The following is a 54103-nucleotide window of genomic DNA, read 5'->3' as shown; positions in this document are numbered from 1 at the left end:
ACGCCAAGCTCCCCGGTCCAACTCTGCGGCGGGTATGCGGACCCCACTGTCTTCTTTTTCAACGCGACCATCCAGCAGGCGTACTGGAAAAACGCCAAAGTACCGGCAAAACTGACCACGGTGCTCGATGTCGATGCCTCCATCACCGGGGCTAATGATCCTTATGCCGCCGTCAAGCAAGGCTTTGCCGATGCAAAGGCAGCGCTGGCCGCGCAGGCGGTTGCCGGAGGTGCCACGGATGGCGGTGCCTCTGCGGTTATCGAGGCTTACCATAGTGGACTGGTGGCGCCGTTCTGCATGGCTGCAGCGCGCACGTTCTTCGGGAACTTTTGAGCATTTCAGGCTTGCCACGCGGCCTCCCTCCTGAGTTCATCGTCGGTTCGGTTTCGTACATACCGCGAGAGCTCAGTGACGCCACCCTCCATAACTGGCGGCTTGGCCGCCGTCAGGCCGACGGGGGGCCGAGCCATGATTCACGTTCGCCGAATCGCCTTATATGCCGTCGCGGCTGCATTCATGCTTGCCGGATATCCAGATCTGGCAGTGGCAGAAGATGCTGCAAGCTCGGGCGTGTTCCGTGTCACGCTGCTTGGGACAGGCGCGCCAGATCCCTCGGCGGATCGATTTGGCGCCAGCACGCTGATCGAGGCAGGGAACCAGAAGATACTCATCGATGCCGGGCGCGGCGCCACGATACGCCTCGCACAGCTACACATCCCGCTTGGAAAGATCGACGTCCTCTTCTTGACCCATTACCACTCTGATCACACCGTTGGCGTCCCTGACCTTTGGCTGACTGGGTGGCTCCCGCCGCCCTTCGGACAGCGCAATACCCCGTTTCATGTGATCGGACCGAGCGGTGCGGCCGATTTGATGGTGAACCTGGAGCGCGCGTATGCTGCTGACATCAGGATGCGGATGGCCGACCAAAAGCTTTCCCGTGAGGGACTCGATGTCAAGGTCGAGGAATTCACAAGGGACGGCATCGTGTATGAAAAAAATGGGCTTCGCGTGACTGCCTTTGAGGTCAATCACGGCGAGGCAGTCAGGCCCGCGTTCGGCTATCGCATCGACTATGCGGGCCACGCCGTCCTTATCTCGGGCGATACGCGGCTCAACGAGAATGTTGTGAAGTATGGTGCTGGGACCGATCTGCTGGTGCATGAGGTCTTTGCCGTGAAACCAGACATGATGAAGAGCCCGGCAATGCAAGCAATCGCCGCGCATCATGTCACGCCGCAGGAAGCAGGTAGGGTATTCACACGTGCGCGTCCCAGGCTTGCTGTGTACACGCATCTTTCGCTTATCGGCACGCCGACCACCCCGAGTTTGATGCCCGATGAAATCGTGTCGCAAACGCGTGAAAGCTACAACGGTCCGTTGGCAGTCGGGGAAGACCTCATGGCCTTCGAGATTGGCGCCGAAGGCGTGGCCATTTATCGACGTGGGCCTCGCTAGCTGTGAAGCGGTATTGCCACTGGGTCAAGCCTGTCCGCGCAGCAGGTATTCGCCGCCCGGCAGCATGGTGAATGATTTTAGGGGAGGATTGGCGGTCATTATGGTGCAGCGGCGCAGAATTCCGGCCTGACGCGAACCGTGGTCAACCGGACCGATGTATCAGTGCCAGGTCGCGAAGCAGTAGCCGCGCGCGTGGAGGTTGCGCCCCAAACGTTTCGGCAAGCACGCGTAGCGACATCGACAGCTTGTCGTAGCCGCCAATCCAACCCAGTACCCAAAGCAAAGCCGGGGAGCGCCTTTAAGCTGCCCTTGAAGCCGGCAGCGGAAATCATCAGCCGGGGCCCACGCACGCGCCAAGTTCGCTCAGCAGGTGAGCAAGCCTGGCCTGGGTGCCCGTCTCGGTCTTGTTGAAGATCGCCTTGAGCTGGCTGCGGGCAGTCTCATGGCGGATGCCGAGCCGCGCGCTGGCTTCGGGCAGCCCGATGCCAGCGGTGAGCAGTGTCGCCAGCCGAATTTCGGCTGCGCTCAGGCCATACAGTTCGCGCAGCACGCCCGCCAGCAGGGCCGGAGCAGCGCCGGCTTCGCGGACCGCGACCAGAGCGGCCGGGCGCTGCCATTGCCTGGCCAGGCGATGGGCCGGCGGCAGCGGCAGCACGACGACGCTTGCGCTGTGCCCGCTGCCGTCGTGGGCTTGCGCGGCTTGGGCCGGCATGGCGCCTTCAGGGCTGCAGGCTGCAGCCAGCATCTCCCGGAACGGTCGGCTCAGGCGCCAGTCGTCATGGCACGTCCGGCCTCCGGGGGCGACCTGCTTGCCCGGCAACAGCCGCCTCACCCAGCGTTCGCCACGGGCATTGCTGAGCAGCACCTTGCTGTCAGGCGCGACGACGATCAGGCCGAAGGGGAGTCGCTCCAGCACTTGCGCAGACAGCTCGCCGAGCATGGCGACGTCCAGCGTGCGCTCGCGCAGGCTCAGTGCCTGTCGCAGGTGCGGCATCGCCCAGCCTAGCCGGCGCGCGTCCTCAGCGTGATAGGGTTGTTGTCCCAAGGGCTTTTGCAGCGAAAAATAGATTTCGCGGTGCGGCTTGCGCTCGACCAGGCAGCCCATCACGGAACTCAGCTTGAACCCGTGCATGAACTCGCGGTAAAAGGGCAGCCGGCTCATATTCGCCTGACCGAGGTCGCGCGAATCGACATACCAGTCTCCCACTGCCATTTGGCGCGTGTAGGTCCGCGACGGGTCTTCGGCCTGGTAGTGGCCGTTGTAGGCGTCGACCAGTTCCTGGTTCAGGTCATGGATCTCGCTGACCCGAAACTGCTGGCTGGGCGCGTCAAACTCGACCAGCGACGCGTGCATGCTTTCGCCGGCATCGCGCAGCAGGGCCAGGCTGGACTGCCAGGCGGTTTCGTCAAGGATGCCCTCGTACAGGCCGCGTATGGTCTGATGCATCACTTCTTCTTTCATTGCGCTCCCCCTGGGCGCCTGCGCCGCGCGTACCTGCCGGGGGCTTGCCCCGCGCGGCTTGGTTGCCCGTCTTGCTCTGTATGGCTTATCCCCCGTTCAGGGGAATGCAAAGACAATACGAGATCCGCGACGTCCGCACTTGCGGTTTCTTGCGAATAATTCTGGGGAGCCGGCTTGTGCGTCGGCTGTCAGGTCAGGCTTGCCTGGCCTGCGCATGAGTGTTGCGGCGGAAATCGCTTGGCGATGCCCCGCTGAACTTGCGGAAGGCAGCGAAGAATTGTGTGTAGGAATCGAACCCGCTTGCGGCCGCCACGTCGGACAGGGACATATCGGGGTGGCGCCGAATCAGTTTCCGCGCATACTCGACGCGGCACATCAGCACGTATTGCCAAAGGCTGACCTGGCGCGTCTTGCGAAACATCCGGCACAGGTGGAAGGGGCTGATATGGACTGCGGCGGCGATCGCGTCGATGGTGAGCGGCTGGGACAGGTGGGCGAGGATGAAATCGTCCAGCCGCGCCAGAATGTGCCTGGACAAGAGGCCCGGCTGCTGGGCTGCCAGGGCGGTTGCGTCCTGCTTCCCGCCGCCATAGAGGAGGGCCACGCGCAGGCTGATGGCCAGCAGCAAGGATTGGTCGAGCAGACTGCCGCCCACGCTGCCACCCCGGACATGGGCGTCCAGCGCCAGCACCAGTTGCACTAGGCCGTTGTCGGCGCCGCCGGCGAAGTCCGAGCGCAGATCGGGCGTGCTGCGTTCGTGCGTCCGTTCATGGGCCAGGACAACGGCATCGGGTCGCACGGAAAAATAGATGGCATCCAGCGGGGCTGACCAGGCGCTGGAAAGCGCATCACCGGCAGCGCGAAAATAGACCTGATTTGGCGCCATCGCCCCGTCCAGGCGCCGCCCGTTGACGTGCCAGCGGATCGCGACGGGGCCCCGGCCGATCGGGATGGCCAGGCAGTGCACGGGCATGACCGTGGTGTCCAGGGCGCCGGCGGGCAACAGGTGGCGCTCCAGTACAAAGCCGTCCCAGTGAGAGGTCGCGCTGCCATAGCGCGGCGTCGTAGGGATAGCTGGCACGGTGCCGCCGGCTGTCGTTGCCAGCAACTGGGTGCGTGAAGGAGCCTGGCCCATGGCTGGCGCGAGTCAACCCGCGCCCAACATCGCGGGCAAGGCGAGATATACGGTATTTGTCATCTCTTTGTGCCGTCACCTTTCGCGACCGCCTCCGCGGCAGGTCGTCCGCTATGTGTGTGGCGAGTATATACAGCTTGCGGTCGCTTTGGCCCTTCCGGCCGAGCGCCTGACCGACAACGACGCTGTTGTGGCATCCTTCCATTGGCAAAAGAAAGGAAGGGTAGGGGTCAACATGTATAAGAGCTTGCTGATAGTCGCGGCCGCCGCGGCCGCCTTTATCTATTACAAAACTCACGCGCCTTTGGTAAATCCCGTTGCCCAGGCCGAGCCACAGCAGATCGAGGTCTCGGCTGTGGCAGCGAGAGCGGAACCGGCATTCCGCTGCGAGGGAAAACAGCACTGCAGCCAGATGGCTTCCTGCGCGGAAGCGCGCTTCTATCTAAAGAATTGCCCGGGGGTAAAGATGGATGGGGACGGCGACGGTATTCCATGTGAGACGCCGCCTCTCCAGTGTATGTTTTGACGACAGGCCACGCACTGCCATTCACTTCTGCGCGGGGAGACGGCTGAACCGTTGCTCGATGACCTTGGTTCCCCATTGCGCCCCCTCTGATTCGTCCGCCAACTGAAAGCCAAAGGACTCATATAGATGGCGTGCCGCATCCAGCCCTTTGAACGTCCAGAGGTACGTCTCGCTATATCGCTCGTCGACGAATTTCATCGCGTGTGACATCAGTTGCCGTCCGACGCCAGAGCCACGCAATGAGTCATCCACAATGAACCAGCGCAAATGGGCGATGCCCTTTGCATCATCCCCGTCGATTGCGAGAGAGGCGAGCGACCGGCCATTTTCGACGTAGAGCCACAGCGCCTTGCCATCGGCTGGCAGCTTGCCGACAAACTCGGCAAGCTCTGTCGCCACCTTCTTTTCGAAGAACGCGCCGAAGCCCCAATGTTCCGAGTAAAACCGGGCGTGCAAGCTTGCGACGTCACCAATGCAGCCGGGTTGGTAGCCCTCAAGAATCCGCGCGGCCACGGCATCTCCGGGGGCTGTCTTGATTGCGTTGTCTTGCGTGAGTGCATTGGCGTAGAGCGCGAGAGAGCGGACCAGGGCCTGCTGGTCAGCAGGAACCATCCGTCGAAGCGCGTTGGACACCTGATCTGTTGCGAAGCGATCGATTTTCTTTCGAAGTTTCTGCCCTGCCTCGGTCAGGTACAGCTCGGACGAACGGCCGTCTTCGCTTGCGATCTTGCGCTCCAGGAGTCCACCAGCCTCCAGCCTCGCGATCTGCCTGCTCGTGTTCGATTTGTCCAGGCGCAAGATGTTGCCCAAATCCTTTGCGCTTATCCCTGGCTTCGCCCCGATTTCGATGATCGCGTGAACGGCCGATGGGGCAAGGTCACTATCGGCCAGGGTGGCTCGCATGAAGCCAAGTTCGCGAACAAGTCTCCGAGAGAAGTCGCGAAGTTCGAGAATCGTCGCTTCTCGAGATTTGGCTGGAATATCGACAAGGTCCACGGGCGGCCTTATATAAGTTGCGTTTCGCAACCAATATAGTTGTGAGGCGCAATCTTAATCAACTCCGGCTTTGCTTCGGGTTGCCCGATCGCCACCATCGATCACCTGCCGTAGCGCCTGCACAAATTGCCTGACTGCAGGCGTTGCTACCTCCTCGTCGAACGCGAATTCCACGTCGAAGCGGTCAGCGATCTCAGTCAGTGGCACCAGCCGCACGGTCGGCGGACAGACGGTTGACAGGCTTTCGGGGACAAACGCGCAACCCATCCCGGCTGAAACGAGACCGAGCACGGTCGGGATGTCGCTACCAACCTGGGTCACGCGAGGCGTGAAACCGGCGCGCTCACACTGCGTCATCAGGAAGCGATGCTGGGACGAGGAGCGCGCCGGATCGAACCAGACGAAGGGCAGGTCCGCCACGTCCGCCAGTCGTTTCGGCTGCTTGTGCCGGACAGTCTGTGACGAAGGCATGGCCAATACGAAGCGGTCACTAAGCAACACGATGCCGGACAGGTGCGCAGCCTCATGCCGGCGCCAGGCCATGATGCCGCCATCCACCTGCCTGTGCCGGATCGCGGCAATCTGCTCCGTCGACAGCATCGGGTCCACCAGGACCTTGACTTCCGGGCACGCCATCCGGAAGGCCCTGAGCACGTTCGTCACGACGGCTGAACTCAGATAGTTTGGCAACACACCAAGGCGCAGTTCGCCGAGCTGCCCGGCGGCGCAACGCAAGGCGCGATCGCGACTGGCTTGCAGGTTTGCCAGAAGTTGCGTGGCATCCCGCAGGAAGCTCTCGCCCGCCACAGTGAGTTGCACGCCCCTGGCTTTGCGCGCCAGCAGTGGCGTGCCGATGGCCGCCTCAAGTTCGATGATTTGCCGCGACAGGGCGGGCTGGACGATACCGACCGCCCGCGCGCCTGCCACCACGCTGCCGGCCTGCGCTACCGCGATGAAGTAGCGAAGATGTCGCAATTCAATGTTCCGCATAGCTTCTCCGCAGGTTCAGTTCCATACTTGAAAAGCATGGATAAGCTACCTGAATAGCATTTGTTTGCATAGCTTCCTGGGTCTACGATGGTGTAGCTTCCTCATTGCAGGGAGCTCGCTTCCACAGTTCGCTACGAAACATGACGCTCCATATCAACACCCCTTTTGTACAGTCCCAGGCCAATTCGCAGCGGCTCGGCAAGCCGGTCTGGTTAAAGATGGAAGCCGCACAGCCGTCCGGTTCTTTCAAGCTCCGAGGTGTTGGCGCCTTGTGTGAAGCGCGGCACGCAGCGGGCGTACAGCGATTCATTTCATCGTCAGGCGGAAATGCCGGGATTGCGGCTGCCTATTGCGGACGCGAACTCGGCGTTCCGGTGGTGGTTGTGGTGCCTGAGAGCACGCCGCCTCGGGCGCGCGACCTGATCCGTCTTGAAGGCGCGGAGCTAATCGTGCATGGAGGCACATGGGCGGAAGCGCACGAGTTTGCCCTGTCCCTGATCGGGCCACGCGATGCCTTCGTGCACCCGTTCGACGATCCGCTTATCTGGCAGGGCCACGCCACGTTGGTGGACGAGATGGCGGCATCCGGGCCGAAGCCAGGCGCAATCGTCCTTGCCGTGGGCGGTGGTGGCCTGCTGTGCGGCGTGCTGGAAGGGCTTCACAGCAATGGCTGGTCCGACGTGCCAGTCATCGCCGTAGAGACCGACGGTGCGGACTGCTACGCCCGCTCGCTCGCACAAGGCAGGCCGGTCGAACTCTCAAGAATCACCAGCGTGGCGACGTCGCTTGGCGCCAGGCGGCCGTGCGATGGCGCGCTCCGATGGGCGAAGCGTCACGAGATCCACAGCGTCGTGGTGTCAGACGAACAGGCGGTGCAGGCAGCGATACGGTTTCTTGACGAACACCGCGTCCTGGTCGAGCCGGCGTGCGGCGCCGCCCTGGCGGCATTGGATAGCGACAACCCCGTGCTGAAGGCGGCCTCCAACATCGCCGTGGTGGTATGTGGCGGGGCCACGGTGACTACCCGGAAACTGCATGACTTTTCTGCAATGTTGGACTGAGGGAGCTTAGAGAGTGTTATGCACTGCCTCGCCAGGATGCTCAGGGGGCATACCCTTGCGGTACCGGCGGCGGGAAGTAGGGCTTGTAGTTGGCAGGTGGCGTTGCGGGCGGCGCCGCAAGCATCTGGCTGTAGGCCGGGACCCGGTGTCCGCTGGCGTACATACACTGAACGTACGCAGCGTCGTATTGGCGCTGCGCATCGTATCCTGAGTCGCTTGAAGTGCTGGCACCGGCCGCCGAACTGCTCACCGCCGCCGTGTCGGAGGCTTGATGCGAGTTCACGCCGCCGACCTTGCCCAGCGCGAACTGGCGGCAGTTGTGCTCATCGCCGAGAAACTGGTCGAGCGTCTTGTTACTGCCCGGGAGCACCATCACGCTGGGGCCCGACGGCATTGCAGTGCAGGCGCCCACAACGAGCGCAGCTGACATCAGGAGGGGAATGGAACGCGGCTTCATCCATACCTCTGCATTACGGCGATGGCTGGGCCGGCACCGTTTGCCAGCCGCCCGGGCAGTCCTTGACGTACGGGTAATAGCCACTGGGCTGGTCGCAGCGGTACCACCACGCGTTCGCCGAGGCATCGTCCGACCCATCGCCTTGCTCGATGTATTGCGCCGCGGGCGCGTAGTAACCGGGGTAGTAATTGGGGTATGGCCAGCCGTAGTATGGATATCCCCACCAGCCCGGCCAGCCGCCGCCTACCACGAATGCCACGTGCCCGTGCCCATGGTGAAAGCCGTCATGGTGAAAACCGTCATGGTGGAAGCCATCGTGCCCGTGAAAGCCGCCGCCGTGCATGCCACCGCCGCCACCACGACCGCCGCTGCGACCGCCGGCCAGCGTCGGACCGCCGGCGGCCATCGCCGCGCCTGCTACTAATGCCAGGGCGATCTTGCAAAGCCTGCGCCCGTTCATGATGTGTCCCCCGTCTTGCTGCCTGTCGGCCGGATCACTCGGGACCCGCGCGGACCGTCCCCCTCCCGCGCACGTAATCTCCGCTTGAACACCAGATTGACGCATCCGGCTCCGGCCATGGAGCCCTGGAAAATTAGAGGCGTTACGGCCATTTTCCGGTAAGACCCCCGGCCGCACCTGGTCTGAGCGGACTCCGCACTGTCATCTTTGTAAACGACTGACAGGTCGGGTTTATTCCATCAACCTGTCCCCCGACTTCCTATCATGCCGATGCCGCGGCTCACACAGCAGCCCCCTGGGAACGGCGGCTATGCAGCCTGAATAACATATTCCACTTCATGAGGCGGTGGGTCAGGCGTCCGTGTGCCCTTGGCGCCGTAGGACGACATGCGTGGCCTTCTCCGACGCTACGAATTCAACGCATTCGTATCCCAGAGCCCGCAAGTCAACCCCTTCGAACAGCGATTCTCCCCGGCCGAGCAGGACCGGCGCGATAGCAATGTGCAGTTCATCAATGAGGCCCTCACGAAGATACTGCCGGATTGTGTCCGGCCCACCGCCGATCCGGACGTCCATTCCGGCAGCGGCCTCGCGTGCACGGTCGAGCGCCTCGCGAACGCCTCCTGTTATGAAGTGGAACGTCGTGTCGCCTTCCATCTCGACGGGGGGACGAGCATGGTGGGTCAAGATGAAGACTGGAACGTGATACGGTGGATTTTCTCCCCACCAGCCCTTCCAGTTTGTGTCCGGCCAGTCCCCACGAATGGGTCCGAACATGTTCCTCCCAAGAATCCAGGCCCCAACATTCTGAAAGCCACGGTCGGCAAAATCATCGTCAACCCCGGTCGTACCGCCGTCCTTGCCGAACAAGGCCCGCTGGAACGTGCGTGTCGGGACTAGCCACTGGTGCAGTTCCGTCCCGCCAACGCCGAGTGGATTGTTGATGTCTTGATTCGGACCTGCTCCGTATCCGTCAAGGGAGATGGTGAAGCCCTCAACGCGAACTCGTGCCATCGTTTGCCTCCGTTTAGACGCCTAACAGGTAACCAACGGACGCCGGCGTCCGGACATGCTTATTAGTAGGGACAGATTGTTTCGCGCGTAAGCTTTTGTTTTCACGGCGAATCCTTTCCGAGCTGTCTCGATACTACGGTTAATGTACCGGACACCAATGCGGGCAGTAAATCCGCACCGATGCCCGGTTTGGAGAATGGCCAGAAACAGCGCTTGCCGACCGCTGGTGGCCGGGAGCGGCCGGTCGCCGCAGTAAGCCCTTGTCCAGCCGCCTTCCTCCAGGCCCGAAATGGCGTCCTATGTTAAGGTTGGCGGGATGAGTGCATGGACTTCAACTGGTGATGCATGGGCCCCATCTATGTGCCGGGGGAGTGATGGAGCGTGAGTGATGTGAAGCAGGAAACGCGGCGCACGCTGCGGACAGAGAGAGTGTCAACCAGCAGGGCTTTGCGCCTGAGCGTGCCGCCAGAGGCCAGGCCAGCGCCGGTCAACGGGAAAGACTGGCTGCGGCAGAGGAAAGAGCAATTGCAGGCTGCCCGTGCCGCTGCCAGGCAAAGGCGCGAGCTGCTAAGAGCCGAAATCATGTCGGCCGTGCAAGATGTTGCCCGAGAGGAACGCGCTGCTGCGCGGCTGGAAGCTGAGCGCCTGAAGGCGGAAGCCAAGGCCGCGCGAGCCTACACGCGGGAGGACGCACGCGCCGCGGCCAAGTTCGAGCGCGGCCAGCCAACCCGCCCGGCGTCCAAACGAAAGACGCTTTCTAATGAGAAACGCAAGCTGGTCTCTTACGCCGATCTGTTGCGCATGCGAGAGTGATCTGGCGGAAGTTCGACACCCCCCTTGCCGTCATTCGGGTCGACATAAGGGAAATGGCCGCTCTCAATTATTTCTCTTCTCGCATCGATGGGGTAAAAGTGATCCCCACCAATAAGCCTTCCGGCCCGATGAAACGACTGACGATCTGGCCCCACGGCTCTTTCTTGTTCCTGACCAGCATTTGATACCCGCGTGATTCAAGCTCCGCCGTAGCCCTTTCGACGTTGTCAACGTCAAACTCAATCCAGGCTTGCGGGACAGGAACATCACCAGGCCACGAATCCCTGCCGTAGCACGACTGAGCTGCCTCAGAGAGCGGCCACAGGGCGAAGCTGTTTGCCCCTTTCAGAGCCTCCGTGTGAAGGTAACCGCCTTTCTCCTCATTGAAGGGGATACCGAAGGTCTGACTGTACAGCTTGCGGCTTGCCTGCGCCTCACGAACAATCGGGCCAAAGCCTGCAATGAACAAGACTTTGGCATTTGCGATCTCTTCCATGGCTTCTCCTTTGCCCCCGAATGAGCGGTTTGGCTCGAAAGCAGTGGCCACGAGTACGGAATGCGATCGGGTGGGTGACCGCAATGGCCGACTACCTGACGAGCATAACTGTCCACGCCGATCCAATTCTGTCCTGGCGTAGAGGTCGGTTTGTAGGTAGGAGATTGTCGTGGATAAGTGTAGGCTTGTTTCCGTTGGCTTGTAGCCCCGTCCCCCGCGCGGCGAACAATGCTGTGATCGAGTTTGTGAACGCTATCCACTGATTGCAAGAGGAGGGCCAAATGGTCGACTCCACAAAGCCGCGCGCTATCGGCTTTAACCACGTAGCGCTGGAAGTCGGCGATATCGAGGAAGCCCTGGCATTCTATGGCCGCATTTTCGACTTTCAATTGCGCGGCAAGAGCAAGACGATGGCCTTCATCGATCTTGGCGACCAATTCATCGCCTTGCAGGCGGGACGCAAACAGCCCCCCGATGACGGCCGGCATGTCGGCCTCGTTGTCGATGACAAGGAGGCGGCGCGCGCCGCCCTCAAGGCGGCGGGGGTCAAATCGATCGACGGTCCGTTTCTGGATTTCCGCGACCCCTGGGGCAATCGCATCGAGATCGTGGGCTATGACAATATCCAGTTCACCAAGGCTCCGAACGTTCTGCGCGGCATGGGCCTGACGCATTTGACCAAGAACGAAAGCGCGAAAAAGGAACTGGCGGAAAAAGGGATGGCGGCGAGCTAGAGCCCCTGGTGTGGGGTTGTGATCTCTCGGGTCAATCCCGCGAGTTCAGGGCTGCGCGGCCATCATGGGAGGTCTGACCTGTCAGCCAGGCGCGCGCTGAGCCACCCAGCGCCGGTATTGACGGACACGGCATGCATCGGACGGCTGCTGCAGGATCAGCGCGCGCAGCGGTGACACCCTGGGATCAGTGGCCTTGCCTCGGCTGAGCTTGCGCAGTTGGAACTTGACTGCCGCCATATTGGCCAACGAGGCCAGCGGCTTGTTCTTCGAGCTGACCGGCAGCAACGCAGGCGCACTGTGCTTGCCGGCACGCCAGTCGCGCGGCACCTCTCGCCGTTGAGCAACCAGAGAACAGATACGTGGGGTGGCCCACTGGAGAACCGCGCGCGCCTGCTTTTTGAGATCGTCAGGGCTGTACGCGCGGTGGCAACTTGTCGAACACGTTCATGGGGGCACCTCGTTTGGTCGTGGCTCGACTTTAAGGTTAAAGTAAGCTTTAATGTCAAGGGCTTTTGTGAGGTGACGTATGAGAATTGGAGAGCTGGCGAAGCTCAGCGGTCTGACGGCCTCCCGCATCCGCTTTTACGAGGCCGCCGGATTGATCCTGGCGGTCGAGCGCAAGGCGAATGGCTATCGCGACTACCCGCCGGAGGCGGTATGGATTCTCGAAATCATCGCCAGCGCGCAGAGTGCGGGGTTCTCGCTCGATCAGATCCGCCATCTGCTGCCGCCCGGTTCGGGGAACTGGCAGCATGATGCGTTGCTGGATGCCCTGAAGCGAAAGGTCGCCGAAATCGAGGACATGCAAAGGCGTCTCAAACAAAACAAGACCCATCTGCTCGCCGCCATCAGGAACATCGAGAACAAGCCTGAGGATATGAAGTGCTCTGACGGGACGAAGTGGGTGCTGGACCGCCTCCGCGAAGAGGGGGCCGTGCCAGCGCGGGGAAAGGGCCGTCGGTCCGCCGCGAGCTAATCCCGCAGCTTCTAAAGGGGACAGGTCCATTTGTGGACCGTGTACGTGGCTATCTCACCGACGGGGTCCATTTCCTTGCCACGGATGGCCGACACTCAATCCTGAGCCCCATACAGTCAGGGTTCGTGGGTTTTGCTACCGAGCAGATATTTTTCAATACGGGAATCAGGGGCGAACCATACGCCAGCCATTAAGGTCAGTATAAAAAACGAAGCTGCGCTGCTGAAAAAACTGGCCAGGATTGCTAATGCGTAGATTGGGAGGGAGAGCTTCCCTTTGAGGTCGTTTCCGATGGCCTGTCTGAGTGCGGAATGTTCGCCGTCGTAGTTCATGATGAGTCTTGTGAGCAGCGAGTAAGACACGGAGCACATGAACAGGACAAAGGCATAGATTGCCGTCGGCGTTTCCGCGAAGCCGGATTTGCCGGTCCAGGTGGTGGTGAATGGAATCATGCTTAGCCAAAAGAGCAAGTGGAGATTCGCCCACATGATTCTTCCATTAATGCCACGGGCAACCTGGAACAGGTGATGATGGTTGTTCCAGTATATTCCGACGTAAACAAAGCTTAATACATAGCCGAAAAAATTATAGGCATTGTTCAGAATATTCTTAAGCGCAAAGCCTTCGGGAACCTGCAATTGAAACAGCATGAGTGTCAAGCTTACAGAAATGACCCCATCGCTAAATGATTCAAGCCTGTTCTTGCCGATGATCATGCTGTCACTCACTCATCTGAATTGGTTGCGAAATGCCAGGCGCGCCATATATGCGATGGGAAGAATAAACGGGAGGACACTCCAGAATCCTATCGTCACGTAGAGGGATGCACCCAGGAAAGCGCCGATCACAAAGCCGACCACAACACTTGCGCTTTTGAGAAGATCCTGGAAGTTGGCGCGTGTCCTTGCGCGCAAGTAGTTTGACAGATCGATACCCAACTGTGTGGTGTTCCCGGTCATCATGGTGCTGGGGCTGATGTACTTGATCAGTGTCTTGCTGGCAGTATTTCGGACGGCAAGCGCGACCAGGCCAAGGCCTCCAGTCAAAGCAAGGCCCGCGCCATCCGGATTCCCGAACGGTTCGAGATACAGGCCGGCGACCATGAAACCCAGCAAGAAGACTGCTTCAGCTACAAACAGCCAACCTAAGGTCTGGTGGGTCTGGTGGGTCTGCTGGTTGCGGTCAATCAGCATCTTGCTGATGATGACCGTGGCAATAAAGAGTGGTATGGCGCCAAGCTTGATCCATAAGCCGGCCCCGCCTTTGACGAATGCCGCTCCCGCGAGCACCAGGTTTCCGGTGACGTGCGCAGTGAAGAAGCCCAGCAGCGCAATAAAGCCAATCGTGTCGATGGCGCCGCCCACAATAGTAAGAAGGATTGGCGCCTTGCATATTTCCCAGAGGCTGAGATTCTCGCTTGTTTCCGTATTGTTTGATGCGTTGACGTTTGCGCTCATGGTTGAGATCCATCCGGTAAATGGGACCAGCGGTGCCTTGCACTAGCCCAACTCCAGGCGCGCTCGGCCGATCCGGCAATGCTGAAAGGTGGCAAACGCTCGCCGGTAGTATTGTCGTCGCTTGCTTGTCTCGCAGGGGGCTGCCCGCGGGGGGGTTCCCCCGCGGGGAGGGCGGTCATGCGATTAGCGTCCTGGCGACGATTGCTGCCGCCGCTACGCTAGAGGCGCTGATCGCCAGCCAGCTTCCCAGCAGGAGGGCGCCGTTGGCAACGTTTCGACCTGGATTCATTTGGTGCGCTCCTAGGGATGACTGGCGGCGGACATGCATCAGCGCTCGATGACCGGCGCGTGCACGGGAGCCAGCGATTCGTGCGTGGTTGCCGTGCGTTGCGCCGCCTTGTGGACCATCGTATAGGCATAGTCGACCCCCATGCCATAGGCGCCCGAGTGTTCCTTGGCCACGGCCATCACCTCGTCGTACGTTTCGCGGTTCTTCCAGTCGCGTTGCCATTCCAGCATGACCTGTTGCCAGGTCACGGGCACCACGCCTGCCTGGACCATGCGCTGCATGGCGTAGTCATGCGCTTCCTTGGTCGTGCCGCCCGAGGCGTCGGCCACCATATAGATCTCGTAGTTGCCTTCGAGCATCGCGCACAGCGCGAAGGTGGTGTTGCAGACCTCGGTCCAGAGGCCGGCCACGACGACCTTCTTGCGGCCATTGGCGGCCAGTGCATCGCGCACCTTCTGATCGTCCCAGGAGTTCATCGAAGTGCGCTCAAGGGTTTGCTTGCCGGGGAAGACGTCGAGCAGTTCCGGATAGGTATAGCCGGAGAACGAATCGCTTTCGACGGTGGTGATCGTGGTCGGCACGTCGAAGACCTTCGCGGCCTTGGCCAGGCCCACGACGTTGTTCTTCATGGTCTGGCGGTCCATCGACTGCACGCCGAAGGCCATCTGCGGCTGGTGGTCGATGATGATGAGCTGGCTGTTGCGGGGGGTCAGGACTTCAAGCTTGGCGTTCGACATGGTGCTCTCCGGTGGAATCTGATTCAATGATTTTGAGGTTCTGCTGGCGGTGCCGTTCTTACTTTCCCGCTGTGTGGCGCCGTCCATGTGCAGAACTATAGCGAACGAAAGTGCGCGAACAGCCAATCTAGATTGTAAATATTGTTCAAAAAATTTGATGTTTCTCGGGCTGTACGAGGCCGCGGGGACGTAAGGTCATCGTTTCCCCCTTTTCTACGAATTGGGGCTCTTTGTGATCCCGTCCCTGGCTCCATAGTCGACAAGCGTCGAATCCCAAGCTGGCCGCTTCGGCAAATTGTGGGTATCCGGGGACGTGAAGGCCATGACGTGAAGGCCAGGGGATCGCCGGCCGATTCGAGGATCCCGAGATGTCGCCGGGCCGATCGACCATACCAAAGGTTGATTGGTTTATCAGACGCTTTGTGAAGATACTCAGGGAAAGCCAGTTCATCCGGCATCCCACATCGTCGTGCAGAGGAGCAGGAACCATGACACACGGCACCGCACATATTGGATCGACGCCCTATTGCACGAACATCGTCGTATCCGGCCACGCAATCACGTCCGATGAACCCCACGCTCTCGGCGGGCAAGGGGCGGGACCGGCCCCCTACGATCTATTGCTTGCAAGCCTTGGAGCGTGCACCGCCATCACGCTCAAAATGTATGCCGAACGCAAAGGTTGGGCCCTTGAGTCGCTCGATGTTTCCCTGCGGATTGTCGGGACGGACGAGCGGCGAATCGTGCGGACGCTTGTGATCAAGGGCCTGGAGGACAGCCAGAAAGCGCGTCTGGCGGAAATTGCCGAGCGCACGCCCGTTACGAAGACGTTGAAATCCGGGTTGCCGATCGAAACTCGCCTCGCGTGACGCCGATCTGGTTCACACAAACCACCTCCAGGCTTCCCGAAGCTGACGGCTCCTGGCAATGAATCCACCGGACACCGCTCTCGAGGGGAGAACGCTCATATGATCCAGCAGCACGCAGACGGCGCGGGAGAGCGCAGGCACCAGATATTCCCGGTCCTGACACCGATCCAGGTTGAGGCGGCACGCCGGTTCGCAAGCGGTCCGCCGCGGCATTTTGCGGCGGGTGAGAGCATTTCGAGGGCTCCGGGGTTTCCTACTGGGCGTCTCCAATCGAAGCCCGCTTGTGTGCTGGAAAGGAAATCGCTCTTGTCGGCGGCGGCAACTCGGCTGGCCAGGCGATCGTATTTCTCGCGCCACACGTGAAGAGACTGCACGTATTCGTCCGGCGAGACCTGTCGGAGACGATGTCTCGCTACCTCATCGACCGCATCTCGGTATTGTCCAACGTAGAGATTCATGTCGGTACGGACCTGACCGAACTCGCCCCCAATGGCGGCACGCTCGCCAGCGCCACGGTTCGCGATTGCGCCAGCGGCACCTCGACACACTACGATATCGGCCACCTGTTCCTGTTCATCGACGCGACGCCGCATACCCGCTGGCTCAACGACTCTGTTCAGACGGATGACAAGGGCTTGGCGGATCGGCCTCATCGCTCGAGACCAGCATGCCTTGCGTTTTTGCAATCGGCGACGTCCGCGCTGGCTCGACCAAGCGAGTCGCCGCTGCAGTCGGCGACGGAGCCGCTGCCATCGCCCAAATCCACAGTTACCTCAGCAGACTGACCAAGGAGGGGGTATGAGCACCTGTAACCATACGGATACGATCTGTGATGTCGTGCCAAGCGCTCTGGGTTGCGAAGAATGCCTCAAAGTGCGCAGCCCGTGGGTACATCTTCGGCTGTGCCGAATCTGCGGTCACGTTGGCTGCTGCGATAACTCTCCCCTCAAGCATGCCCGCGCGCATTTCGAGAAGACCGGACATCCAATCATTGAGGGATATGACCCCCCTGAGGGTTGGGGGTGGTGCTACATCGATCGGGAAGAGGTCGCGCTCCCAGACCAGACGCCGCAGCGAGGACCCATCCCGCGGTTCGTCTGACGAAGGCGCGTCGCGACCGGTACCATGAATTCAATCTAGCTTGCCCCCTTCGTGACAAGCACCGCATCATTCCGATAGAGCTCCGGGAACATTGCCTTCAGGCTGGCGATCTTCGGCAGGTCGTTGATTACGATGTACGGATAGGTGGGATTATTGACCAGGAAGTCCTGGTGATAGTCCTCGGCGGCATAGAAGCCCTTGTAGTCTTCGATGCGGGTCACGATGGGCGCCCGATAGGCCCTGGCGCCATCGAGCTGGGCGATATACGCCTGGGCGATGGACCGCTGCTCCGGCGTCAGCGGGAAGATCGCCGAGCGATACTGAGTACCGTGGTCTGGACCCTGGTAGTTCAGTTGGGTGGGATTATGCGCGACCGAGAAGAAGATCTGCAGCAGCTTGCCGTAGCTGATCTGCGCGGGGTCGTACCGGATCTCGACCGATTCGGCGTGACCGGTCGAGCCGGTGCCCACCCGCTCATATTGCGCGGTGCTCGCCGCGCCGCCGGCGTAGCCGGATGTCACGCGCGTCACGCCGCGTACATGCTCGAACACCCCTTGCACGCCCCAAAAGCAGCCGCCCGCGAAAACCGCGGTCTGGCTGCGGCTGGCGCCCGGCTTTTCGTCGACGCTTGGGGCGGGGATCTTCACTGCGGCTTCGGCGGATAGCACTGGCCTGGCGACGCCGGCAACCAGTGCCGCCAGCATCGCCAGTCCGGCAAGCTTGGCGGTGGTGGGGCGGGTCCAGCGTTGCAGCATTGCGATGACTTTCATGGTCAGCCTCTCTGGAAGTGTTTGACTCAGCCGAACGTGAAGGCAAAGGCCTGCACGCCGGGATCGAGGAATTCGATGGTGAAGGTCCGGTCGCGGATGTCGCCGCCCTGGCGGACCAGTTGATAGAGGCGTTGCTCCGTCACCGTGCCGCTGCCGTCGGCAGCCACGTCGGTGCCGTGCGAGGTGCCCGGGGCCTTGCCGTCGATCGTCACGCGAAAGCGAACGGGCTTGCCATCCGGCGACGGGCCGAGCACGAGGTGCAGGTCGCGTGCGTGGAAGCGATAGACGATGCGTCCACTGACGCGCTCCAGGGTCGCCTCTTCCTCTCTGACCTTCCAGTTGCCGGCCAGGCCCCATTGATTGAGTGCAAGCTCCGCGGGCGCACTGTAATCCTTGGACTGATCCTGCCTGGCGCCGCCGGCGGATACGAAATTCTCGGCGCGCGCATAGCCGACATAGGTCTCCGGAGAACGCATGGCGTCCTTGTCGGCAGCCATTTCCACGCCTTGTGCCGTCACCGTCTGCCGGATGGCATTGGCATCCGGGCTGGTCTCGGCCATCGCCACTTTGGCCACGTCCGGGTGCCCGGCTTCCGCCAGCAACTGGCGGATCACGGCCTCCGATTTTTCGTACTCGCCTTCGCCGAAGTGATGGAAACGCACGCGTCCCTGGGCATCGATAAAGTAGTGCGCCGGCCAGTAGTTGTTGCCGAAAGCGCGCCAGATCGCGTAGTTGTTGTCGATGGCGACCGGGTAGGTCACGCCGAGGTCGCGCGCAGCTTTGCGGACGTTGTCGATATTGCGCTCGAAGGCGAACTCAGGCGCATGCACGCCGACCACGACCAGGCCCTGGTCACGATACTTCTCGGCCCAGGCCTTCACATAAGGCAGGGTGCGCAGGCAGTTGATGCACGAGTAGGTCCAGAAATCGACCAGTACGACCTTGCCACGCAGCGCTTCGGCACTGAGCGGTGGCGAGTTGAGCCATTGCACCGCACCGTCGAGGCCTGGGAAGCGGCCTTCCACGGGCAGTGCGGCCGGGTGGTCCGCGGCGCGCATCATCATCGAGCCATCCTGGGCAGGCTTTCCGGACATGATGGTCGGTTCCGCCGGCATTGCCGTGGCGCCGCCGCCATTGCCCCTGGGTGAGAGCTTGTCGACCAGCCGCTGTTCGAGCCCGCCCGTGGCCACCGTCGAGATCTGCGTCAGCACGCCGGTATCCAGTCCCAGCGCAATCGCGCCGACGCCGGCCAGCATCGCCGCGCCGATGCCGCGCCGTATCCATTCGCCGGCACCGAGCGAGCGCTTCATTGTGGCAAACACGCGCCCGCCGATCAGCAGTGCGATGGCCAGCGAGGTTGCCGCACCGGCTGCATACGCCAGCAGCAGCAGGGTGGTGCCGAAGCTCGCGCCCTGCAGCGCCGCGCCGGTCAGCACCAGGCCCAGGATCGGGCCGGCGCACGGGGCCCACAGCAAGCCGGTGGCGATGCCAAGCAGGAAGGACGAGGCGGGGCGGCTCGTGCGGCCGTCGGTCTGGGCGAAGTTCGACAGGCGGCTGCCCGCATCGACCAGCGGGCGTGTCAGCCGCTCGGCCAGCCCCGGCAGCAGCAGTGTCAGGCCGAACACGGCCAGCAGCACGATCGCCAGCCAGCGTCCGTACTGGTTGGCCTGGGCGACCCAGCTACCGCCGACGGCGGCCAGCGTGGCCACGCCGGCGAAGGTGACGCCCATCCCGGCCAGCAGTGGCAGGCCACTGCGCACGAAGGGCTGGTCGGCGCGCGCGAAGACGAACGGCAGGACCGGCAGGATGCAGGGGCTTAGGATCGTGAGCGCACCCCCAAGGTAGGAAAGAATCAGGAGCAGCATGGCGATGGGTCCGATCAGGCAGGAGGCAGGCAGGAATTCGAGACAAATGCGGCGCAAATCAGGCAGAAGCCGGGCGGAAGGTCATGGCCACGCCGTTCATGCAGTAGCGCAGGCCGGTCGGCTTGGGACCATCGTCGAACACATGGCCCAGGTGGCCGCCGCAGCGGTGGCAATGCACAGCCCTGCGCACCATGCCGAAGGAGCGGTCGTCCGTGGTGCCCACGGCATCGGCCAGGGGCGCCCAGAAGCTTGGCCAGCCGGTGCCGCTGTCGAACTTGGTGGCCGACGAGAACAGCGCGAGCTGGCAGCCCGCGCACGAGAAGATGCCCTTGCGATGCTCGTCGTTGAGCGGGCTGCTGAAGGGCCGTTCCGTGCCTTCCTGGCGCAACACGGCATACTGGCTCGGGCTGAGCTTTTTGCGCCATTCGGCGTCTGTCAGCGTAAATTCGAAGGTCTCGGGTGGCTTCGCCGTGGCTTTGCCGTCTTCGCCCGCCAGGGACTCGGCGTTCAGCAGTCGCCAGCCGCCCACGGCGGCCAGCGCCGCGGTCAGCGTGCCGCCCGATAGCAGGAAGCGTCTCGTGATACGCATGGTGAACTCCAGACTCGAAGTGGTATCCGGATGGTAGGCGCCTGCCCGTATCGGAGTCCTCGCCAAACCTTAAACAATTCGTGATAACTGCTCTGGCAGATTTCTGCACAATAGAGCCAACTCCGAGTCACCACTGCGCCATGGACCGCCCCAAACGCATCCTTCTCGTCGAGGACGACGTCGGCATTGCCAACGTCCTCGCCATCCATCTGCGCGATGAGCGCTATGAGGTCGTCCATAGTGCGGACGGCGCGGAAGGACTGCGGCTGCTGGAGCAGGGCGGTTGGGATGCCCTGGTGTTGGATCTGATGCTGCCCGGCGTGGACGGCCTGGAGATCTGCCGCCGCGCGCGCGCCATGACCCGCTACACGCCCATCATCATCACCAGTGCGCGTTCCAGCGAAGTCCATCGCGTGCTTGGGCTCGAACTCGGTGCCGACGACTACCTCGCCAAGCCTTTTTCGATGCTGGAACTGGTGGCGCGGGTCAAGGCGCTGCTGCGCCGCGTAGAAGCGATGGCGCGCGACGTGCGGGCCGATGTCGGCAGCCTCGAACTGGCTGGCCTGAGCGTCGATCCACTCGCCCGCGAGGCCGTGGTCGATGGCCGGCGGCTCGACCTCACCCCGCGCGAGTTCGACCTGCTGTACTTCTTTGCGCGCAATCCCGGCAAGGTGTTCTCGCGCATGGATCTGCTCAACGCGGTGTGGGGCTACCAGCACGAAGGCTACGAGCACACCGTCAACACCCATATCAACCGGCTGCGCACCAAGATCGAGGCCGATCCCGCCCAGCCCCGGCGCATCCTGACAGTCTGGCGCCGCGGCTATCGCTTCGTCGCCGATCCTCACGCTGGCGAGGCTGCCGACACCGGAGCGGCATCGTGAACCTTTCCCTGACCCAGAAGCTGGCGGGCGTCTTCGCGGCCTTGCTGCTGGCCTGCTGCGGCGCCTCGGCGTGGCTGCAGGTGCGCGCCAATGCGATGCACGAGAAGGAGGTGGTCCAGGATATCTCGCGTGGACTGGCCGCCTACATCGCGCGCATGGCATTGCGCGAAGACCAGAGCGCGCTCGAACCGGTGGCGCTGCGCAGGCTGTTCGGCGAGCTAATGGTGGTCAATCCAAGCGTCGAGGTCTATCTGCTCGATGACCAGGGGCGTATCCACGGGCATGACGCGCCGGCCGGACATCTGGTGCGGGACCGTGTCGATCTGGCACCCGTGAAGAAACTTATCGGCGGTGGGGCATTGCCGATCCTCGGCGACGATCCGCGCAGCGCTTCGGCTCGCAAGGTATTCAGTGCCGCGCCATTGCGGCAGGGGGGCTACATCTATGTGGTGTTGCAGGGCGAGGCGCATGACAAGCTGGCCGCGCAGGCGTCGCGCAATGCAGTGATGCGGACGACGTTGTGGTCGATGGCGCTGGTGGCTGCGCTCGGCCTGGCCGCCGGACTTGCCGCGTTCGCCCTGATCACACGCCCGCTAAAGCGCCTGACGCTGCGGATCAGCCAGTTCGATTCGGGCGGTGGGCACGTGGTCCGCGCCGATCGTCCGCCGGAGTCCACGTCAGGCGACGAGATTGCCGCGCTGGATGCCGCTTTCTCCCAGATGGCCGGCCGCATCGACACGCAGTGGCGCGCGCTCGCGCAGCAGGACCAGGAGCGGCGCGATATGGTTGCCAATATCTCGCACGACCTGCGTACGCCGCTGACCTCACTGCACGGCTATCTGGAAACGCTGTCGCTGAAGGCCGACGTGCTCAGCAGAGAGGATCGCCAGCGCTATCTGGATATTGCCCTGGCCCAGAGCGCTAAAGTCGGCAGACTGGCACAGGCGCTGTTTGAACTTGCACGCCTCGAACACGGCATGGTGCAGGCGGCGCCGGAGGACTTTTCAATGGTGGACCTGGCCCAGGACGTACTTGAGAAGTTCGCCTTGCCGGCCGAGGCCAAGCAGCTTCAGTTGCGCGCCGGGGTGCCGCCGGTCTTGCCCGCTGTGAGGGCCGACCTCGGGATGATCGAGCGCGTGCTGACCAATCTGCTCGACAACGCCATCCGCCATACGCCGGCCGGCGGTACCGTGGAGGTGGACCTGGCCGCTCAGGACGGCAAAGTGGCAGTCACGGTCCGCGATACCGGCCCTGGCATACCGCCGGCCTTGCGCGAGTCGATCTTCCAGCGTCCGTTCCCGTCGGGTGGTGCACACCGTGGCGGGGGCCTCGGACTCTTGATCGTGCAGCGTATGCTGCAACTCAATGGCAGCCAGGCGCGACTGGTCGATAGCCCGGTGGGAACCACGCTTTGCTTTGTCCTGCCGGCCGCATCCAAAGGGTCTGGGCTTGCACTTCGTGCCGCTAGCCTGTGAGGCATTGCCCATGCGCGGGAGCGACCAGAGCGCCTCATGGTTCAATGAGTTTCTTGACCCGCTCAGGTCTGAGGGGATGGCTGTTCCAGCCTCAATCGGTGCCGTCCTGGGCCTTGGCCAACCAGCCGATCGCGAGTGACGGCTTTTAAGGCCAGTTCCGTCATCGAAAATCTCGGTGCGACCGACCCATCCAGTGGCTATGCATGGCGGCGCCCCTATATCAGCACGGCATTCTTCGGTCGAGATGCAACTTTGGCCTGCGCACTAGGGGGCGTCTCTTGCCGACCCGGAGCCGCCAGTCGTTATCCTCGGAAGCGGACCTTCGAATGCCCAACCCATCGAGAACCTCGCTACTCGGCTCCGTGCAACAATCTGGATTTTTCGAGTGAGGATCGACTTGAGCCATGACTGAACATCGCTGCAGCAGGTTGGAAATTAGAAGGCTGTCGCCGCCCGAATGGATGCAGGCATACCCTGTCATCGCTCAACTTCGGTCCCTTGAAGAACCCGAATTCCTGGAGCGGACCCGCCTGCAATCGTACTCGGGCTACGAGCTTGTGGCAGCATTCCATGATGGGAAGATTATCGGAGTGATAGGCATGAGACCCGTCCACACCTTGGCGCGCGGGGCACACCTTCACATCGATGACCTCGTGGTGGATGCGACGGGCCGAGGGAGTGGTGTTGGCCGATCCTTGATGGAATATGCCGAAGCCGACGCCCGTGCTCGTGGTATGACCGCGATATTTCTTGACGCGCGGCCGGACGCCGTTCCGTTCTATGAGCGAGAGAACTATGTGCTACACCCCGCACCATCAATGAAGAAGGTTCTGTTGCCTTAAGGCAAGCCGGCCACGGTCAACGCGATTCGCCCACGTCTTCAGCCTGTAAATTGTCAAGGATTTGCAGCCACTGCGGAAGGTCCGCTCCTGGCCGGCAGGCGACGACCGCGATCGACGGGCGGCCGCCGTACCCGGTAGGAAAATCCCGGGGCAGTCCACAAGATCCTCAAGACGACTGGCCGCAACGCTTGTTGCATTCGCGGCCTCCCTGGACGCGGAAGATGCTGATCAGTACGCCGTAAAGCTCCAGGACTTGTTGATCGCCACGCCATTCCGCGCACCGGCGAAAGTCGCTGTGTAGGTGCCGGCAGCGATGGGCTGCGTGGGGAGCAGAAATACCACGCCTCGATACAGGCTCGCGTCTTCGATAGCCGAAGCAAGCGAACCGGGCCTGGATTCAGCAGGCACCAGGATGCGTGCGGGCACGGAGTTGCCGCCAGGTCCCGTCAGGATGAAGTTCGAGACCGTCAGCACGTCAGATGGCTTTTCAACGTTGACGCGGAACATGATCGGGGGACCGGCTCTGGCCAGATCCGGCGCTGGGTTCGGGATCTCGTCAGCAGGAATGAACAGGCCGAGGACTTTGGTATTGGCGGCTGGGTAGTGGGCGCCAGTGCCGGGGGGCAGTTGTTGGCCGCCCCATTGGGCGAGGCCATAGCCGCCGGCTCCGGCCGCGGTCATCACACCAAAGTTCGCCACGCAGTAGTTGTCATGCATGGCCAGGCCGATGGTTTCCTGGTTGCTGGTAATCCCTTGCAGGTGGTAAACCGAGTTCGTCATCGCACCAAGGCAGCGGGCAAGCTCGCCGCTATAAGCATTCTGCCCAACCCATTGCCGATGCGAACCGCCGACAGCAAGCACTTGCTGGTACGGATCGGCGCTTGTGAAACCAGGATTCCCCGGGATCTCCGTGTGGCTCATCACCGCATTGAACTTCATATACTCAAGGTGGTTTTCCGCCGCAGCGTCCAGGGCGGCGTCCTGCCGCAACGCGCCTACACCCATTGCGACGCGCAGGGCGTTGAGCGCATTGAAGAACTCGAGGCGCGGGTCGGTTCTGGAGTAGGTGGATCTGGGCGCGATCGCGGTGGGACCAGAAGAAAACGGCTCCTTCCCGATGGTCCGCGTGCGTGGCGTGATTGAGGCGATGGTTGGAGGGGTGGCACCAGCGGTACCAATGCTGGAGCTGACCGCGACGAATGCAGACATCGCGGCGACTGCGAAGAGACGCTTTTTCACGTTTTCCGGTTTTTTGAGGTCTGTATAAGCGGAGCCAGCGATCCGCGTGTGACCCTGGCAAATCCGCTTCCGGAGGCTTAACGCGATATTGCGAAGATTGGTGGACAGGGCTGCGCGCCTTGGAGGCAGCAAGCTTGGGGGGAGTGAATAGGGTGCGCCGCCAGTGCCCACGCAAAGGCAAGTACCGCTCAGATTCCCGAAGGCGATCGCTGACGTCGCCATGCAAGCATGGCCATCTCGCCGCCCCGGTGCGCGTACCCCCGGAAAGTGGGGTAAACAATGCTTGGGTCGGGCCGTTTACTGAGTCAGAAGGGAGCGCGCAGGGGAGGGCATCCTGGCATCTGGCGGGATCCCTGTTTAGACGTCTCGCAACATGCTGTGGAATGAAATTATGTTTTTAATCAAATGGTTATCTGTAACGTAATTATTAATTACAATGCCCGACGGGATTGTCAGCCATAGCTGGCACTCAACAAGATCCTCCCGATAGAGATCGTTGAGTCTGCCGCTTCATGCCCCATCAATCACCAAAGCCCCGAACGCTGTTCATTTGAGACATCCCCTCTCGTATGCTTCGATCCATTCGCTCCAGGATTCAGGTCATTTCCACCGGCATCGTTGTGACCGCACTGGCGCTGACCGCCGGTACGACGTATGTCATCGTCCGTCACAGCAACCTCGAAACGATTCAGCAGAACCTCGATGCCATCGCGGCCGGCCATGCACTGGCTCTCGATGAGTGGGTGGCAGCAAAAGCTACGATGGTGGCTGCCGCTGCAGACCAGATTGCGCCTGGCGACCCACAGGGCATCGTTCGCCAACTGCAAAGAGCCGGCGCATTTCCGGTTACCACGGCAGGATGGAAGGACAGGTCTTTTGTCGCCAGCAAGGAGCACATGCCGGAAGGCTTTGATCCGACCGCCCGCCCCTGGTACAAGGAAACCGTAGCGGCAGCGAGGCAAATTGTGTCCACGCCCTACGCCGATGCAGCAAGCGGCAAGCCCTTTGTATCGTTTGCCGCACCGATCCTGCGCAATGGCGCATTGGAGGGCGTGGTATCCGCAGTAGTGTCTCTGGAAGGGGTTCGCGACGTCGTTGCCGCAGTGCATCCGACACCGGAAAGCCTGGGATTTGTGGTTGGCAAGGATGGCAACATCCTGGCACACCCCCAGGAGAAGTACGTCCGGAAACCTGCGATTGAGCTGTCGTCGGCTTTGACGCCGGCAACGCTGACCTCACTGACGAGAGAGACGAAGCCACTTGAGGTGGAACTGGATGGCGCGCCAAGCCTATTCATGGCACCGACTGGCAACTGGTAGTTGCTCTCGACAAGGCCGAAGCCACCGCAGCCCTGAACGACGTGATCAAGGCATCGGCCATCGCCATTGTGCTGCTGGCAGCCGCCGCTGCGGCGTTGAGCGGCGTGCTGACCGCGCAAGCCTTCCGCCGGCTATCCGGCGTGCGTGACGCGATGCATGAGATTGGATCCGGTGACGGGGATCTGACTCAGCGTCTGCCTGCCATCGGCAGTGACGAGGTGACGCAAATTGCGACGTCCTTCAATACCTTTGTCGAAAAGCTTGGAGGGGTGTTGTTGCGGATTCGCAATGGCAGCGAGTCCATCAAGATTGCTACCAGGGATATCGAAGCCGGCAATCAGGATCTGTCGCGCCGCACCGAAATGGCGGCCGGCAACCTGGAGGAGACGGCTGCTGCGCTGTCAGAATTGACTGGCTCGGTGAGCAGGTCGGCCGAAGCGACGGTACAGGCCACACGTCTTGCAACGTCCGCCAGTGAGGCAGCAACGAGGGGTGGCAGGGTTGTTTCCGATGTTGTGACGACGATGGACGACATCGCGCAGTCTTCCGCAAGGATCGTGGAGATCATTGGCGTCATCGATGGCATCGCCTTTCAGACCAATATCCTGGCACTGAATGCAGCAGTTGAAGCGGCGCGAGCCGGCGAGCATGGGAAGGGCTTCGCGGTGGTTGCGAGCGAAGTGCGTAGCCTGGCCCATCGATGCGCAACCGCAGCCAAGGAGATCAAGGCGCTGATCGAGACGTCTGAGGTCAGCGTCAAGTCGGGAGCTCAACGTGTTCAAGTAGCGGGTGAGGCCATGACCGAAATCGTTGACGGCATTCGTCGAGTGACTTCGATCATCGCGGAAATCAGCACGTCCATGGGCGAGCAAGCCACCGGCATCACTCAAATCAATCAGGCTGTTGAGGAAATGGGGCAGGCAACGCAGCAGAACGCCGCGATGGTGGAGCAGGCTGCGGCGGCTTCCTCACTCCTGAACGAGCAGGCCTACACGTTGGCGGAAGCCGTTGCTGAATTCAGGCTTGGTGCAGAGGCGAGGGGCACGTAACCAACCACCATCGCGACCGCCCCCGGTCAGAAAGCCATTCAAGGCTCGCGCAAGGTCAGAAGCCGCACGCTCTCAGGTCTCGTTTGCCCGAGTGCCACGGCGTTCGGAAGCAGCGGGAGGCACAGGCGGGTCAGTACGTTGCCCGGTGGCATCTCCACAGCGAGCCGCATGTCGCAGGCTCGCGCCAGCAGCATGGTCTCGTGCCACCGCACAGGCAGCGCCATATTGCGGGCCAGATCCGCCGTGATGCGCGACGGGTCCCGCAGTTCCCTGGCCGCGCTGGCGCTGAAGTAGCGCAGCAAAGGGCGCCGAACGCTGACGCCTGCGAAGGCCTGCGCGAGCGCCTCGGCCGAGTCATTGAGCAGGGCGCAATGCGACGGCACAGAAATCGCTACCCGCTTTGCTTCCCGCGCGCCGGCTGCCTTCGACAGCTCGGTAACGCGAGCCATCGCGGCGTCTGCACCGGCGATCACGAACTGCATCTCGGCATTGTGGTTGGCGAGATAGACCGGCAATGCGGGGCCGTGGACGGCCGCAACGATGGCCTCCAGCGGGCCGCGTTCGAGGCCGAGGATTGCCGTCATGCCATATCCGCCGGGATAGGCGTCTTCCATCAGCTTGCCGCGCAGGGCGACCAGGCGCACTGCCTCGCCAAACGGCAACACGCCGGCCACTACCGCCGCCGCGTAGGCGCCGATGGACAGCCCGGCCACGGCGTCGGCGCGCGCACCGTCATCGAGCAGGCAGCGCGCGCTCGCGACGCCAGCAGTCAGCAGGCACAACTGTACTGCCACGGTCGAAGCCAGGCGCGGCGCGTCATCGAGCGACAGAATGTCGTAGCCCAGAACTTCGCTCGCTTCGGCCAGCGTTTGCGCGACTGCCGGATGCTCCGGCAGTGCATGCAGCATGCCGGGACGTTGCGCGCCCTGGCCCGGAAACGTCAGCAGCACGCCCATGGCGATTGCCAGGGATCGGCGCACAGGACCGGCCCTGTGTCCGTCTTGAGCAGTACGCGACCCCCGGTGCGCAGCCGCTCGCGCAGTGCGAACGCGCCATAGGGGGTTGCGACCTGGATATCGAGCCGGGCTTCCTCGCCTGCCTCCAGCAAGGCGCTGAGTGCCTGCAACTCAGCCTGCGGCAGGGGCTGGGCTGATACGAGCAACAGATCGACGTCGCTGTCGGCATGTAGCACATCGATGCCGCAAGCCAGGGCGAAGCCAACGGCACCCGTCACGCCCCACTGACAACTCAGCGCATCGAGCCGGGGTGCCAGCCGCGCCAGCGTACGGAGGGCCGGGATTTCCGCGCGGCGCGGATGCAGGTGCCAGCGCGCCTGGGTGGCAATATCCATGGGGGTGACGATCTTCGCGCACTGTGCGGCAGGAAGCCAGGCGGCATGGCGCTGCGACCGGAGCATGCCGCGCAGGCCGATGGGGATGCGGCCATCGGGCGCGCGATCGCGCCGCACGACCACCGGGGCCCGCGCCAGCCATGCGGCACCGACCCAGTCTGGCAACGCTGCCTGCGCGGCGAACGCCTCAGGGTCGCTTAGCCAGATCAGGTCGTGTGGCTGGGGTGCGCCCATGGTATCAACCCCGCCATTGGCGGGTCAGCACTTCCCGCACACGGCGCGTGGCGCCGCGGTTCTCGCCCCCCAGGCGGCTACGCAGGTTGCGGTGCGGATCGCCCTCGATATCGGCCAGGGCATCCGCCAGCGCGCTTCTCACGATGCCGAGATCGGCGGCGTCCGGCGCCGACGGATTCGACACCCGCACGGTGCGCCAGAGCAGGCCGAGCGTCGCGTAGGCGCCGATGTCGTAGGCCATCGGCGGCACGGTTGCGGCGAAGGCCTCAAGGTCTTCCACACTGCGCATCGTGATGCGGGCGGCAGCGTCCTTGCCCATCGCGTGGACCTGCACGCCGGTGTCGTCAAGCGCCACGATCCGGTTCGCCTGATAGCCGTGGGCGAGGAACGCGCCGGACATCGCCTTGCCGACCAACAGCGCGATGACCGGGTGTCCTTCCAGACGTGCCGTGGCATAAGCCCCCGCCGCGCTGGCGAGCGCCTGGTGTATGCCGAATGCTTCTTCGCGCCGGCCATAGGCCTGGCTGGGTGTATCGACGATGGCGATGATCGCCCGCTTGACCGGTGCATCGCGGTCGGCGGCGATAGCGTCCTGCACGGCACGGGCCAGCGACCAGCCCTCCAGCAGGCCGACCTCGCCGTGGCGTGCGCGTGGGAACGGACTGGCGGCGTCGGGAACGACCGCGATCAGCCGGGCGCGGCGGCCGTCGGTTTCGACGTCGGCAACCTGGACCGAGGGCGGATAGCCAGGCAGCCGCGGCGCATTGCCGCCAAGGCCGGCGAGCCAGGCTTCGCCCCGGCCGGGCGTTCTTGCTTCGTCATTCATTGCTGATCTCCCGCGTAGAGTTGGCGCACGGTGGCTGGCTCCGCCTGGGCGGCGGGGTCATAGGCGCCGAGCCGCCGCAGGTAGTCTTCGTGCCGGTCGCTGCGATGAACCGCTGCCGGCGGCTGCGCGACAAGCGCGGCTACCGTGGCGCGGATCGCGGCGCTGTCATCGTCGACAAAGCGGTCCGCCAGCCCGGTGGCAAGCCGTTGCTCGCCGCCGGTAAAGCTCCAGATGAGGGGGCGGTCGCGTGAATCGTATTCGGCAATGCCGGCCTCCTGCTCGATCACCGCCGGCCCATTCAGGCCCAGCCGGGCCTCGCGCGTGACCACGAGCGCGCTGCACAGGCCGGCGGCGATCGACATGCCGCCGAAGCAGCCCACCTGCCCGGCGATCACGCCGATCACGGGCTGGTAGCGGCGCAGGTCCACAATCGCCGCGTGGATCTCCGCGATTGCCGCCAGCCCGAGATTGGCTTCCTGCAGCCGCACGCCACCTGTCTCGAACAGGATGACGGCGCGCGTCGGGATGCCCTGCCGGTTGTCCTCGGCGGCCAGCTCCAGCGCGCCGGCGATCTTCGCGCCGCCCACTTCGCCCAGGCTGCCGCCCTGGAACGCGCCTTCAATGGCAAGCACCACGGCGGGATGTCCGTCAATCAAGCCTTTGGCCACGATGACACCGTCGTCGCCCTGTGGCACCACGCCCTGGCGTTCGAGCCAGGGCGACGTCAGGCCGTCGAACGGCCCGGCCAGCTCGCGGAAGGTACCGGTGTCCAGCAGTGCGCGCGCACGCGCGCGCGCACCCAGTTCGACGAAGCTCTCGCGAGCCAGCAACGCGGCGCGGTTCATGCATCCTCCTTGCCGTCTGCGGCATCGTCCAGGGCTTCGAAGGCCTCGGCCAGCCGCATGCCGACCACCCCGGGGGTGGCGCCGAAGTCGTGGATGCGGATGCGCATCGCGGCGCGCGGCTCGGCGCTGAACACGCGGTTGAGCTGCGCATCCCAGACGCGCCCGTAGCCGTCTACCGACGTCGTCACATGGATCGTGGTCCTGCCGGGCTCGCCGGGTTCGATCATCACTTCCAGGTCGCCGGAGCCGACCACGCCCACCAGCACGCGCCGGCGGGCCGGTGCGCCGGCCTCGTATTCAAAACGGAACTGTTCCATCATGGCTCTCCTTGCTGATCGTGATGGGCGGCAGGCAGCCGGTCGAGGAATAAGGTTGCGGCCAGCAGGTCTGCCGCCCCGCCGGGCGATGCGTTACACGCCCGCATCGCTGTCTCCAGCTCGCGCAGCCGGCGACGGCCAGGCAGCGTGCCAACACCGCCGGCTTTGAGCACCGCCGCTGCACCAGTTTGCATACCGGCCAGTCCTTCGCGGCCGGCGCGCACCAGCACACAGGTATCGTCAAGCCGCGCCATGATGGCGAGCAGGGCGTTGACCCGTGCACTGGCTTCCGCATCGCCGCGGGCCCGGCTCGCTTGCAGCGCCGGCAGGCCGACACCGACGACATGCGGGAAGCCAGCCTCGGCCTGCGCCCGCGCACCGCCTACGCCGTATGCGCTGCACGCCAGTTCGCCCTTGTTGCCGGTATGAGCGGGACGATGCCGGTCCGGCAGCCGCGCGATGGCGCCGGCCGCCGATGCGACGCTGGTGGCGTCGACGGCCTTGCCCAGCCACCCGGCCGCACCCGCCAGCAATCCGAGACACCAGATTGCGCCCCGGTGCGTGTTGACGCCACCGGTGGTGCGCAGCATGGATGCTTCGGCCTCGCGCCCGAGCGCGCCCAGGCGCTCGCGCAAGTCATGGTCGATGTGCGCGGCACGCTGGCCGGCCAGCGCCATGGCTGCGAAGGGCCCGCGCAGGCTGCGCGCGGAATCGATCATCAGGCCAAGCGACATGTCCTTGTGCGCGCCGCTGCCGCGTGCATCGACAAGACCTGGCTTGGGTGTCAGCGAGGCTTCGTCGACCAGCACGTCGACGGCCAGGCCGCCGATGGCACTGGCGGCAGCCGGTATGGCCTGTGTGGCCGCTGCCCGTGCAAGGTTTGCAGGGATCGCCATTACCAGCTCCTGAAGCGTGCCGGCGGTGCGTACAGCCCGCCAGACCACTCGACCAGATCGGCCATGCTCTTTGCCGCCAGCAGCGAGCGCGTGGCATCGGCGCGATGCACGCCGAGATCCTCGGGCAGGGCAATCAGGCCGTCGCTGCGCATCCGCCGCGTGGTCGCGGGGTCGTGGCGCATGCCGATCGGCGTGACGCCGGCCACGGCGGCGATCATCGCGCGGCGTTCCTCCAGCGAGCGCGCCTTATAGAGGTAGGCAATGCCTTCCTCGGTCAGCACGTGGGTCACGTCGTCGCCGTAGATCATGACCGGCGCGAGCGGCATGCCGCTGTCCCTGGCGACCTGCACCGCGTCCATCGATTCAACGAAGGTGGGCTTGCCTCCCGCCTGGAAGGTCTCCACCATCTGCACCACCAGCTTGCGACCGCGCGCGAGCGGGTCATCGGTCTCGATCAGGTCCAGCCACGCCGGTGTGGCATGGCGCCTGCCGCCCGGGTTGTGACCCATGTTCGGGGCCCCGCCGAAGCCGGACAGGCGTCCGCGGGTGACGGTGGAGGAATGACCATCACCGTCGATCTGCAGGGTCGAACCGATGAACAGGTCCACCGCGTACTGTCCCGCAAGCTGGCAGAAGGCGCGGTTGGAGCGCATGGCGCCATCGGCCCCCGTAAAGAAGATGTCGGGACGGGCCGCCACATAGTCCTCCATGCCCAGTTCGCTGCCAAAGCTGTGCACGCTTTCGACCCAGCCGGATTCGATGGCGGGAATCAACGTCGGATGTGGGTTCAGCGTCCAGTACTTGCAGATCTTTCCCTTCAGGCCAAGCGATTCGCCATAGGTGGGCAAGATCAGCTCGATGGCCGCGGTGTTGAAGCCGATGCCGTGGTTCAGCGATTGCACCTGGTGGCGCTCGTAGATGCCACGGATGGCCATCATCGCCATCAGGATGTGAACGGGTTTGATCAGGCGCGGGTCACGCGTGAACAGCGGTTCGCAGAAGAAGGGCTTGTCCGACTGCACCACATAATCGATCCACGAGCCGGGTATGTCGACACGGGGCAGGCCGGCCGCGTCGTCGACGATCTCGTTGACTTGCGCAATGACGATACCGTCGCGGAAGGCGGCGGCCTCGACCAGTGCCGGCGTGTCTTCGGTACTGGCACCGGTATAGAGATTGCCGTCGCGATCCGCCTTGTAGCCCGCAACCAGCACGATCTGCGGCGTCAGGTCCACATACAGCCGTGCATAGAGCTCGATATAGGTGTGGATCGCGCCCACCTCCAGCTGCCCGTCCTCCAGGAACTGCGAGATCCGCACGCTCTGCGTGCCGGCGTAAGCGAAGTCCAGTTTGCGGGCGATGCCGCGTTCGAACAGGTCCAGGTGCTCCACGCGGCTCACGCTTGGGATGATCATGTGCAGATCGTGGACGCGGGCAGGGTCGGCGTCGGCCAGTGCGCGGGACAGGAAATCGGCCTGCTTCTGGTTGTTTCCCTCGAGCACCACGCGGTCGCCGGGAGCGGTGATGGTTTCGAGAAAGGGCACGATGTCCGCCGTCGGGATCACCTTGCCGGTGGCGATCCTGGCGCCGAGTGCTTGGCGGCGCCGCTTTTCGGCGCGACGGGTGTCCCACTGTCGTTCCGGTATGGGTTTGGGCATTGCGTCTCCGGTGTGCTGCGATCGATGCAGGAAAGATAGAGCCGCAGGCACAGCCGAACAATGAACCCCGGTGTCGGATCGTTACGCCGAAGCTAAATGATTATCCGTCCACGATTAACCTGAGCGTAACGATCTCCCATTGCAGTTGATTGATGCGGACGTAGGGCTCTCCTAGAGTCCGCTCATGCCGTGCGGCAGTTGGGCACGGGCATCAACGAAAGAAAGCAGGCTGCTTGCAATGCCCCCGGGGCGGGATGCTGTGAGCCGCACAGGAGACACATCGATGATCATTTATGGAACTGCATTACTGGCGCTCTGCCATCTGATTGGCTTGTTCCTCGGGGACTTGCTCGGCGCCGCAATTGGCGTCAAGGCTAATGTCGGGGGCGTGGGCATCGCCATGCTGCTGCTGATTACCATCCGGCTCTATCTGCATGACCATGACCTGCTGCCCAAGGAGACCGAGGCTGGCGTCGGCTTCTGGGGCGCGATGTACATTCCCGTCGTGGTGGCGATGGCGGCACAGCAAAACGTCGTCGCGGCCTTGCGTGGCGGCCCCGTTGCGCTGCTCGCCGCCGTGCTGGCTGTGCTGGCGTGCGCCTGCTGCATCGCTGTGCTGAGCCGCACCGGTGAGCATGAGCCGCTGCCGCCATTGCCTGCCGATGGGCAGGGTGGCTCTGGCACCGCCCGCGTAACGGCCACGCGCTGAGGAGACGGCCATGACAATCTCACTGACGCAAATGCTCCAGAACGTGCTGCTGCACAACGGCCTGGTCACCGCCTTCGCCACCGTCGGCATCGTGATGTGGATTTCGTCGCAGTTGTCGCGGCGGCTGACCGCCGGGCGCGTGCATGCCTCGGCCATTGCCATCGTGATCGGCCTCGGGCTGGCCTACTACGGCGGCGTGGTCACTGGCAAGGAAAAAGGACTCGCCGACTTCGCGCTCTTCTCCGGCATCGGCCTGATGGGCGGTGCCATGCTGCGTGACTTCGCCATCGTGGCGACGGCCTTCGAGGTTCAGGTCAGGGAAGCACGCAAGGCGGGTTTGGTCGGCGCCGTGTCGCTGCTGCTTGGCACGGTGATTCCCTTTGCAGTCGGGGCAATCGTCGCACGCGCCTTCGGCTACAGCGATGCCGTCAGCATGACCACCATCGGCGCGGGTGCCGTGACCTATATCGTCGGCCCGGTGACCGGCGCGGCGCTGGGCGCCAGTTCCGACGTGATCGCCCTGTCTATTGCGACGGGCCTGGTCAAAGCGATCATCGTGATGGTTGGCACACCCTTTGCGGCCGGCTTCCTGGGCCTGAACAATCCGAGGGCGGCGATGGTCTTCGGCGGCCTGGCGGGCACGGTGAGCGGCGTGTCGGCGGGGCTGGCCGCAACTGACCGGCGGCTCGTGCCCTACGGCGCCCTGGTGGCTACGTTCCACACTGGCCTGGGTTGCCTGTTGGGGCCATCCGTCCTGTACCTGGCCACCAAGGCACTGGTCGGCTGAGTTCAGCACCCCTTGCCGCTGGCGGCCGGGGTGAGCATGCGGCAGACGGCGGCGAGCGCGAGCAGGTTGGGATCGCGCTCGCGCCGCCGCAGGAAACTGAGCCCGATGGTCTGCTTCAAGCCATACTCGGGCGTCAACGGGATGAAGGCGACATTGCTGGCGAACACGTCGCGCACCCGGCCCGGAAGCAGCGAGTAGCCGATGCCGCCGCCAACGAGGTTCATCAGCGAGAAGATATCGCCCACCTTCATCACCACGTTCGGCGTGAAATCGGCAATCCGGAATGCCTCCGCGAAACCGCTGGATGTCACGAAGCCGTCGCCGAGCGAGACGAAAGGCTCGTCCCGGCAAAGGCGCAGGTCCACAGCGTCCAGGCGGGCGTAGTGCGAATTCTCTGGCGCGGCAAAGAAGATGTCGTCCTCGAACATCGGTATCGACTCGATGTCCGCGCTGGGCTCCGGCAATCCCATCAGCGTCGCATCGATGGTGCCTTGCCGAAGCTTGTCAAGTAGATCTGCATTGGAACCCAGCACAAGCTCAGTCTGCAGGCTCGGCCGTCGCACCTTGATGCCGATGACTACCTGCGGCACGGTTCGGATGGTCAGTGAGTAGAGCGAACCGATCTTGAGCTGATCCGCCGAATAGCCTGCCGCCTCGCGGGTCATGCGGATGCCGTCGGACATGGTCTTCAGCACCTCGCGCGCAACGTCGGCCAGCACCTGCGCCGCTTCGGTCGGCAGCAGGTTGCGGCCTTCATGCCGGAACAGAGCACAACGCAGACCTTCCTCAAGGGAGTGGAGGGCCCGGTGCACGCTGACCGTGCTGACATCCAGCGCCTCGGCCGCCTTTGCAAGATTGCCTGTGTCCATGAAGGCGAGGAGCGCCTCCAGCTTCCGGAACGTGATGTCTTCGCTGATGCGGTCTGGCATGGCGTGGCAGGGGTGGATTCAGGCACAGATGATCGCACAACGCGCGAGGGATGGTCGTGATAGCCGAACTGCCTGGGAAAGTCCGCAACGTTATACGTAGGTGAGGCCCGCTCAGGGTTCTCCCGCTTCCGCGGGGCACGCGCTGTTCGCTAAACTGATCCGCCGCGCATGCCGCCGACAGGACGCCACAAGGGGTGCAGACCCCGAAAAAATCATCTGCGTCTTTTGCGGGGTGATGCGCGGCGCACAAGTCAAGCGCCCCCTCATGCATTCAAACAGACCACCTCCCGCCGACCAGCCCGCCAACGCATCCGCGCCGCGCGTGCTGCGCCATGTCATTGCCGACGAGGCACAGGCCGCGGCGGCCGAGCTCAACGGCTGGCAGCAGCGCTACCAGCAACTGACGCCGGGCGTGTTCCGCGCCGAGGTCTCGCAGGTGACCTACGGCGATGTCCACGTGTTCCGCGAACAGACCACGCAGGCACTGCTCGAGGAGGGTGAGGCGGCGCGCGGCTATGTCTCGCTGGCGCTGCCACACATGCAGTGCGATGACGGCTGGTTCCACGGCTATCGCATGCACGGCCACTCGCTGCTGTGCGCGGGCAACGGCCAGGCACTGGCGATGCGCACCCCGCGCGAACTGGACCTGACCGGACTGACCATGCCGCTGCCGGCGCTGGAACGCGCCGTGACGCTGGCCGCCGGCGGGCCGCGCCCGCTCGACGCCATGGCCAGGGTGCGCCAGCTGCGGCCGACAGTCGGCAACGAATTGCGCGCCGCGCTGCTGTCGGTGCTGGCCACCGCGGCGATCGACGCTGAAGTGTTCAGCAACCGCTTTGTGGAAGGCGCGATTCGCGACGCCTTGCTGCTGGCCGCCGCGACCGCGCTGATCGATGACGGCGACCGGTTGCGCGAGCCGTTGCCCACCGCCGGCGCCCGTCGTCAGCTGGTGGCCGACGCCTATGCGCTGGTGCGCGCCACGCCCGACCACGGCTGGAGCATCCTGGCCCTGTGCGAGCAGTTGGGCGTATCGCGCCGCACGCTGCAGTACAGCTTCAACGAAGTCACCGGGCTGGCGCCGCTGGATTTCGTGCGCGCGGTGCGCATGAACGGCGTGCGCCAGGCGCTGCGCGCCGGCCCGGTGGAGCCGGTCGGGACCGTGGCGGCGCGCTTCGGTTTTTATCACCTGCCGCGCTTCGCGGCGCAGTACCGTGTCTTCTTCGGCGAACTGCCGTCGCAGACCCTGGCACGGCGCCGCAATAGCGGCTAACCGCCGGCTGACAGGCAACTAAGCCATCATCGCGCGCGGCAGGTGGCGGCCCACCCAGTCGCGTTCCTGCTCGTAGGCACGCGCCAGGCGCAGCACGCCAAGGTCGTCATGCGGACGGCCGACCAGTTGCATGCCCATCGGCAGCCCGTCGCGGCTGAAGCCCACCGGCACGCTGATGACCGGGCAGCCCGACAACGTCCACGGGAACACCACTTCCATCCAGCGGTGATAGGTATCCATCTGCCTGCCGGCGATGGCCTTGGGCCACGGCTCGCGCACGTCGAACGGGAACACCTGCGCGGTCGGCACCGCGATGAAGTCATGGTTGGCAAAGACCTGCTGCAGTGCCTGCGCCCAGGCGCTGCGGTCCGCGCTGGCGGCGTAGATGTCGCTGGCGCTGAGCTTGAGCGCGCCTTCGATTTCCCACACCGCCTCGGGCTTGAGCAGCGCGCGCTTGGCCGGGTCGCGGTAGAAGGGCAGCATGCCGTTGCCGACCAGGAAGTGGCGGTGCACCAGCCAGGTCTTCCACAGGCGCTCCGGTGCGAACGGCGGCTTGATCGCCTCGACCGACACGCCGAAGGCCGGGAATGCCTGCAGCGCCTGCTCGCACAGCGGCAGGATGCCATCTTCCATTGACAGGTAGCCGTCCCAGTTGCCGAGCCACGCCACGCGCTTGCCCTTCAGGTTGGCGGCAAGCGCTGCCATCACGTTGTCCGGCGTGAGCCCGGCCAGCACCGCGTCGCGCTCCAGCGCCAGCGGCGTGCGCGGGTCGGGGCCCGCCTGCGTGGCCAGCAGCAGCGCGACGTCGGCCACGGTGCGGCCCATCGGGCCCTCGTAGCCCAGTTGCTGCATGAAGACCTCGGGCGTGGGACCGTAGGGCACGCGGCCCATCGACGGGCGGAAGCCATACACGTTGCAATAGCCGGCCGGGTTGCGCAGCGAGCCGCCGAAATCGCTGCCGTCGGCCACCGGCAGCATGCGCATCGCCAGCGCCGCGGCCGCGCCGCCGCTGCTGCCGCCGGCGCAGCGAGTGGTGTCGTAGGGGTTGCGGGTGGCGCCGTAGACCGGATTGAAGGTCTGGGAGCCGAGCCCGAACTCCGGCGTATTGGTCTTGCCGATCAGGATGGCGCCGGCCTTGCGCGCGCGTTCGACGATGATGGCGTCGGTGGTCGGCACGTTGTCCTTGAAGATCGGCGAGCCGAAGGTGGTGCGGATGCCGCGCGTCAGCGCCAGGTCCTTGGGCGCCTGCGGCATGCCGTGCATCCAGCCGGCCGACCTGCCGCCGGCGAGTGCCTGGTCGGCGGCGGCGGCTTCCTGCAGCAGCACGTCGCGTTCGCGCAGCGCGACGATGGCGTTGGTGGCGGGATTGACGCGCTCGATATGGGCCAGGTAGGCCGTCATGACCTCCCGGCACGAGACCCGGCGGGCATGGATCTCGCGCGACAACTGCCAGGCCGGCATCATCACGATCGGGTCCGGCGCGCCGTCGGCAGCGCGGCCGGCAGGATTGCCGCCCGCGCTGGCGGGCGCGGCTGCGGCCGGGCGCGAGATGGCGGAAGCGGCGGAGCCGGCGGCAGCCGTGGTCAGTGCCGCGCCGGCCAGCCGGCCCAGCCACTGGCGGCGGGCGGGCTGCGGCAGGGGGGCCGTGGGGGCGGTGGCGGGGATGGAGGGATTCGTCTTCATGGTCGCTCTCGTCGGAACAAGGGATGCGCTGCGCTCAGACAGCGATCATCACCGACTTGGTCTCGGTATAGTGGTCGAACACCGCCCGGCCCATCTCGCGGCCGAGCCCCGACTGCTTGAAGCCGCCGAACGGCATGGCGTTGTCGAGCAGGTTATGGCAGTTGACCCAGACCGTGCCGGCCTTGATGCGCGGCGCCAGCCGGTGTACCCGCGACAGGTCGTTCGACCACACCGACGCCGCCAGCCCGAACAGCGTGCCGTTGGCGCGGCCGACCACCTCATCGATCTCATCGTAGGGCAGCGCGACCACCACCGGCCCGAAGATCTCTTCCTGCACCACGCTGGCGGTCTCGGGCGCCCTGGCCAGCACCGTCGGACGGAAGAAATGCCCGCGCGGCATCTCGGCCGGGCCGCCGCAGATCAGTTGGGCGCCGTCCTGTACGCCTGCCTGCACATAGTGCGCAACGCGCTGGCGCTGGCGCGCCGAGACCAGCGGTCCCATGGTCGTGTCCGGCTCGATGCCGGCGCCGAGCCGCAAGCCGTTGGCGATGCCCGCGAGCGCCTCGACCGTGGCATCGAAATGCTTGCGCGGCAGGTACAGCCGCGAGCCTGCCGTGCACACCTGGCCCTGGTTGAAGAAGATCGCCTGCGCGGCGCCGGCTGCCGCCGCCGCGGGCGACATGTCGTCGAGCATGATCACCGGCGATTTGCCGCCCAGCTCCAGCGTCACCCGCGCCAGCCGCTGCATGGCCGCGCCGCCGACCAGCTTGCCGACCTCGGTGGAGCCGGTGAAGGCGATCTTGTCCACGCCCGGATGCGCGGCCAGCGCCGCGCCGCAATGCGCGCCGTCGCCGGTGACGATATTGACCACGCCGGCCGGGTAGCCGGCTTCCATGACCAGCTCGCCCAGGCGCAGCGCCGACAGCGGCGTTTCCTCGGCCGGCTTGAGCACCACCGTGCAGCCGCAGGCCAGCGCCGGCCCCAGCTTCCATGCCGCCATCAGCAGCGGGAAATTCCACGGGATGATGGCGCCGACCACGCCCACCGCCTCTTGCCGCGTAAATGCCACGAACTCGCGCTCGCGCACCAGCGGCACCGATACGTCCAGGCTCTCGCCATGCAGCTTGGTGGCCCAGCCGGCCATATAGCGCAGGAAGCCGGCCGCGCCGGCCACGTCGACCGCACGCGCCATGGTGGCAGGCTTGCCGTTGTCGAGTGCCTCGATCTGGGCCAGCTCATCGGCGTTGGCCTCGACCAGGTCGGCCAGGCGCAACAGCAGGCGCTCGCGGTCGGACGGGCGCATCGCGGCCCAGGCGCCGTGCTCGAAGGCGCGGCGTGCCGCCTGTACCGCGGCGTCGACATCGGCGGCCTGGCCGGCGGGTACCTCGGCCAGTGCAGTCTCCGCGGCGGGGTCTTCGGTGACAAAGACGGCGCCGTCGGCGGCGGTCGGCCACTGGCCGTCGATCAGCATGCGTTTGGGGCGTTGCAGGAAGGCGCGGGTGGCAGGCAAAAGCAGGTCGGTGCGGGTGTCCATGGGTCTCCTCGATTTGTCGATTTGTCGGTGTGTCAGGATGTCGGTTCAGCGGCCCGACAGGATGGCGGCGCGGTGCGCGGCCACGTCGTCGAGCCGGTCATTGCGGTAGCGGGTCACTTCCTGCGTCGTGTACGGGGCAACGTCGCGCTGGCCGGTCAGCGCGGGCAGCATCCAGTTCATCAGCTCGGCGATCTGCGCGTCGGTCAGGGCCGATCCGGATGTGCCCGGCACCTGCACCAGGAACGCGCGGCCCGCGGGCGTGCGCAGCAGCTGCGGTATGGTGAGGCGCATGTCGGGAATGCCGGCCGCGGGTTTGCCGGAGGCGTCGGGCAGGTGGCAGCCGGAGCAATGCAGCATGTAGCTGGCCTGGCCGCGCTGCAGCCTGCCTTCGGCGTGTGCGCCGCTGGCGGCCAGGCAGCCAGCCACGCAGGCGGCGAGGCCGGCCAGCGCCCGGCGCAGTGCGGCGCGGTCCATGTCAGCGCGCCTCGGCCGGCTGCTCGCGCAGCTTGCGCACGGCACCGGGCGTCTTGCGTTCGGCACGGGCCCTGGCGAGCACATCGGCGCCGATGGCCGAGGCCGCCTGGCCGTTCTGCGTGCTGAGCCACGCCACGACCGCCAGCAGCGAGGCGTCCGGCAGCGCGGCAAAGGGCGGCATGACGCCATTGAAGGACTGGCCCTGCGATTCGATCGGGCCGGCCAGCCCGTGCACCAGCACATTGGCCAGGTAGGCCTGGCCGGCGGACGAGCCCAGCCGCTCGCGCAGCGCATTGGCCAGCGGCGGCGCGACCCCGGCGATGCCGGAGGCATCCGTGTTGTGGCAAGCCGCGCAGTTGGCGGCGAACAGGTCCTTGCCCTGCGCCGCGAGGTCGGCGGCAGTGGCGGGCAGGGTGCCCAGCAGCGCCGCGCTGGCGGCGAGGAAACAGAGGCGCTTCATTCCTGGACTCCGAGAATGATCGAGGTGGTGCAGTGAAACATGGTGCTGCTGTTGCTCATGCACCAGTTGACGTCGTTATGGACGCCCAGCTTGTAGCCCGGGCGCTCGCGCTCGTTGGTGTTGCATTCGCAGCGGCCGCAGGTGGTTTTGCCGCAGCAGTCGTTGTAGCTGACCATGTAGTCCTTGCCGTCCGCGGGGTTGCGGCAGGTGCCGACCCACGACACTTTCGACGGCTCGGTGCCGGGTGGGCAGGTGGTGGAACTGCCGCCGCAGCACGAGCACAGGAAGCCGTCGACCGCGCAGTACTTCCAGTAGTCGCAAGAGGTTTCATCAGCCGGCTTGCCGGTGCGCGCGCCGTGCGCGGCCGCGGCATGCGCGCTGCGGTCGAAGGGCAGCACCGGCAGCGCCAGGCCGCCTACCATTGCCTTGCCCAGCGTGGCCAGTACGCTGCGGCGGCCGACGCGCTGCGCGGCCCGGCGCGTCTGGCGCTCGAAGAGGTTGTCGAACCACATAACGTTGTCCTCCGTGCGCTCAGGCGTGGGTTTCCAGGAACTGCTGCACCGAGGCCACGTTCAGCTCCATGGCGGTGAACAGGCTTTCCAGCTGCTCGCGCGAATTGACCAGGCCCTTGGCGCGCAGCGTGCCTTGCTGGTCGAGCAGCACGCCATAAGGCAGCTTGCCGATCTGCAGGTGCATGCCGAGCTCTTTCGACAGCACGTACTCGAACTCGCCCAGGCCGGCCTGGCGCAGGAAGGCGAGGTGTTCGGGCTGCTCGCCGTCCGAGGCCAGCACGATGCGCAGCCAGCTACGCTCGCTGTCGCGGATCGACTTCAGCACCGGGATCAGCTTCTTGCAGACGGGGCAGGTGGGCGACAGGAAGAACAGCAGCGTGGCGCCAGCCTGCTGGCCGCCCACGGCGATATCGCCGCCGCGTATGTCCTGCAGCGCGAAGGGCTGCAACGGCTGGCCGACGCGCGGGCCGGCGTCGATCACCAGCGCGCCCATCGGGGCCACGCGTTCATAAAGGATGCCGACCTGGCGGGCCAGAGCGTACAGGCCAAGCAGGAGCGCGAGCACGGCGATCCAGAGCACGATATTGGCAATCACAAGAGCAGTCATGACGGTCTCGGTCAGAAGAAAGGAAAGGGTGTTCAGGCGCGGGCACGGGCGCGTCCCGCGTTGGCCAGCAGTTGCGTGGCCGCGAGCCACATCAGCAGCAGGGCCAGCGCGCAGAAGCCGGCGCAGGCAAAGTCGAGCGGCGCCAGCGCGCGTACCGGTGCGGTCGCGGCGGATGCCGCCGCCGTGGCCAGCACGGCGAGCAATGCGATATTGCGCATCACCAGGCCAGCGGACAGCGGCATGCTGTCGGCATCGCTGCCGCAGCCGCAGCGGATATCGCGCCGGCCGCGTGCCAGGTTGATGCACACCGCAACGGTGGCAAGCCCCACGACGGCAAGGCCGGCGATGGCGGATGTCGCCTGCAGCGGTCGTGCAACCAGCAGCAGCGCGGCTCCGGCTTCGGCTGCGACGAAGGCCACCGCCGCGGCACGGCTCCACGCGGCGGGCAGCAACCGGTACGCATCGAGGGCAGCGTGGAAGCGCTCGAACTCGCGCAGCTTGGGCAGCACCGACAGCAGCAGCACCAGCGCCGCGGCCGCGCTGCAGGCGGCGGTGACCACGGGGTCGGCGATCAGCGTGGCGGCGTTCATTGGTGGGCCTCCACCTGCACCGCGTTCTCGCTGACGCCATCCACCCGCGCCACCGGCTTCAGGCGGCTGGCGGGATCGAGCGCGACCACGCCGGCCTTGGCGGCATCGAGCGCATACAGCGTAGGGCTGGCGCCTTGCGTGATGGTCAGCGCCAGCGCGTTCTGTCCCGGCGCGCGCGCCACGCGCGTGCGGCTGGCCAGGTCGATGGTCCAGATCTCGGCCGCGGGGGTCTTGTGCGAGCCTTCGCGGCTCTTCGGATGCATGCCGACGTAGAGCCGTTGCGTCGCGGCGTGCAGCGCGAACAGCTGGTAGCCACCCGGCTTCCACCCGGCCTTGGCGTCGGCGGCGCTGACAATGGGCCAGGGCTTGCCGAAGGACGGGGTTTCGCCCGACAGGTCGGCGGTGTAGACGTTGCCGTTGAAGGAGACGAAGTAGAGCGTGTTGCCGATGCGCTCCGAATGCAGGAAGACCGGATCCTCCTGCGGATCGAACATGCGTGCGCTGCGCTTCTGGCCGGCAGGCTGCCCGTTGACATCATGCGCGACGGTCAGCATGGCGCCGTCGCTGCACAGGGTCTGGAAGCGCTGGCTGGAAGCCGCGCTGGCAAAGATGCCCCAGCAACCCGGCGTCTGCACCTCGGAAGCGAGCTTGTTTTCCTTCAGGTCGACGATGCTGACCGAGGTGGCCGGCGTGGCGTTCTGCACATACAGGAAGCGACCGTCCGCCGAGGTGGCGATGATGCCGCGGTAATTCAACGACTGCGCGTGGCGCGGCGGAATCACGATCTCGCTGCGGTAGGCCAGCGTGTCGGCATCGTACAGGCTGACCACGTCGGTGCGCTCGCCGCGCGACAGGCGCGGGTAGAAGGTCGAGACCACGTAAATGGTGCGCTTGTCCGGCGACAGCAGCGACTGCCCGCCGAAGCCGGTCGGCACCAGCCCCAGGTACTTCATCTGCTTGCCGTCCACAACGTGCAGGCGGCCGTCGACCATGTGGTGGAAGGCTACGTCGGAGATATAGAGGCGGTTCTCGTCGGCCGGCGCCAGCTTCGCCATGGTGAGCGTTTCCGGCGGCAGGTCTGCGGCGCTTGCGGCACTCGCGGCCATAGCCAGCGATAAGCCAAGCAAGGCGGCCAGGGTGGCGGGGGTGGCGGAACTGGCAAGCCGCGGCGTACTGACGGCGCGTCTTGCCCTCCTGCTTGTGTGCTTCACGACTGTCTCCTGTCGATACCGGAATGGAGGCAGTCTATGAAGCGGATCGAGCGGGGCGTTAGCCGGAATCGGCAATCGCCACACCGGGGAATGTACTAACTGCAAGGCCTTTGGGCCGGCCTTGCGGCGGGGCATCGGGCGAGGACACGCGGGGAGGGGCCGGGCAGTCGTGCGGGCGGCCCTTTTGCGGGGCTGGCACGTACCAGCGCGGATATCCGTTTTTGGCAACAGTGGGCACTCAGCGGCAGTGCAGTCCAGCCCGGCCCGCGCAGGGACGTTGCCCTCAGGTGATTGCCCTGAGCAGGCGGACCATCCGTTCGAACGTCTTGCCATAGGGTGGGTGCAGCAAGCCGATGCCATTCACCGGCGCTTGCAGAAAGACCGGCTTCTCCTTGCTGAAGGCTCGGAACCCCCATTCGCCGTGATAGGCGCCCACGCCGCCAAAGGGCTGCGACTCCTGGCCGAAGCGCCAGATGCAGTCGTTGATCGTGACGCCGCCGGAGACTGTTTGCTCCAGCACCCGGCGTGCCAGGCGGGCTGCGCGATGACGCTAGATCAAGGTCGAATCGTCGTCCAGGAAGCCGTCGTCGCTCAGGCCTGCATCGAGATTGCCGCTATCTGATTCCCAATCGCGCGCAGCGACCGATGCCTGTCCATCGTTCCCGTAGTAGTTGTTGACGACGTTCGTTTCCGTTCCCGGCGTGTTCATGCCGGACTGCCCCAGGAACCCGTTCTTGCTGCTGTGGCCGAACAGGTTCTCGATACCCTGGAACAGGAAGGCACCGCCGGCTACGCCGGCGGCCGTCGTTGCGATACTGCCCAGCGTGCTGCCGAACCCGCCGCTCAGGAAGCCCGGCCGGGGCGACTGCGGCGGGGCGGACTGCAGCGGGGGGGACACGGTCTGGGCGGGTGCAGGCACGGGCGTCGCGGCAGCAGGATTCGCACTGGCGCCCCACGCATTCTGCTGATCGATGAAGCTGCGGGAGCTGTTGGCCTGCGCAGCCTGCAACTGGCCCTGCAATGCAGCGATCTGCGCCTTTGCCGTCGATAAGGCCTGGTCGAGCAGCATGGCTCGCTGGACCAGCAAATAGGCGGCGTCCGGCTGTATCGCGACCGCCTGGGCGATGAGTGCCTCCGCCTGCGGGTCCTTCGCGCTGGCGCGGGCCTGGGTCAGCTGAGTCAGGAAGACTTCGAGTGCTTGCGTATCCTGCGGGGTCATGGCGTCTCTATCCCGGTTGTTGGTACGCCGTCACTGTATGCGGAAAGACTTAAGGGAGACTTAAAGGCAGGGACATCTGCGCGCGGCAAGCGGCTTTTGGCCGCTTCCCTCCAACTCTTCCTGAGACCGCATGTCGCGCCGTCGTGACATCTCGACGAAAGCGTCGAGGCTGATCCCATGACGCAGCGCGCATACCGCGTGAAAATTGAGGTGCTTAACGCACTTTTGACGCCGCGAAGCCATCGTGCGGTTCCGCGTCCCGGTGCGACAAGCTTCGGCGGCGAGCGTAGTTCGCACTAGACTGAAGAACGCAAAACTGCCATCCGGATGATCCGAACAATGCTCAGGCTCGAAGGCATGGCCGGCTTCGTCGCCGTTGTGGAAGCTGGCGCGATCAGCGAGGCCGCGCGCCGCCTCCATTTGTCCAAGTTCGTCGTCAGCGACCAATTGTGCGGCCGCACCGCCATCGGCAGCCCAGCGTACCAGGACGGGTGGGCCGGCCTCCACGACGCCGCTGAAGTCGCCTGGATCGCCGGTGACCAGCATGGCGCCTGAAGCTCGCTACTCTGTCCGCCTGTTCGGCGAGTTCCATCTCGACGGCGCCGACGCGCCGATGCCTGACGCGAATTCTCCCCGCTTACAGGCGCTGCTTGCCTATCTGATTTTGCATCGGGACGTGCCGCAGTCGCGCCAGCAACTTGCTTTCCTGTTCTGGCCCGATTCCACGCAAGCGCAGGCACGCAACGCCTTGCGCCAGCTCCTGTTTCATCTACGCAAGTCATGGCCGCACGCAGCCAGTTTCGTCCACGCCGACGCGCAAATGGTGCGATGGTTGCCCGATTCCGCATTTGATCTCGATGTCGCGCAGTTTAAGTCGGCCCTGGCCACCGCGGCGCGGGCCGCAAGCAACAACGACGCGGCCACCGAGGAACAGCTCCTGACGCACGCCGCGGAGCTGTATCGGGGCGACCTGCTAGCCAGTTGTTACGATGAATGGATCGCCCCGCAGCGCGATCAGTTGCGCGAAGCGTGCATCGCGGCGCTCGTGCGGCTCAGCCAGTTGAGCGAGGACAGACGTGACTACGCAAAGGCGTTGAAACACGCGCAGCAGTTGCAGCGACTCGACCCATTGCGCGAGCCCACCTATATGGCGTTGATGCGCCTGCATGCCCTGAATCACGATCATGCATCCGCGCTGCGTGCCTATCGCAACTGCGTTGAAATTTTCGCGCGCGAGCTGGGCATCGTGCCTGGTGAAGCCTTGCGCGAGGCCTATGCGCGCCTTGCTGCCCAGGCTGCGCCAACACAGCGTCGACGCCCACGGGACCCCATGCTGTCAATGATCGGACGCCACGACGAATGGCGGCGGCTTCTCGAAGTGTGGCAGCGTAGTCAGCTTGGCGACAAGCAGTTCGCCCTGATTTCGGGCGAGGCGGGCATTGGCAAGTCGCGCCTGGCGGAGGAATTGCTCGTGCACCTTTCCGGGCAAGGCTTCACCACGACGCACTCGCGCGCGTATGCGGCCGAGGGGCAGGTCGCGTTTGCGCCGGTCACCGGCTGGCTGCGCAGCCCCGCCTTGCACCAAGCGATGAGCGGACTCGACAGACTGTGGCTGACCGAAGTCGCGCGCCTGTTGCCAGAGCTGCTGACGCAACAACCCGGCCTGCCTCCGCCCTCCCCACTCACGGAATACTGGCAGCGCCAGCGGTTCTTCGAAGCGCTGGCGCGCGCCGTGCTGGCGACAGACGGGCCGCTGCTGCTGTTGCTCGACGATTTGCAATGGTGCGACGCGGAGACGCTTGAATGGCTACGCTTCCTGATGCGCTTCGACGTGAGCGCGAAGCTCCTCGTGGTCGCCACGGCGCGGCATGAAGACATCACGCCCTTGCATGCCGTAAGCCGGCTGCTTGACGCCTTGCGGCGCGACGACCAGCTCACTGAGATCTTGCTGGGCGCGCTGGATGCCGCCGAAACCGCGAAGATCGCGGCGCAGATCATCAATCGGCCGCTGGCCGACGCGGAGGCAACCCGGCTATTCGAGGAGAGCGAAGGCAATCCCCTGTTCACGGTCGAGATGATGCGCGCCCGGTCCGACACCGCGACGGCCGGCGGCACGCCGCACGGCACGGTCCCGAAGTTGCCACCCAAGGTGTATACGGTGATCTCGAACCGTCTTGCGCAACTGTCGCCTGCCGCGCGCGATATCGTCGGCGTCGCGGCGATCATCGGGCGGGCATTCACCGCCGATGTGCTGGCCCAGGCGAGCGACGTGCGCGAGGACGCCCTCACGAATGCGCTGGACGAACTCTGGCAACGAGGCATCGTGCGCCAGCCAGACAGCGGGGGCATTGCCTTTGACTTCAGCCACGACAAGATCCGGGACGTGGCGTACGCCGAGGTCAGTCCGCTGCAACGCCGCCGCCTGCATCAACGCGTGGCACGCGCGCTTGAACAGGCGCCGGACGATGATCTCGACGCTGCCAGCGCGCAGATTGCCGCGCACTACGAACAGGCGGGCCTGCCAACCGATTCAGCCGCGTTCTATCGGCGCGCGGCCGGCGTTGCGCAGAGTTTGTACGCCTATGACGATGCCATCGCCCTGCTGCAGCGCGGGCTGGCGCAAGCCGGTCAGATCGTCGATCCGCAAGAGCGCGCCCGGCAGTCGCTGGCATTGCAACTCGACCTTGCGCCGCCGATTCGCATTTCCCGTGGGTGGGCGGCACCGGAGCTCGACACGCCCCTGCGGCGCGCCGTTGAACTCAGCAGACACGCGGGCGACTTCGGTCAGCAGGCGCGCGCCCAGCTCAGCCTTGCCTTCTTTCTTGTCGTCAGTGCGGAGCTTGCCCAGGCGCGGAGCCTGAGCGAGGAGCTCATCGCGGGATTGGGCACTTCCGGGTCGGGTACATACGCGTCGATGGCATGGACCAACATCATGGGGAGCCTGGTCCAGCAGGGTGACTGGGTGGCGGCGGAGCCGGCGTATCAACGCGCGCTCGGCGCTTATGACGAAACCCAGCACGCCGAGCATGTGTCGTTGATGGGCGGAAACTTCGGCGTGCTGGCCTCGGCGTGGTCGGCCCATGCATTCTGGTTCACCGGGTTCGCCGATCAGGCCCTCCGGCGTGGACGCGAAGCGCTGGAGGTGGCAAACCGCCTGGCACACCCGTTCTCCCAGGCGCTGGCGCTGTCTTATCTTGCAACGCAGCATGCCCTGCGCCGGGAGCACGGTCTCACGCTTCACTACGCCCGACAGGCACGTTCGATCGCCGATCGGTACCACGTCGGCTACTACCTTGCCTGGGCTGACGTGCTGCTCGCCTGGGCCAATGCAAAGCAGTCGCCCGGCGCCGACGCCGTGGCGGCAATGCAGGTGGCGATCGAGGGCTTTCATGCCACCGGCGCGCGCCTGCGGCTGCCGCTGTATCTCGGCATGCTGGCGGAATGCCTGGGCGACGTGGGCGAGACCGAGGCCGCGCTTGCGGCGCTGGATCAGGCGCTCCAACATGCCGAGCACACTGGCGAGCACTGGCTGGACGCGGAGCTCTATCGCCTGCGCGGCGAATTGTTGTTGCACCGCAGCGCCAACCTGGCCGAAGCCGAATCGTCGCTGATCAAGGCGATCGAGATCGCTGCCGCCCAACGGGCTCGCCCCCTCGAGCTGCGCGCCGCGCTGTCGCTGGCGGCGTTGCGCGAGCCACGGGAGGGCATCGGTGCGCGCCGGGTGGTCGAGCCGCCGCTCGCCCGATTCGCCGAAGGGTTCGACCAGCCCGACATCGTCCGGGCGCGCGCGTTACTGGCGCGTTAGTCATGGCTTGGCCGCTCCGGGCCAGCCGCGTCGGAGATTGGCGCATATAACGCCGCGCCTAACGCCCTTCAAACGCCGAGGTTGCTAAAACTCCTGCATACCAACCGGACAGGAGGCAACCATGGAAGGTGCTCTGAGTGAAACCGTCGCCACCGCGCTGAAGCCGCATTTTCGGGGGCAATTGATTCAGCCTGGCGATGCGGCCTATGACCAGGCACGCGCGGTGTACAACGGCATGATTGACAAGCGCCCGGCACTGATCGCGCGCTGCACGGATGTCGCGGACGTCATTGCGGCGGTGAACGCCGCGCGAGACAGCGCAATGCTGCTGGCCGTACGTGGCGGTGCGCACAATGGCGCGGGGCTCGGCACATGCGATGGCGGACTGGTGGTCGACCTGTCGCCGATGAAAGGCGTGTTTGTGGATCCGAAGCGCAGCACCATTCGGGTTGGTGGCGGCTGCACCTGGGGCGATGTGGACCACGCCGCCAGCGCCTATGGACTGGCGACGCCGAGCGGTTTCATCTCGACCACGGGCGTGGGTGGGCTGACGCTTGGCGGCGGCATTGGCTACCTTAGCCGCGCCTACGGCCTGACGATCGATAACCTGCTCAGCGCCGAGGTCGTTCTGGCCGACGGGCGACTGGTCAATGCCAGCAGCGACGAGAACGCGGACCTGTTCTGGGCGCTGCGCGGCGGTGGCGGCAACTTCGGCGTGGTCACCTCATTCGAGTTCAAGGCCCATCCGGTCGGCACGGTCTACGGCGGCCCGATGCTGTGGCCGATGGACCAGGCGCGCGAGTTGATGAAGTGGTGGCGCGATTTCATCCTGACTGCGCCGCAGGACATCAATGGCTGGTTCGGCTTTGTGACGGTGCCGCCCGGGCCGCCGTTCCCCGAGTCTGTCCACCTGCAGAAGATGTGCGCCGTGGTGTGGTGCTACACGGGTCCACTCGATCAGGCCGAGGCGCGCTTCAAGCCGATTCGCGACGCCATGCCGCCAGCGGTGGACTTTGCCGGCCCCATTCCCTGGCCGGTCTTGCAGAGCCTGTTCGACGCGCTGTATCCGCCTGGCCTGCAGTGGTACTGGAAAGCCGACTTCGTGAGCGACCTGAGCGACAAGGCCATCGACCTGCACATCAAGTATGGGCACCAGTTGCCGTCCATGCACTCGACCATGCACCTGTATCCCATCAACGGCGCGGCGCATCGCGCGGGCCCCAATGACACCGCGTTCAGCTACCGCGATGCGAGCTTCGCCAGCGTGATTGTCGGCGTCGATCCCGACCCGGCCAACAACGACCGCATCGTGCAGTGGGCCAAGGACTACTGGCTGGCGCTGCATCCGCACTCGGCTGGCGGCGGCTACATCAACATGATGATGGACGAAGGCAACGACAACGTGAAGGCTGCCTATCGCGACAACTATGCGCGACTGGCGGAGATCAAGCGCAAGTACGACCCTGCAAACCTGTTCCGCGTGAACCAGAACATCAGGCCCGCCTGAGGGTGGACCGAAGGTTGCGACTGCTGAAAACATCGTGGGACTCGCCGCCCTGATTCCCGGCGACTCCCACGCCCCTTGCCTGCCGGAATCGCGAGGAGAAAGTCATGAGCAAACTGGTTTGCGCCGGGTTCGCAGCCCTGGTGCTTTTCACTGCCTGCACTGACGCCGGGAGGAGCGTGGACTGTGCCGGCGGCATATCGATGGGTGGGGCGGGGGCAATGGAAGCGCTGGGTGAAATGGCTGGCGCAGCTTTCCCGATCAACGGTGGGCAGTTTTCGCTCTATCTGTTTCGATAGGCCTGGCACTCGCCGCTATGGCCCGATGACGGCGACGCTCGTGGGTTGTCACTGAAGCTCTATGCGTAGGCATATAACGGCCCAAAGCAGACGATCAACGTTCAATCTGCACGCGCATCGACCGCGCGTCTGGCAAACCCAAGGCTTCCGCCGCAGCGTGAGAGAGATCGATAATCCGGCCTTTGACGTATGGTCCGCGATCGTTGATGCGAACGACAACCGACTTTCCGGTAGCCAACGATCTGACGCGCACATAGCTGCCGAGCGGTAATGTTCGATGGGCAGCAGTCAAGGCCCCGCCATCGTAGCGTTCTCCGTTTGCGGTCAGATGCCCCTGGAGCGCTGCCGAATACCATGACGCCTCGCCGGATTGCAACCTCTCGTGCTCGTGCCGAGGGCGACAGGAATCAGCGCTGCACGCAGCATGCCTGGACGGAATCTGTCCGCAAGCAGTGAACAAAGCGCAGATTCCCAAGACTCCCAAATAGCGAAGTGATAGCACCATAGAGCACCCGTCAGTTATTGAGACGTGGTTCTAACGGTCCAAAGGTTCACGTTGGCGGCGTGACCGGGCTACGTAACACCTTGACAATATTTTAGGTGACAAGCGACGTCCCTGAAGGTCCGACCCAACGACAGGGTGGTTTCTGGACTATCGGTCGAATGTGGCCCAAAGGTTTCGCATGTTGCCCGGAGCATTTGACGCGACGCCGTTGAGTTGACCACTCTATTCCCGCATTGTGGAAAGCCTGCAGGCAGCCAGCGCCATGATTCCGTTCCGGCGCGGCAGTTCGTTGCCCGGCTCTTGGATTACACGTGACCTCATGTCAATGCTTGCACTGTGACGTCTTTGCGCTCGAATCGAATGACTGCTTGTTGGTCCGAAGAGTCATTTGGATGTCGACGCTGCAGTGTTCGTGAACGGTTGAATCCACAGCCGCTCATGGCCGGACCCGGCCCGATGCCGAACCTCCTCAGTTGCCCGATTGTCGCCCCTGCGACGCCTGTTATGCGAGAAAGCTGGTGCTCAATTGCGATCGATCTCAATTTGCCCTAACCTGTCACGGAGCCCCCAACCTGGAACCGCGCGATGCAAGCACATCCTTTGCGCCTCTCTCCCGGCGACGATCTGCGTGTGGCACTCGAAGACGCGCTGCGTCGGCTCAGGTTGCGTGCGGCCTTCGTAATTCAGGGCATCGGGAGCCTCAGCGTTGCCCAATTGCGATTTGCCGGGGACGAGGATCCTACCGAGTTACGTGACAATCTGGAAATACTGACGCTCGCCGGGTCCATATCATCTGATGGAGCGCACCTGCACATGTCGGTTGCCGACCCGCGCGGCCGAGTGTTCGGTGGTCATGTGGCACGCGGTTGCACGGTCCGTACAACTGCGGAGATATTGCTGGCGCTTCTTCCCGAACATCGTTTCTCCCGGGAGTACGACCTAAGTTCAGGGTTCATGGAACTGGTGATACGAAATGAACCGCCCCCGGAGTAGCCTCGACGCATACACCCGGGCAGCGTGGATGAATGAGGCCTTTCGACCCGTCTCGGTCATCCACCAGACTTGAAATGAGAGTCCGATGCGCACCGAGAAGCCGTCATTCAGCGCTGGTTAAGCGTGGCGGAGCGGCTCTTTTTTGAACTGCACCCAAGACGCCAGCACATGCTGTTCATACGACTTGGCGAAAGAGGGTGATTATCACGTAGGTAGCGCTAACCACCAGCATGGCCCCAGCGAAGGCAAGGTAGTATTTAGCACCCGTGGTGCGGCGCATGGGAATGAAAGTGATGAACAACAGGTTTCATTTGCTTCCCCCTGACCAGGTTGCTCACGATTGGAGCTTAGCCCCGCTATGGCAACTGACCAAGCAATCGTCGTACCACCTGTTGCCTGCTTGCCCGACTTAACCGCCGGAGAAGACACGCAACTTAGCGCTGGCGTGCCAGCCAGAAGCTTTCAATGATCTGGCGCGTCGTGGGGCTGATGACAATCTCCCCCAGCTCCGCTTGAGAGAACCACTGGCAGCGTGCGATTTCCTTGCTCGGCTTTGCCGCGGCAGATTTCCCAATATTGGCGACGAAGACATGGTGCACGGTCGTTGCGCCTATGGCTTGGAACAGAAAGCCGAGCCCTCGGGCCAGCAAGGTGGTTTCCTCTAGAAGTTCCCGTCCTGCGGCATCAGCAAATGTCTCGTCCTTGCTCGGGCGCCCGCCAGGCAGCGCCCACCGGCTGCCGTCCTTGGAAACCAGCAGTACGCGGTCGCCGCGTGCGCAAACCACGGTGGCCCTTATCTTCGTCTTCATCAGTCGAGTGGGGTAAAGTCAGAATTTGGCGCTGATCTTACACGCGAGGCCGCGGCGGCGCAGACACGAGCAGGCAGGACAGAATTGTTCCGTGCTCGAATCGGGAAGATCACGCACGCCTGGCCACGTCCGCCGGCAGTTCCTCGACCGATTTCAGCCGCCAAATCGACGATGCTCTAGTGGCGCCGATATGCGTCAGTCCAGGCAGCAGACCAACCAACCCTGTACCAGCCCCTAAATGAAAACCGCAGCCGAAGCTGCGGTTATTTCACACAGCCCCGGCAGCATCAAGACTCCCACTCACGCTTCTGGACAAGCTCCCCCGCCGTCTGGGGTCTTCAGCCTTGGAGCAAGATTGGGCTGGCGTGGCGACTCGCAATTCGCCAAGCGCCAAACCCCTAGCTCTTGTGTACGACTTCGAACGAGTATCCGTCCGGATCGAATACATCCGCCGCGTAGTACCCGGGATAGTATTCAAGCCGCGCGCGAGGCGGGATGTGCTCCCGTCCACCAGCGGTGATTGCGGCGTCGTGGAATTCGTCGACCTTGGCATTGCTATGCGCCACAAAGCCCCAGTGAATAGCTTCGGGATTCGGATTCCCCTGCTTCAGCCAGAAGAAGGCCTTCTCGCCATCGCCGAAACCCCACAGGTCAGGATGCCCGTTCTCCCCTTTGTACGGCAGGAAAAACTTGATCCCTATAGGCTTCAAGGCAGCTTCGTAGAAACCCAGCGAGCGCTCGATATCGCTGACGGTCAGGATTATGTGGTCAAGCATACCTTTCCCCTCATCGTGCAAGTGCTTTGATGGCTCGCTCGCCGTTCGCGACGGCATCCGGAGCGAGAGTCGGAATATTCATGCCTTCCGGTCCACAAAGGGACCTGTCCCCTTTAAGAGCCACCCCTTTCAAGGTGATCAAACGACACGTCCAGCCTTGATGACACGGGCGGTAGATACATGCCGTCGTGCCACGCATCCGGCAACATAGCCCTTCTTCTTGGGCGCCTTCGGTCC

Annotated in this window: 56 protein-coding genes and 5 pseudogenes (1 of these 61 cut by a window edge); 23 read left to right on the top strand and 38 right to left on the bottom strand. The window is 64.2% G+C overall.

Translation table 11 applies throughout. The features are described 5' to 3' along the window. The 3 genes and pseudogenes from DN412_RS23595 to DN412_RS44640 all read left to right on the top strand — a co-directional run. Positions 1-333, top strand: the 3' portion of a protein-coding gene (locus tag DN412_RS23595) for an alpha/beta hydrolase family protein (protein ID WP_115213786.1). The gene continues 1233 nt to the left of window position 1, outside the view; the window shows 333 of its 1566 coding nt (coding positions 1234-1566); its start codon lies off the left edge, out of view; its stop codon occupies positions 331-333. Positions 334-468: 135 nt separating this feature from the next. Further along, a complete protein-coding gene (locus tag DN412_RS23590; RefSeq protein WP_115213785.1) occupies positions 469-1458 on the top strand; it encodes an MBL fold metallo-hydrolase in 990 nt (329 codons plus the stop codon). Between the two features lie 87 nt (positions 1459-1545). Then, positions 1546-1665: pseudogene (locus tag DN412_RS44640) on the top strand (cupin domain-containing protein); the annotation flags it as partial. 124 nt (positions 1666-1789) lie between these two features. Here DN412_RS44640 and DN412_RS23580 read toward each other — a convergent pair. Next, entirely contained in the window at positions 1790-2920 is a 1131-nt protein-coding gene (locus DN412_RS23580; RefSeq protein WP_115213784.1) for a helix-turn-helix transcriptional regulator, read from the bottom strand. A gap of 193 nt (positions 2921-3113) precedes the next feature. Then, complete coding sequence (locus DN412_RS23575) at positions 3114-3923, bottom strand: helix-turn-helix transcriptional regulator (RefSeq protein ID WP_161564035.1); 810 nt, start codon at positions 3921-3923, stop codon at positions 3114-3116. Between the two features lie 130 nt (positions 3924-4053). On the opposite strand from DN412_RS23575, the gene DN412_RS44635 reads away from it, so the two are divergent. Beyond that, positions 4054-4581 (top strand): excalibur calcium-binding domain-containing protein, encoded by a 528-nt coding sequence (locus DN412_RS44635; protein ID WP_244222761.1) that lies wholly within the window; start codon positions 4054-4056, stop codon positions 4579-4581. Positions 4582-4602: 21 nt separating this feature from the next. Here DN412_RS44635 and DN412_RS23565 read toward each other — a convergent pair whose 3' ends face one another. Further along, complete coding sequence (locus DN412_RS23565; RefSeq protein ID WP_115213782.1) at positions 4603-5577, bottom strand: bifunctional helix-turn-helix transcriptional regulator/GNAT family N-acetyltransferase; 975 nt, start codon at positions 5575-5577, stop codon at positions 4603-4605. Positions 5578-5631: 54 nt separating this feature from the next. Continuing rightward, the gene (locus DN412_RS23560) at positions 5632-6567 is read right to left on the bottom strand and encodes a LysR family transcriptional regulator (RefSeq protein ID WP_115213781.1); all 936 of its coding nucleotides are present in this window, start codon (positions 6565-6567) and stop codon (positions 5632-5634) included. A gap of 140 nt (positions 6568-6707) precedes the next feature. Here DN412_RS23560 and DN412_RS23555 point away from each other — a divergent pair, with 140 nt between their 5' ends. Next, entirely contained in the window at positions 6708-7628 is a 921-nt protein-coding gene (locus tag DN412_RS23555; RefSeq protein WP_115213780.1) for a pyridoxal-phosphate dependent enzyme, read from the top strand. 40 nt (positions 7629-7668) lie between these two features. Here the strand turns inward: DN412_RS23555 and DN412_RS23550 are convergent, their stop codons facing one another. The 3 genes from DN412_RS23550 to DN412_RS23540 form a co-directional block, all read right to left on the bottom strand. Beyond that, positions 7669-8085 carry a glycine zipper family protein gene (locus tag DN412_RS23550; RefSeq protein WP_115213779.1) on the bottom strand — a complete coding sequence of 139 codons (417 nt, stop codon included), beginning with the start codon at positions 8083-8085 and terminating at the stop codon, positions 7669-7671. A gap of 13 nt (positions 8086-8098) precedes the next feature. Next, on the bottom strand, positions 8099-8545 hold the full coding sequence (locus DN412_RS23545; protein WP_115213778.1) for a hypothetical protein: 447 nt from the start codon (positions 8543-8545) through the stop codon (positions 8099-8101). 351 nt (positions 8546-8896) lie between these two features. Next, entirely contained in the window at positions 8897-9559 is a 663-nt protein-coding gene (locus DN412_RS23540; RefSeq protein WP_115213777.1) for a dihydrofolate reductase family protein, read from the bottom strand. Between the two features lie 381 nt (positions 9560-9940). Here DN412_RS23540 and DN412_RS23535 point away from each other — a divergent pair, with 381 nt between their 5' ends. Next, positions 9941-10372, top strand: a complete 432-nt coding sequence (locus DN412_RS23535; protein ID WP_115213776.1) for a hypothetical protein — start codon at positions 9941-9943, stop codon at positions 10370-10372. A gap of 67 nt (positions 10373-10439) precedes the next feature. On the opposite strand, the gene DN412_RS23530 is transcribed toward DN412_RS23535, so the two are convergent. Then, the gene (locus tag DN412_RS23530; RefSeq protein WP_115213775.1) at positions 10440-10868 is read right to left on the bottom strand and encodes a VOC family protein; all 429 of its coding nucleotides are present in this window, start codon (positions 10866-10868) and stop codon (positions 10440-10442) included. Between the two features lie 281 nt (positions 10869-11149). Here DN412_RS23530 and DN412_RS23525 point away from each other — a divergent pair, with 281 nt between their 5' ends. Beyond that, a complete protein-coding gene (locus tag DN412_RS23525) occupies positions 11150-11602 on the top strand; it encodes a VOC family protein (RefSeq protein ID WP_078199251.1) in 453 nt (150 codons plus the stop codon). Between the two features lie 81 nt (positions 11603-11683). Here DN412_RS23525 and DN412_RS44630 read toward each other — a convergent pair. Beyond that, a pseudogene (locus DN412_RS44630) lies at positions 11684-11929 on the bottom strand (2,4-dienoyl-CoA reductase); the annotation flags it as partial. Here DN412_RS44630 and DN412_RS45910 point away from each other — a divergent pair. Together DN412_RS45910 and DN412_RS23515 are read left to right on the top strand one after the other, a co-directional pair. Next, a pseudogene (locus DN412_RS45910) lies at positions 11927-12034 on the top strand (oxidoreductase); the annotation flags it as partial. The pseudogenes DN412_RS44630 and DN412_RS45910 overlap by 3 nt on opposite strands. A 94-nt stretch (positions 12035-12128) precedes the next feature. Further along, positions 12129-12578 carry a MerR family transcriptional regulator gene (locus tag DN412_RS23515; RefSeq protein ID WP_115213774.1) on the top strand — a complete coding sequence of 150 codons (450 nt, stop codon included), beginning with the start codon at positions 12129-12131 and terminating at the stop codon, positions 12576-12578. A gap of 116 nt (positions 12579-12694) precedes the next feature. On the opposite strand, the gene DN412_RS23510 is transcribed toward DN412_RS23515, so the two are convergent. The 3 genes from DN412_RS23510 to DN412_RS23500 form a co-directional block, all read right to left on the bottom strand. Continuing rightward, the gene (locus DN412_RS23510; protein WP_115213773.1) at positions 12695-13294 is read right to left on the bottom strand and encodes a TMEM175 family protein; all 600 of its coding nucleotides are present in this window, start codon (positions 13292-13294) and stop codon (positions 12695-12697) included. A 12-nt stretch (positions 13295-13306) separates the two neighbouring features. Continuing rightward, complete coding sequence (locus DN412_RS23505) at positions 13307-14035, bottom strand: YoaK family protein (RefSeq protein ID WP_208647645.1); 729 nt, start codon at positions 14033-14035, stop codon at positions 13307-13309. 327 nt (positions 14036-14362) lie between these two features. Then, positions 14363-15061 (bottom strand): hydrolase, encoded by a 699-nt coding sequence (locus DN412_RS23500; RefSeq protein ID WP_115213772.1) that lies wholly within the window; start codon positions 15059-15061, stop codon positions 14363-14365. Positions 15062-15549: 488 nt separating this feature from the next. Between DN412_RS23500 and DN412_RS23495 the strand changes: the two genes are divergently transcribed. From DN412_RS23495 to DN412_RS23485, 3 genes are all read left to right on the top strand, one after another. Continuing rightward, the gene (locus tag DN412_RS23495) at positions 15550-15930 is read left to right on the top strand and encodes an OsmC family protein (protein ID WP_115213771.1); all 381 of its coding nucleotides are present in this window, start codon (positions 15550-15552) and stop codon (positions 15928-15930) included. A 404-nt stretch (positions 15931-16334) separates the two neighbouring features. Continuing rightward, positions 16335-16715 (top strand): NAD(P)/FAD-dependent oxidoreductase, encoded by a 381-nt coding sequence (locus DN412_RS23490; RefSeq protein WP_244222760.1) that lies wholly within the window; start codon positions 16335-16337, stop codon positions 16713-16715. A gap of 13 nt (positions 16716-16728) precedes the next feature. Continuing rightward, positions 16729-17031 carry a UBP-type zinc finger domain-containing protein gene (locus DN412_RS23485; protein ID WP_115213770.1) on the top strand — a complete coding sequence of 101 codons (303 nt, stop codon included), beginning with the start codon at positions 16729-16731 and terminating at the stop codon, positions 17029-17031. A gap of 35 nt (positions 17032-17066) precedes the next feature. Here the strand turns inward: DN412_RS23485 and msrA are convergent, their stop codons facing one another. The 3 genes from msrA to msrB are packed head-to-tail and all read right to left on the bottom strand — an operon-like array spanning position 17067 to position 20255. Next, complete coding sequence (gene msrA / locus DN412_RS23480) at positions 17067-17801, bottom strand: peptide-methionine (S)-S-oxide reductase MsrA (RefSeq protein WP_115213769.1); 735 nt, start codon at positions 17799-17801, stop codon at positions 17067-17069. Positions 17802-17827: 26 nt separating this feature from the next. Further along, positions 17828-19666 (bottom strand): cytochrome c biogenesis protein DipZ, encoded by a 1839-nt coding sequence (locus DN412_RS23475; RefSeq protein ID WP_115213812.1) that lies wholly within the window; start codon positions 19664-19666, stop codon positions 17828-17830. Between the two features lie 58 nt (positions 19667-19724). After that, positions 19725-20255, bottom strand: coding sequence for a peptide-methionine (R)-S-oxide reductase MsrB (gene msrB, locus DN412_RS23470; RefSeq protein ID WP_115213768.1), 531 nt, complete (start codon positions 20253-20255; stop codon positions 19725-19727). A 140-nt stretch (positions 20256-20395) separates the two neighbouring features. On the opposite strand from msrB, the gene DN412_RS23465 reads away from it, so the two are divergent. The 3 genes from DN412_RS23465 (at position 20396) to DN412_RS23455 (ending at position 23456) form a co-directional block, all read left to right on the top strand. Further along, a complete protein-coding gene (locus DN412_RS23465; protein WP_115213767.1) occupies positions 20396-21139 on the top strand; it encodes a response regulator transcription factor in 744 nt (247 codons plus the stop codon). Further along, the gene (locus DN412_RS23460; protein WP_115213766.1) at positions 21136-22614 is read left to right on the top strand and encodes a sensor histidine kinase; all 1479 of its coding nucleotides are present in this window, start codon (positions 21136-21138) and stop codon (positions 22612-22614) included. Before DN412_RS23465 ends, DN412_RS23460 begins: the two co-directional genes overlap by 4 nt. A 404-nt stretch (positions 22615-23018) precedes the next feature. Next, the gene (locus tag DN412_RS23455) at positions 23019-23456 is read left to right on the top strand and encodes a GNAT family N-acetyltransferase (protein ID WP_115213765.1); all 438 of its coding nucleotides are present in this window, start codon (positions 23019-23021) and stop codon (positions 23454-23456) included. A 228-nt stretch (positions 23457-23684) separates the two neighbouring features. On the opposite strand, the gene DN412_RS23450 is transcribed toward DN412_RS23455, so the two are convergent. Next, positions 23685-24695, bottom strand: coding sequence for a CAP domain-containing protein (locus tag DN412_RS23450; RefSeq protein WP_244222759.1), 1011 nt, complete (start codon positions 24693-24695; stop codon positions 23685-23687). Between the two features lie 569 nt (positions 24696-25264). On the opposite strand from DN412_RS23450, the pseudogene DN412_RS23445 reads away from it, so the two are divergent. Then, positions 25265-27063: pseudogene (locus DN412_RS23445) on the top strand (methyl-accepting chemotaxis protein). Between the two features lie 38 nt (positions 27064-27101). Here DN412_RS23445 and mdcH read toward each other — a convergent pair. From mdcH to mdcA, 7 genes are read right to left on the bottom strand one after another with little or no spacing between them, the layout of a single operon-like run. Next, entirely contained in the window at positions 27102-28019 is a 918-nt protein-coding gene (gene mdcH, locus DN412_RS23440; RefSeq protein WP_115213763.1) for a malonate decarboxylase subunit epsilon, read from the bottom strand. Continuing rightward, a complete protein-coding gene (locus DN412_RS23435; protein WP_115213762.1) occupies positions 28004-28648 on the bottom strand; it encodes a malonate decarboxylase holo-ACP synthase in 645 nt (214 codons plus the stop codon). The genes mdcH and DN412_RS23435 overlap by 16 nt, the downstream gene beginning before the upstream one ends. Before the next feature lie 4 nt (positions 28649-28652). After that, positions 28653-29474: a biotin-independent malonate decarboxylase subunit gamma gene (gene mdcE / locus DN412_RS23430; RefSeq protein ID WP_115213761.1), complete on the bottom strand. Its 822-nt coding sequence runs from the start codon at positions 29472-29474 to the stop codon at positions 28653-28655. Next, entirely contained in the window at positions 29471-30319 is an 849-nt protein-coding gene (locus DN412_RS23425; RefSeq protein WP_115213760.1) for a biotin-independent malonate decarboxylase subunit beta, read from the bottom strand. Before DN412_RS23425 ends, mdcE begins: the two co-directional genes overlap by 4 nt. Continuing rightward, on the bottom strand, positions 30316-30636 hold the full coding sequence (locus DN412_RS23420; RefSeq protein WP_115213759.1) for a malonate decarboxylase subunit delta: 321 nt from the start codon (positions 30634-30636) through the stop codon (positions 30316-30318). Before DN412_RS23420 ends, DN412_RS23425 begins: the two co-directional genes overlap by 4 nt. After that, positions 30636-31532 carry a triphosphoribosyl-dephospho-CoA synthase gene (locus DN412_RS23415; protein ID WP_115213758.1) on the bottom strand — a complete coding sequence of 299 codons (897 nt, stop codon included), beginning with the start codon at positions 31530-31532 and terminating at the stop codon, positions 30636-30638. The genes DN412_RS23420 and DN412_RS23415 overlap by 1 nt, the downstream gene beginning before the upstream one ends. After that, positions 31532-33190 carry a malonate decarboxylase subunit alpha gene (gene mdcA, locus DN412_RS23410; RefSeq protein WP_115213757.1) on the bottom strand — a complete coding sequence of 553 codons (1659 nt, stop codon included), beginning with the start codon at positions 33188-33190 and terminating at the stop codon, positions 31532-31534. Before mdcA ends, DN412_RS23415 begins: the two co-directional genes overlap by 1 nt. Positions 33191-33473: 283 nt before the next feature. Between mdcA and madL the strand changes: the two genes are divergently transcribed. Together madL and madM are read left to right on the top strand one after the other, a co-directional pair. After that, a complete protein-coding gene (madL, locus tag DN412_RS23405; RefSeq protein WP_115213756.1) occupies positions 33474-33899 on the top strand; it encodes a malonate transporter subunit MadL in 426 nt (141 codons plus the stop codon). 10 nt (positions 33900-33909) lie between these two features. Beyond that, on the top strand, positions 33910-34686 hold the full coding sequence (gene madM, locus DN412_RS23400; protein WP_208647644.1) for a malonate transporter subunit MadM: 777 nt from the start codon (positions 33910-33912) through the stop codon (positions 34684-34686). A 2-nt stretch (positions 34687-34688) separates the two neighbouring features. On the opposite strand, the gene DN412_RS23395 is transcribed toward madM, so the two are convergent. After that, positions 34689-35615, bottom strand: a complete 927-nt coding sequence (locus DN412_RS23395) for a LysR family transcriptional regulator (protein ID WP_115213755.1) — start codon at positions 35613-35615, stop codon at positions 34689-34691. Positions 35616-35880: 265 nt separating this feature from the next. Between DN412_RS23395 and DN412_RS23390 the strand changes: the two genes are divergently transcribed. Further along, on the top strand, positions 35881-36885 hold the full coding sequence (locus DN412_RS23390) for a helix-turn-helix domain-containing protein (protein ID WP_115213810.1): 1005 nt from the start codon (positions 35881-35883) through the stop codon (positions 36883-36885). A gap of 18 nt (positions 36886-36903) precedes the next feature. Here DN412_RS23390 and DN412_RS23385 read toward each other — a convergent pair whose 3' ends face one another. The 11 genes and pseudogenes from DN412_RS23385 to DN412_RS44090 form a co-directional block, all read right to left on the bottom strand. Continuing rightward, a complete protein-coding gene (locus DN412_RS23385; protein WP_244222764.1) occupies positions 36904-38346 on the bottom strand; it encodes an amidase in 1443 nt (480 codons plus the stop codon). Positions 38347-38602: 256 nt separating this feature from the next. Further along, positions 38603-40102, bottom strand: coding sequence for an aldehyde dehydrogenase family protein (locus tag DN412_RS23380; RefSeq protein WP_115213754.1), 1500 nt, complete (start codon positions 40100-40102; stop codon positions 38603-38605). Between the two features lie 45 nt (positions 40103-40147). Then, positions 40148-40576: a c-type cytochrome gene (locus DN412_RS23375; protein WP_115213753.1), complete on the bottom strand. Its 429-nt coding sequence runs from the start codon at positions 40574-40576 to the stop codon at positions 40148-40150. A gap of 1 nt (position 40577) precedes the next feature. After that, positions 40578-41036, bottom strand: coding sequence for a c-type cytochrome (locus DN412_RS23370; protein WP_115213752.1), 459 nt, complete (start codon positions 41034-41036; stop codon positions 40578-40580). Continuing rightward, positions 41033-41548 carry a methylamine dehydrogenase light chain gene (locus DN412_RS23365; protein ID WP_115213751.1) on the bottom strand — a complete coding sequence of 172 codons (516 nt, stop codon included), beginning with the start codon at positions 41546-41548 and terminating at the stop codon, positions 41033-41035. Before DN412_RS23365 ends, DN412_RS23370 begins: the two co-directional genes overlap by 4 nt. Before the next feature lie 19 nt (positions 41549-41567). Further along, positions 41568-42155, bottom strand: coding sequence for a methylamine dehydrogenase accessory protein MauD (gene mauD / locus DN412_RS23360; RefSeq protein WP_115213750.1), 588 nt, complete (start codon positions 42153-42155; stop codon positions 41568-41570). Positions 42156-42187: 32 nt separating this feature from the next. After that, positions 42188-42745, bottom strand: a complete 558-nt coding sequence (locus DN412_RS23355) for a MauE/DoxX family redox-associated membrane protein (RefSeq protein ID WP_115213749.1) — start codon at positions 42743-42745, stop codon at positions 42188-42190. Further along, a complete protein-coding gene (locus DN412_RS23350; protein WP_244222758.1) occupies positions 42742-43956 on the bottom strand; it encodes an amine dehydrogenase large subunit in 1215 nt (404 codons plus the stop codon). The genes DN412_RS23355 and DN412_RS23350 overlap by 4 nt, the downstream gene beginning before the upstream one ends. 283 nt (positions 43957-44239) lie before the next feature. Then, a pseudogene (locus DN412_RS23345) lies at positions 44240-44479 on the bottom strand (coniferyl aldehyde dehydrogenase); the annotation flags it as partial. Between the two features lie 27 nt (positions 44480-44506). Next, positions 44507-45175 (bottom strand): DUF2076 domain-containing protein, encoded by a 669-nt coding sequence (locus DN412_RS23340; RefSeq protein WP_115213747.1) that lies wholly within the window; start codon positions 45173-45175, stop codon positions 44507-44509. A 60-nt stretch (positions 45176-45235) separates the two neighbouring features. Continuing rightward, positions 45236-45721 (bottom strand): hypothetical protein, encoded by a 486-nt coding sequence (locus DN412_RS44090; RefSeq protein ID WP_161564034.1) that lies wholly within the window; start codon positions 45719-45721, stop codon positions 45236-45238. On the opposite strand from DN412_RS44090, the gene DN412_RS23330 reads away from it, so the two are divergent. From DN412_RS23330 to DN412_RS23320, 3 genes are all read left to right on the top strand, one after another. Continuing rightward, positions 45720-48980 (top strand): ATP-binding protein, encoded by a 3261-nt coding sequence (locus DN412_RS23330; protein WP_115213746.1) that lies wholly within the window; start codon positions 45720-45722, stop codon positions 48978-48980. The genes DN412_RS44090 and DN412_RS23330 overlap by 2 nt on opposite strands. 121 nt (positions 48981-49101) lie before the next feature. Further along, on the top strand, positions 49102-50487 hold the full coding sequence (locus DN412_RS23325; protein WP_115213745.1) for an FAD-binding oxidoreductase: 1386 nt from the start codon (positions 49102-49104) through the stop codon (positions 50485-50487). Positions 50488-50591: 104 nt separating this feature from the next. Beyond that, positions 50592-50783 (top strand): hypothetical protein, encoded by a 192-nt coding sequence (locus DN412_RS23320; RefSeq protein ID WP_115213744.1) that lies wholly within the window; start codon positions 50592-50594, stop codon positions 50781-50783. Positions 50784-50877: 94 nt separating this feature from the next. On the opposite strand, the gene DN412_RS45525 is transcribed toward DN412_RS23320, so the two are convergent. Next, a complete protein-coding gene (locus DN412_RS45525; protein ID WP_279635230.1) occupies positions 50878-51288 on the bottom strand; it encodes a septal ring lytic transglycosylase RlpA family protein in 411 nt (136 codons plus the stop codon). A gap of 585 nt (positions 51289-51873) precedes the next feature. Between DN412_RS45525 and DN412_RS23310 the strand changes: the two genes are divergently transcribed. Continuing rightward, positions 51874-52281 carry a PPC domain-containing DNA-binding protein gene (locus DN412_RS23310; protein ID WP_115213742.1) on the top strand — a complete coding sequence of 136 codons (408 nt, stop codon included), beginning with the start codon at positions 51874-51876 and terminating at the stop codon, positions 52279-52281. A gap of 434 nt (positions 52282-52715) precedes the next feature. Here DN412_RS23310 and DN412_RS23305 read toward each other — a convergent pair whose 3' ends face one another. Both DN412_RS23305 and DN412_RS23300 read right to left on the bottom strand, forming a co-directional pair. Further along, positions 52716-53090, bottom strand: coding sequence for an NUDIX hydrolase (locus DN412_RS23305; RefSeq protein ID WP_115213741.1), 375 nt, complete (start codon positions 53088-53090; stop codon positions 52716-52718). A 398-nt stretch (positions 53091-53488) separates the two neighbouring features. Continuing rightward, a complete protein-coding gene (locus DN412_RS23300; protein ID WP_115213740.1) occupies positions 53489-53866 on the bottom strand; it encodes a VOC family protein in 378 nt (125 codons plus the stop codon). Positions 53867-54103 lie beyond the last annotated feature (237 nt).

It is taken from the genome of Cupriavidus lacunae (assembly GCF_003353055.1).
In the GTDB taxonomy this organism is placed as follows: domain Bacteria; phylum Pseudomonadota; class Gammaproteobacteria; order Burkholderiales; family Burkholderiaceae; genus Cupriavidus; species Cupriavidus lacunae.
This window is presented reverse-complemented; position numbering and strand designations above follow the sequence as displayed.

What these genes read in the sequence shown, in the direction of transcription:
- DN412_RS23590 (WP_115213785.1), top strand. Translation starts at nt 469, where the DNA reads ATGATTCACGTTCGCCGAATCGCCTTATATGCCGTCGCGGCTGCATTC.
- DN412_RS23580 (WP_115213784.1), bottom strand. Translation starts at nt 2,920, where the DNA reads ATGAAAGAAGAAGTGATGCATCAGACCATACGCGGCCTGTACGAGGGC.
- DN412_RS44635 (WP_244222761.1), top strand. Translation starts at nt 4,054, where the DNA reads ATGGCTGGCGCGAGTCAACCCGCGCCCAACATCGCGGGCAAGGCGAGA.
- DN412_RS23560 (WP_115213781.1), bottom strand. Translation starts at nt 6,567, where the DNA reads ATGCGGAACATTGAATTGCGACATCTTCGCTACTTCATCGCGGTAGCG.
- DN412_RS23555 (WP_115213780.1), top strand. Translation starts at nt 6,708, where the DNA reads ATGACGCTCCATATCAACACCCCTTTTGTACAGTCCCAGGCCAATTCG.
- DN412_RS23550 (WP_115213779.1), bottom strand. Translation starts at nt 8,085, where the DNA reads ATGAAGCCGCGTTCCATTCCCCTCCTGATGTCAGCTGCGCTCGTTGTG.
- DN412_RS23545 (WP_115213778.1), bottom strand. Translation starts at nt 8,545, where the DNA reads ATGAACGGGCGCAGGCTTTGCAAGATCGCCCTGGCATTAGTAGCAGGC.
- DN412_RS23540 (WP_115213777.1), bottom strand. Translation starts at nt 9,559, where the DNA reads ATGGCACGAGTTCGCGTTGAGGGCTTCACCATCTCCCTTGACGGATAC.
- DN412_RS23530 (WP_115213775.1), bottom strand. Translation starts at nt 10,868, where the DNA reads ATGGAAGAGATCGCAAATGCCAAAGTCTTGTTCATTGCAGGCTTTGGC.
- DN412_RS23525 (WP_078199251.1), top strand. Translation starts at nt 11,150, where the DNA reads ATGGTCGACTCCACAAAGCCGCGCGCTATCGGCTTTAACCACGTAGCG.
- DN412_RS23515 (WP_115213774.1), top strand. Translation starts at nt 12,129, where the DNA reads ATGAGAATTGGAGAGCTGGCGAAGCTCAGCGGTCTGACGGCCTCCCGC.
- DN412_RS23510 (WP_115213773.1), bottom strand. Translation starts at nt 13,294, where the DNA reads ATGATCATCGGCAAGAACAGGCTTGAATCATTTAGCGATGGGGTCATT.
- DN412_RS23505 (WP_208647645.1), bottom strand. Translation starts at nt 14,035, where the DNA reads ATGAGCGCAAACGTCAACGCATCAAACAATACGGAAACAAGCGAGAAT.
- DN412_RS23500 (WP_115213772.1), bottom strand. Translation starts at nt 15,061, where the DNA reads ATGTCGAACGCCAAGCTTGAAGTCCTGACCCCCCGCAACAGCCAGCTC.
- DN412_RS23495 (WP_115213771.1), top strand. Translation starts at nt 15,550, where the DNA reads ATGACACACGGCACCGCACATATTGGATCGACGCCCTATTGCACGAAC.
- DN412_RS23490 (WP_244222760.1), top strand. Translation starts at nt 16,335, where the DNA reads ATGTCTCGCTACCTCATCGACCGCATCTCGGTATTGTCCAACGTAGAG.
- DN412_RS23485 (WP_115213770.1), top strand. Translation starts at nt 16,729, where the DNA reads ATGAGCACCTGTAACCATACGGATACGATCTGTGATGTCGTGCCAAGC.
- msrA (WP_115213769.1), bottom strand. Translation starts at nt 17,801, where the DNA reads ATGAAAGTCATCGCAATGCTGCAACGCTGGACCCGCCCCACCACCGCC.
- DN412_RS23475 (WP_115213812.1), bottom strand. Translation starts at nt 19,666, where the DNA reads ATGCTGCTCCTGATTCTTTCCTACCTTGGGGGTGCGCTCACGATCCTA.
- msrB (WP_115213768.1), bottom strand. Translation starts at nt 20,255, where the DNA reads ATGCGTATCACGAGACGCTTCCTGCTATCGGGCGGCACGCTGACCGCG.
- DN412_RS23465 (WP_115213767.1), top strand. Translation starts at nt 20,396, where the DNA reads ATGGACCGCCCCAAACGCATCCTTCTCGTCGAGGACGACGTCGGCATT.
- DN412_RS23455 (WP_115213765.1), top strand. Translation starts at nt 23,019, where the DNA reads ATGACTGAACATCGCTGCAGCAGGTTGGAAATTAGAAGGCTGTCGCCG.
- mdcH (WP_115213763.1), bottom strand. Translation starts at nt 28,019, where the DNA reads ATGGGCGTGCTGCTGACGTTTCCGGGCCAGGGCGCGCAACGTCCCGGC.
- DN412_RS23435 (WP_115213762.1), bottom strand. Translation starts at nt 28,648, where the DNA reads ATGGGCGCACCCCAGCCACACGACCTGATCTGGCTAAGCGACCCTGAG.
- mdcE (WP_115213761.1), bottom strand. Translation starts at nt 29,474, where the DNA reads ATGAATGACGAAGCAAGAACGCCCGGCCGGGGCGAAGCCTGGCTCGCC.
- DN412_RS23425 (WP_115213760.1), bottom strand. Translation starts at nt 30,319, where the DNA reads ATGAACCGCGCCGCGTTGCTGGCTCGCGAGAGCTTCGTCGAACTGGGT.
- DN412_RS23420 (WP_115213759.1), bottom strand. Translation starts at nt 30,636, where the DNA reads ATGGAACAGTTCCGTTTTGAATACGAGGCCGGCGCACCGGCCCGCCGG.
- DN412_RS23415 (WP_115213758.1), bottom strand. Translation starts at nt 31,532, where the DNA reads ATGGCGATCCCTGCAAACCTTGCACGGGCAGCGGCCACACAGGCCATA.
- mdcA (WP_115213757.1), bottom strand. Translation starts at nt 33,190, where the DNA reads ATGCCCAAACCCATACCGGAACGACAGTGGGACACCCGTCGCGCCGAA.
- madL (WP_115213756.1), top strand. Translation starts at nt 33,474, where the DNA reads ATGATCATTTATGGAACTGCATTACTGGCGCTCTGCCATCTGATTGGC.
- madM (WP_208647644.1), top strand. Translation starts at nt 33,910, where the DNA reads ATGACAATCTCACTGACGCAAATGCTCCAGAACGTGCTGCTGCACAAC.
- DN412_RS23395 (WP_115213755.1), bottom strand. Translation starts at nt 35,615, where the DNA reads ATGCCAGACCGCATCAGCGAAGACATCACGTTCCGGAAGCTGGAGGCG.
- DN412_RS23390 (WP_115213810.1), top strand. Translation starts at nt 35,881, where the DNA reads ATGCATTCAAACAGACCACCTCCCGCCGACCAGCCCGCCAACGCATCC.
- DN412_RS23385 (WP_244222764.1), bottom strand. Translation starts at nt 38,346, where the DNA reads ATGCCGGCCTGGCAGTTGTCGCGCGAGATCCATGCCCGCCGGGTCTCG.
- DN412_RS23380 (WP_115213754.1), bottom strand. Translation starts at nt 40,102, where the DNA reads ATGGACACCCGCACCGACCTGCTTTTGCCTGCCACCCGCGCCTTCCTG.
- DN412_RS23375 (WP_115213753.1), bottom strand. Translation starts at nt 40,576, where the DNA reads ATGGACCGCGCCGCACTGCGCCGGGCGCTGGCCGGCCTCGCCGCCTGC.
- DN412_RS23370 (WP_115213752.1), bottom strand. Translation starts at nt 41,036, where the DNA reads ATGAAGCGCCTCTGTTTCCTCGCCGCCAGCGCGGCGCTGCTGGGCACC.
- DN412_RS23365 (WP_115213751.1), bottom strand. Translation starts at nt 41,548, where the DNA reads ATGTGGTTCGACAACCTCTTCGAGCGCCAGACGCGCCGGGCCGCGCAG.
- mauD (WP_115213750.1), bottom strand. Translation starts at nt 42,155, where the DNA reads ATGACTGCTCTTGTGATTGCCAATATCGTGCTCTGGATCGCCGTGCTC.
- DN412_RS23355 (WP_115213749.1), bottom strand. Translation starts at nt 42,745, where the DNA reads ATGAACGCCGCCACGCTGATCGCCGACCCCGTGGTCACCGCCGCCTGC.
- DN412_RS23340 (WP_115213747.1), bottom strand. Translation starts at nt 45,175, where the DNA reads ATGACCCCGCAGGATACGCAAGCACTCGAAGTCTTCCTGACTCAGCTG.
- DN412_RS23330 (WP_115213746.1), top strand. Translation starts at nt 45,720, where the DNA reads ATGGCGCCTGAAGCTCGCTACTCTGTCCGCCTGTTCGGCGAGTTCCAT.
- DN412_RS44090 (WP_161564034.1), bottom strand. Translation starts at nt 45,721, where the DNA reads ATGCTGGTCACCGGCGATCCAGGCGACTTCAGCGGCGTCGTGGAGGCC.
- DN412_RS23325 (WP_115213745.1), top strand. Translation starts at nt 49,102, where the DNA reads ATGGAAGGTGCTCTGAGTGAAACCGTCGCCACCGCGCTGAAGCCGCAT.
- DN412_RS23320 (WP_115213744.1), top strand. Translation starts at nt 50,592, where the DNA reads ATGAGCAAACTGGTTTGCGCCGGGTTCGCAGCCCTGGTGCTTTTCACT.
- DN412_RS45525 (WP_279635230.1), bottom strand. Translation starts at nt 51,288, where the DNA reads ATGGTGCTATCACTTCGCTATTTGGGAGTCTTGGGAATCTGCGCTTTG.
- DN412_RS23310 (WP_115213742.1), top strand. Translation starts at nt 51,874, where the DNA reads ATGCAAGCACATCCTTTGCGCCTCTCTCCCGGCGACGATCTGCGTGTG.
- DN412_RS23305 (WP_115213741.1), bottom strand. Translation starts at nt 53,090, where the DNA reads ATGAAGACGAAGATAAGGGCCACCGTGGTTTGCGCACGCGGCGACCGC.
- DN412_RS23300 (WP_115213740.1), bottom strand. Translation starts at nt 53,866, where the DNA reads ATGCTTGACCACATAATCCTGACCGTCAGCGATATCGAGCGCTCGCTG.